The sequence below is a fragment of the Acetobacter conturbans genome, assembly GCF_011516755.1.
In the GTDB taxonomy this organism is placed as follows: Bacteria; Pseudomonadota; Alphaproteobacteria; order Acetobacterales; family Acetobacteraceae; genus Acetobacter; species Acetobacter conturbans.
On record NZ_WOSY01000018.1, the window covers coordinates 1 to 44,858 of the forward strand.

Annotated in this window: 38 protein-coding genes and 6 pseudogenes; 22 read left to right on the forward strand and 22 right to left on the reverse strand. The window is 55.5% G+C overall.

Annotated features, from left to right (window positions below):
- Positions 1–339 precede the first annotated feature (339 nt).
- Genes GOB81_RS14155 through mdcA form a run of 7 tightly spaced genes read right to left on the reverse strand, consistent with a single transcriptional unit; the run spans position 340 to position 6,560 of the window.
- On the reverse strand, positions 340–1,344 hold the full coding sequence (locus GOB81_RS14155) for an AEC family transporter (protein WP_173571082.1): 1,005 nt from the start codon (positions 1,342–1,344) through the stop codon (positions 340–342).
- 56 nt (positions 1,345–1,400) lie between these two features.
- A complete protein-coding gene (mdcB, locus tag GOB81_RS14160; protein WP_173571083.1) occupies positions 1,401–2,261 on the reverse strand; it encodes a triphosphoribosyl-dephospho-CoA synthase MdcB in 861 nt (286 codons plus the stop codon).
- Positions 2,258–2,947: a malonate decarboxylase holo-[acyl-carrier-protein] synthase gene (mdcG, locus tag GOB81_RS14165; protein ID WP_173571084.1), complete on the reverse strand. Its 690-nt coding sequence runs from the start codon at positions 2,945–2,947 to the stop codon at positions 2,258–2,260. The genes mdcB and mdcG overlap by 4 nt, the downstream gene beginning before the upstream one ends.
- Complete coding sequence (locus tag GOB81_RS14170) at positions 2,948–3,682, reverse strand: biotin-independent malonate decarboxylase subunit gamma (protein ID WP_173571085.1); 735 nt, start codon at positions 3,680–3,682, stop codon at positions 2,948–2,950. It lies immediately after the preceding gene.
- Positions 3,679–4,599 carry a biotin-independent malonate decarboxylase subunit beta gene (locus GOB81_RS14175; protein ID WP_173571086.1) on the reverse strand — a complete coding sequence of 307 codons (921 nt, stop codon included), beginning with the start codon at positions 4,597–4,599 and terminating at the stop codon, positions 3,679–3,681. The genes GOB81_RS14170 and GOB81_RS14175 overlap by 4 nt, the downstream gene beginning before the upstream one ends.
- Positions 4,596–4,910: a malonate decarboxylase acyl carrier protein gene (gene mdcC, locus GOB81_RS14180; protein WP_173571087.1), complete on the reverse strand. Its 315-nt coding sequence runs from the start codon at positions 4,908–4,910 to the stop codon at positions 4,596–4,598. Before mdcC ends, GOB81_RS14175 begins: the two co-directional genes overlap by 4 nt.
- A gap of 6 nt (positions 4,911–4,916) precedes the next feature.
- Complete coding sequence (gene mdcA, locus GOB81_RS14185; protein ID WP_173571088.1) at positions 4,917–6,560, reverse strand: malonate decarboxylase subunit alpha; 1,644 nt, start codon at positions 6,558–6,560, stop codon at positions 4,917–4,919.
- A gap of 111 nt (positions 6,561–6,671) precedes the next feature.
- Between mdcA and GOB81_RS14190 the strand changes: the two genes are divergently transcribed.
- Positions 6,672–7,553: a LysR family transcriptional regulator gene (locus tag GOB81_RS14190; protein ID WP_173571089.1), complete on the forward strand. Its 882-nt coding sequence runs from the start codon at positions 6,672–6,674 to the stop codon at positions 7,551–7,553.
- Between the two features lie 297 nt (positions 7,554–7,850).
- On the opposite strand, the pseudogene GOB81_RS14195 reads toward GOB81_RS14190, so the two are convergent.
- The 4 genes and pseudogenes from GOB81_RS14195 to GOB81_RS14210 all read right to left on the reverse strand — a co-directional run.
- Positions 7,851–8,367: pseudogene (locus GOB81_RS14195) on the reverse strand (transposase); the annotation flags it as partial.
- A gap of 149 nt (positions 8,368–8,516) precedes the next feature.
- Positions 8,517–9,371, reverse strand: coding sequence for a slipin family protein (locus tag GOB81_RS14200; RefSeq protein ID WP_173571090.1), 855 nt, complete (start codon positions 9,369–9,371; stop codon positions 8,517–8,519).
- A gap of 498 nt (positions 9,372–9,869) precedes the next feature.
- Complete coding sequence (locus GOB81_RS14205; protein ID WP_173571091.1) at positions 9,870–10,391, reverse strand: DUF4142 domain-containing protein; 522 nt, start codon at positions 10,389–10,391, stop codon at positions 9,870–9,872.
- A gap of 197 nt (positions 10,392–10,588) precedes the next feature.
- The gene (locus tag GOB81_RS14210) at positions 10,589–11,044 is read right to left on the reverse strand and encodes a hypothetical protein (protein ID WP_173571092.1); all 456 of its coding nucleotides are present in this window, start codon (positions 11,042–11,044) and stop codon (positions 10,589–10,591) included.
- On the opposite strand from GOB81_RS14210, the pseudogene GOB81_RS18045 reads away from it, so the two are divergent.
- Positions 11,006–11,106 (forward strand): annotated as a pseudogene (locus GOB81_RS18045) (IS481 family transposase); the annotation flags it as partial. The gene GOB81_RS14210 and the pseudogene GOB81_RS18045 sit on opposite strands and share 39 nt — an antisense overlap.
- Before the next feature lie 44 nt (positions 11,107–11,150).
- On the opposite strand, the gene GOB81_RS14215 reads toward GOB81_RS18045, so the two are convergent.
- Together GOB81_RS14215 and GOB81_RS14220 are read right to left on the reverse strand one after the other, a co-directional pair.
- Positions 11,151–11,345 (reverse strand): integrase core domain-containing protein, encoded by a 195-nt coding sequence (locus GOB81_RS14215; protein ID WP_408736937.1) that lies wholly within the window; start codon positions 11,343–11,345, stop codon positions 11,151–11,153.
- A pseudogene (locus GOB81_RS14220) lies at positions 11,328–11,559 on the reverse strand (transposase); the annotation flags it as partial. The pseudogene GOB81_RS14220 and the gene GOB81_RS14215, both read right to left, overlap by 18 nt.
- 503 nt (positions 11,560–12,062) lie before the next feature.
- Between GOB81_RS14220 and GOB81_RS14225 the strand changes: the two are divergent.
- The 15 genes and pseudogenes from GOB81_RS14225 to GOB81_RS14295 form a co-directional block, all read left to right on the forward strand.
- Positions 12,063–12,488 (forward strand): NADH-quinone oxidoreductase subunit A, encoded by a 426-nt coding sequence (locus GOB81_RS14225; RefSeq protein WP_173571094.1) that lies wholly within the window; start codon positions 12,063–12,065, stop codon positions 12,486–12,488.
- A complete protein-coding gene (locus tag GOB81_RS14230; RefSeq protein WP_173571095.1) occupies positions 12,485–13,120 on the forward strand; it encodes a NuoB/complex I 20 kDa subunit family protein in 636 nt (211 codons plus the stop codon). Before GOB81_RS14225 ends, GOB81_RS14230 begins: the two co-directional genes overlap by 4 nt.
- Positions 13,121–13,125: 5 nt before the next feature.
- Complete coding sequence (nuoC, locus tag GOB81_RS14235; RefSeq protein ID WP_173571096.1) at positions 13,126–14,892, forward strand: NADH-quinone oxidoreductase subunit C/D; 1,767 nt, start codon at positions 13,126–13,128, stop codon at positions 14,890–14,892.
- Complete coding sequence (gene nuoE / locus GOB81_RS14240) at positions 14,879–15,370, forward strand: NADH-quinone oxidoreductase subunit NuoE (protein ID WP_173571097.1); 492 nt, start codon at positions 14,879–14,881, stop codon at positions 15,368–15,370. The genes nuoC and nuoE overlap by 14 nt, the downstream gene beginning before the upstream one ends.
- Complete coding sequence (gene nuoF / locus GOB81_RS14245) at positions 15,367–16,683, forward strand: NADH-quinone oxidoreductase subunit NuoF (protein WP_173571098.1); 1,317 nt, start codon at positions 15,367–15,369, stop codon at positions 16,681–16,683. The genes nuoE and nuoF overlap by 4 nt, the downstream gene beginning before the upstream one ends.
- Positions 16,680–19,415: an NADH-quinone oxidoreductase subunit NuoG gene (nuoG, locus tag GOB81_RS14250; RefSeq protein WP_173571099.1), complete on the forward strand. Its 2,736-nt coding sequence runs from the start codon at positions 16,680–16,682 to the stop codon at positions 19,413–19,415. Before nuoF ends, nuoG begins: the two co-directional genes overlap by 4 nt.
- Positions 19,412–20,368, forward strand: a complete 957-nt coding sequence (nuoH, locus tag GOB81_RS14255) for an NADH-quinone oxidoreductase subunit NuoH (RefSeq protein WP_173571100.1) — start codon at positions 19,412–19,414, stop codon at positions 20,366–20,368. Before nuoG ends, nuoH begins: the two co-directional genes overlap by 4 nt.
- Positions 20,369–20,393: 25 nt before the next feature.
- Positions 20,394–20,906 carry an NADH-quinone oxidoreductase subunit NuoI gene (gene nuoI, locus GOB81_RS14260; RefSeq protein WP_173571101.1) on the forward strand — a complete coding sequence of 171 codons (513 nt, stop codon included), beginning with the start codon at positions 20,394–20,396 and terminating at the stop codon, positions 20,904–20,906.
- Between the two features lie 5 nt (positions 20,907–20,911).
- On the forward strand, positions 20,912–21,412 hold the full coding sequence (gene nuoJ / locus GOB81_RS14265) for an NADH-quinone oxidoreductase subunit J (RefSeq protein ID WP_173571102.1): 501 nt from the start codon (positions 20,912–20,914) through the stop codon (positions 21,410–21,412).
- 1 nt (position 21,413) lies between these two features.
- A complete protein-coding gene (gene nuoK, locus GOB81_RS14270) occupies positions 21,414–21,725 on the forward strand; it encodes an NADH-quinone oxidoreductase subunit NuoK (protein ID WP_173571103.1) in 312 nt (103 codons plus the stop codon).
- A 4-nt stretch (positions 21,726–21,729) separates the two neighbouring features.
- On the forward strand, positions 21,730–23,697 hold the full coding sequence (gene nuoL / locus GOB81_RS14275; protein WP_173571104.1) for an NADH-quinone oxidoreductase subunit L: 1,968 nt from the start codon (positions 21,730–21,732) through the stop codon (positions 23,695–23,697).
- Positions 23,694–25,211: a complex I subunit 4 family protein gene (locus tag GOB81_RS14280; protein WP_173571105.1), complete on the forward strand. Its 1,518-nt coding sequence runs from the start codon at positions 23,694–23,696 to the stop codon at positions 25,209–25,211. Before nuoL ends, GOB81_RS14280 begins: the two co-directional genes overlap by 4 nt.
- Positions 25,208–26,665, forward strand: coding sequence for an NADH-quinone oxidoreductase subunit N (locus GOB81_RS14285; RefSeq protein ID WP_173571106.1), 1,458 nt, complete (start codon positions 25,208–25,210; stop codon positions 26,663–26,665). The genes GOB81_RS14280 and GOB81_RS14285 overlap by 4 nt, the downstream gene beginning before the upstream one ends.
- 44 nt (positions 26,666–26,709) lie before the next feature.
- Complete coding sequence (locus GOB81_RS14290) at positions 26,710–27,210, forward strand: CBS domain-containing protein (RefSeq protein ID WP_173571107.1); 501 nt, start codon at positions 26,710–26,712, stop codon at positions 27,208–27,210.
- Positions 27,211–27,511: 301 nt separating this feature from the next.
- Positions 27,512–27,854: pseudogene (locus GOB81_RS14295) on the forward strand (IS5/IS1182 family transposase); the annotation flags it as partial.
- On the opposite strand, the pseudogene GOB81_RS14300 reads toward GOB81_RS14295, so the two are convergent.
- From GOB81_RS14300 to GOB81_RS14340, 9 genes and pseudogenes are all read right to left on the reverse strand, one after another.
- Positions 27,850–28,585, reverse strand: a pseudogene (locus GOB81_RS14300) (IS5 family transposase); the annotation flags it as partial. The pseudogenes GOB81_RS14295 and GOB81_RS14300 sit on opposite strands and share 5 nt — an antisense overlap.
- A 43-nt stretch (positions 28,586–28,628) precedes the next feature.
- Positions 28,629–29,546, reverse strand: a complete 918-nt coding sequence (locus GOB81_RS14305; RefSeq protein WP_173571108.1) for a dihydrodipicolinate synthase family protein — start codon at positions 29,544–29,546, stop codon at positions 28,629–28,631.
- Positions 29,547–29,577: 31 nt separating this feature from the next.
- Positions 29,578–30,747, reverse strand: a complete 1,170-nt coding sequence (locus GOB81_RS14310) for a M24 family metallopeptidase (protein WP_173571109.1) — start codon at positions 30,745–30,747, stop codon at positions 29,578–29,580.
- Between the two features lies 1 nt (position 30,748).
- Positions 30,749–31,846 carry a mandelate racemase/muconate lactonizing enzyme family protein gene (locus GOB81_RS14315; protein WP_173571110.1) on the reverse strand — a complete coding sequence of 366 codons (1,098 nt, stop codon included), beginning with the start codon at positions 31,844–31,846 and terminating at the stop codon, positions 30,749–30,751.
- Positions 31,846–33,027, reverse strand: a complete 1,182-nt coding sequence (locus GOB81_RS14320) for an ArgE/DapE family deacylase (RefSeq protein WP_198912125.1) — start codon at positions 33,025–33,027, stop codon at positions 31,846–31,848. Before GOB81_RS14320 ends, GOB81_RS14315 begins: the two co-directional genes overlap by 1 nt.
- Entirely contained in the window at positions 33,020–33,802 is a 783-nt protein-coding gene (locus tag GOB81_RS14325) for an amino acid ABC transporter ATP-binding protein (protein WP_173571111.1), read from the reverse strand. Before GOB81_RS14325 ends, GOB81_RS14320 begins: the two co-directional genes overlap by 8 nt.
- Positions 33,802–35,427: an ABC transporter permease subunit gene (locus GOB81_RS14330; RefSeq protein WP_173571112.1), complete on the reverse strand. Its 1,626-nt coding sequence runs from the start codon at positions 35,425–35,427 to the stop codon at positions 33,802–33,804. Before GOB81_RS14330 ends, GOB81_RS14325 begins: the two co-directional genes overlap by 1 nt.
- 47 nt (positions 35,428–35,474) lie before the next feature.
- Positions 35,475–36,413 (reverse strand): GntR family transcriptional regulator, encoded by a 939-nt coding sequence (locus GOB81_RS14335; RefSeq protein WP_173571113.1) that lies wholly within the window; start codon positions 36,411–36,413, stop codon positions 35,475–35,477.
- A 97-nt stretch (positions 36,414–36,510) separates the two neighbouring features.
- The gene (locus GOB81_RS14340) at positions 36,511–37,731 is read right to left on the reverse strand and encodes a pyridoxal phosphate-dependent aminotransferase (RefSeq protein ID WP_198912126.1); all 1,221 of its coding nucleotides are present in this window, start codon (positions 37,729–37,731) and stop codon (positions 36,511–36,513) included.
- 192 nt (positions 37,732–37,923) lie between these two features.
- Here GOB81_RS14340 and GOB81_RS14345 point away from each other — a divergent pair, with 192 nt between their 5' ends.
- From GOB81_RS14345 to GOB81_RS14365, 5 genes and pseudogenes are all read left to right on the forward strand, one after another.
- Entirely contained in the window at positions 37,924–39,126 is a 1,203-nt protein-coding gene (locus GOB81_RS14345) for a glutamine amidotransferase-related protein (RefSeq protein WP_173571114.1), read from the forward strand.
- 9 nt (positions 39,127–39,135) lie between these two features.
- Positions 39,136–39,909 (forward strand): SDR family oxidoreductase, encoded by a 774-nt coding sequence (locus GOB81_RS14350; protein WP_173571115.1) that lies wholly within the window; start codon positions 39,136–39,138, stop codon positions 39,907–39,909.
- A gap of 47 nt (positions 39,910–39,956) precedes the next feature.
- On the forward strand, positions 39,957–42,362 hold the full coding sequence (locus tag GOB81_RS14355) for a TonB-dependent receptor (RefSeq protein ID WP_173571116.1): 2,406 nt from the start codon (positions 39,957–39,959) through the stop codon (positions 42,360–42,362).
- A gap of 148 nt (positions 42,363–42,510) precedes the next feature.
- Positions 42,511–43,457: pseudogene (locus tag GOB81_RS14360) on the forward strand (transposase); the annotation flags it as partial.
- Positions 43,458–43,715: 258 nt separating this feature from the next.
- Complete coding sequence (locus tag GOB81_RS14365) at positions 43,716–44,483, forward strand: hypothetical protein (RefSeq protein ID WP_242010300.1); 768 nt, start codon at positions 43,716–43,718, stop codon at positions 44,481–44,483.
- The last annotated feature ends 375 nt before the right edge of the window (positions 44,484–44,858 follow it).

Consider the following 44,858-nt stretch of genomic DNA (forward strand, 5'->3'; position numbering starts at 1 on the left):
ACTCAGAGCATACCGGCGCATCCATATATCCCCCCTGAAAACAGGGAGAAAACATCATGCATCGGACAAAAGTACAAGGCCCAGACCAGCAGGCGCTAACTGACTACACGCCCTAGCAAAGGTCAGAGACCTTTGGAAACTACCTTGCCTATTAACAGATTGGGGTAAAGGGGTCTGCGACCCCTTCCGGGTTCGGGGAGAGCCCGGTCTTCCGCTCGCCCTTTGTAAAACCACTGATCTGTACATCATGCGAACAGAATCTTTGCAAACCGTTTTATGATCGACAAACCGGAGTGCAACAGGCGGTTGCGATGTCACCTGTCTGCGCGTTTTTTCGGATCAGTGCAGCACCAGTGCGACGCTTCGGGCGGACGGGAGTGTTGCAGCCGGGCTTGCGACGGGCACTGACACCTGTGTTAGCCAGAGCGCAGCCGTCAGCGTGAAAAGGCTGAGAAGCGTGCTGACAACCATGATTGATCCGGCATCGCGGCTGTCAGCCTGATAGCGCAAGGCGAAGAGCAGGCCGAAGAAACCTGCGGGAAGGGCTGTCAGGAGAATGACAGCGTGTGCCATTTCCGGCGTCATTGGGATGAACCATGTAAGCGGAATGGCGATGAGGGGCTGGACGACGTTGCAGAGCAGCGAAAGGCCGATGATGCGCGGGGACCATGAGACTTTCTGGGCGCTGAGGATCAGGCCGGTTACGAAAAGGGCTACACCTGCCGTGGCCTGTCCGAGCAGATCGAATGAACGCAGGATAAATGTGGGGAGGGCAAATCCTGTCAGGGCTATGGCGACCCCGAGAAAGGGCGCGATGACCAGGGGCTTCAGCATGGACCGGCCGACGGACTGGAAAAGCAGCCGGAGACCACTCACCTCTCCCTGTGTTTTCGATGCTTCGAGAAACGCGAGTGTCAGGGGTGACATGACGATCGCACCGGAGACAATAGCTGTTGTTATATAGAGTTTCCCGGTTGCACCGAACACCGCGGACGCTAGCGGGATGCCGGCTGCGGCGTAGTTTGGCAGTGACACGCTGAGAGCGATCACGGCTGCGACGGCGGACGACGTTCTGAAGCTGAAGCGGGCGAGAAGCCATACGAGCAGGAACACCACGAGCATTGCCACGAGCAAAGTGACCAACAACGGCCATTGTTCGGCCAGTACGGTTCGCGAGGCTCTTGCCGTGGTTGCGAAGAGAGCTGCCGGGAGCGCGAATTCCATTGTCAGGACATTCAGACTGGCGACATTACGGTTATCGACCCGTCCACGTTTTCCGGCGATGTAACCGGCGACCATGACTGCGAAGATCGGAAATAGCGAAATCAGGAGAACCTGGATCATTGTCTGACCTCTTTCTTGTTCTGGCTCTTGATTGTTTCAGGGAGTGACTGTTGTGTTCAGCTCGTCAGGGATCGCTCCCTGTCGAGGAAAAGGCACAGAGCAAGACCATCCGCCGCGCCACCCGGGGACAGTTTTTTTTCAGTGAACCGGCCATGGATGGATGCGGCGCGGATTTTCCAGTCCGGTGCGGCTATACCGCCGCTCATCAGAAATTCTCCTGCCAGGCGACGGGCGAAGATCAGTCCTTCCGGGCCGCCCCGATGCAGCAGGTTTGTATCTTCCATGGCGGCAATCAGTGCCATGCAGCACTGCACACGGGCGGCACCTTCATCGTTCGGGCGCATGATCCTGCCCAGACGAAGGGCTGGGAGCCCGATGTGACGGATGATCGGGAAGCCGAGCTGGGCTTCTTCACGAGCACCACCGGCACCGTATCGCTGTTTTGCCTGCCCGCCATGGCTTCGGGAGTTGTTGGGGGTTGCGCGAATTTCATGTCCCCAGACGGATCGCACGATATCGCAAGAAGAGGCCGATGAACGCTGCGATGTTCGCCATCCAATCGCAGCGCTGAGAAGGCCAAGCCCCCAGATGGCCCCGCGATGCGTGTTGATTCCGCCGGTTGCGGTGAGCATGGCCTGTTCGGCGGCCAGGCCGATGCTTCGCAATTTCGGAAGTCCGGCGCGGTGATAGCCGGCGAGGAAGAGCATGCCGAAAAATGGGGTGATGGCCTGAGCGCTTTTCAGGAAAATTCCCATATCCATATCGGTGTGGCTGCCATTATCGATGTGGCTGACAAGGCCTGGTTTTGGCCAGGTCATGACCTCCCGGAGCAGAGCCTCTCCTGCCACCAGTGCGACGGCCTGCGCGTCCGCCAGAGGCAGATGAAAAGCAGGCTGCGCGACAACATTTATTTTCATGCCGCGTGCGTTTTTTCGGAAACGGGCATCAGAGATGACGGGGCGATCAGCTCAAGGCCTACAAGTGATTTTACGAGTAAAGGGGCATTATCACGACGTTTAAGGGCATGATGCAGTTCCCGCCATTGTACGGCGCGGTCATTCGGGAAGATGATTTCTCCGTCGAGCCGCATGGAAAGTGAGTTTTCTGCCTTTGCGAGATCGTGCAGCAGAGCGATGACATCGTGCTTGCGGGGATCGACGTGCCAGAGGAGATCGAGGTCAGAGTTTTCGGACAGGTAAGGAAGATGCGTCATGCTTTGCCAAAAGAGACTCCCTGTAACCTGAGGTGCGATGTGGTGCCGGTGTCCAAGGGCGAGCAGCAGGGTGATGTCTTTTTTCCGCGCATCGGACAGGCCGGTGCACGTCTGATGTGCTGACAGATCGGGCGAGACCGGGAAGGACCGCACCGTGTGCTGTGGTGCCAGAAAAGAAAGTCTCTGCTTTCCCATACAGGGGGGCAGCGGAAGGCCCAGCGGGACGCCCGGTGCAGTGCCGGATACTTCATGAGGCAGCGGCCTGCGACAGATCAGGGGGCGCCCCTTTTCGACCCAGGATCTGACTTCGTGCTCCGGGTAATGCCCGGCCATAACCGTCCAGCTTGCGGGCAGGACAGTAAACAGGGCATGGCGCCGGAGTGTGGGCATTCAGCGATCCACCTGCGAAAAGGCCATGGCGACGCGTTGCGCGATGTCACGGGCGACTTTTCGACCGCCCCGTTTCTCGCCCAATCTGTCACGAAGATCTGTCTGTCCGTCATTCGTGGTGAGGATGGATTTGAGGCGTTCAGGGAAATCTGTTCTGTCTGAGGGCCATGTTTCAAAAACGGCACCTGTTGCCGCAAGCGCGGGCACGCCGGGTGAGAAGATCGGCGTGGTTTCGGCTTTCTGTTGCAGGACCTCGAGAGGCAGTTTTGTCACGCGGGCGATGGAAGGCAGATCCATGACGCTGGGGAGGGCGCCGTCGACGGTGATCAGTGTCTGCGTTGCGAGGGCTGTGGCGATGAACGCGCCTGCCGCTGCGGTGCCGTAGAGAATGCCGACTGTTCGGTGCCCTATTGTTCCTGCAAGAACAATGACTTTTGCGAGATGGGCGAGATATTCATTCAGGCCGAGCATTTCATCGCGGCGGGTCATGCGCTGGCTTGCTGTGTCGAGGAGGAAGACGATCGGTGTTTTGCTGCCTGAATTGATGATCTCCAGAACGCGCCCGGCGAGCTGAATGGCGATTTCCGGGCTTAGCGGTGTTCCACCGGTGATGCCGAGAACCTCGACCGTCTGGTCATCGTCCAGTGTCGCCGTGCCTGAAAGTGTGTTGTGCGGTCCGGCGACGACGGCGTGCTTCTTTGGGAACAGGCTTGCGAGAAGATCATCGGGCGTCATGAGCGGCTCCCCTTCTGAGAAAGCAGGGCCAGAAAGGCATCATCGTCGATTTCGTAGATTTTGTCGGGATCGGAGAGCCCGGCACGGGACCATATTTCAGGCGTGTCGGTACAGTCTCCGTAAAATTCGAGACGTTTTTTCAGGCGATCCTGTTCCATCATCATGGTTTCTGGCGAAAAAGCAGGAACTGTGTTGTGGACGCGAATGGCCATCTCGCGGAAACCTGCGATATCGCCTTTCACGTAGCTGTCGGCCCCGCCGAGCAGGACGCGGCTGCGACCGCCTGTGATCCTCCAGACGAGAGCACGGTCACGGGAATCAAATTCCTCGGCACCCTGATTGGTTTCGATCACTTCCGGTCCGGTCACGGAGATTCGGCCCTGTTCCGAAATTACCACATGGGAACAGCAGGCTGTCACGATACCGCCACCGCCGAAGGCTCCGGCGCGACCGCCTATGAGGGCGATGACCGGCACCCCTGCCCGTCTTGTATCGAGGACGGCCCGGATGATTTCCGAGACTGCCATTTCTCCTGCATTGGCTTCCTGAAGCCGGACGCCGCCTGTGTCGAGGAGGAGCAGGACGCTTGTGACGGCTGAAGCTGTGCCTACGGCGGCGGTGACGGCTCGCAGTAGTCCGACCAGTTTGGCGCCGCTCACTTCCGCGAAGGTGCCTCCCATGAACTGGCCTTCCTGTGCGGCGACGGCGACGGCGCGCCCTGCGAGCTTTCCGCGCCCGATGATCATGCCATCATCGAAGGCGGGCGGGAGATCGAAAAGATCAAGATGCGGGCTCATGACTCTGTCGGCTGGCCCCAGAATTTCAGCGAAGGTGTCTGTATCCAGCAGGCCGACGATTCTGGCTCGGGCGCTTGATTCATACCAGCTTGGCTGATGGATGATCTCTTCCGGAATCATGCTGTCTTCTCCAGAACGTTGACACCCTGCATGAGGCGCAGCATCACGGTGTCCGGTCGTGCTCCGTTGTCATGGATGGAGAACCGCACGCCGCCCGGTGACGAGCGGGTGACGAAATCCGCGATGACGGCCTCCCAGACGGTCTGAAATCCTCTGGCGGAGGTTACGACGTCAACGACGACGGTCTGATCCGGTTCGGTGCGCTCAAGGAGGATTTCAAGGTTTCCGGATGCGACGACACCGACGATGGCCTGTTTTCCCCTTCCGGGGAGTGATGTTCTCGCCTGTGCGCGAATGGTGAACTTTTCCATTTTTCCTCACCAGTTCCGGAATTTTGATGGCGGGACGTAGAGACCGCCCGACCAGGTCACGAGATCGCGAATGGATCGGGCCGCAAGAAGGTTCCGGCTGGCTTCCAGTGGTTCGATATCGAGATCTTCCGGGCGCCGGATCACACCGCGTGCACGGAGTTCTTCCACTCTCACCCTGTCACGGGCCATGCCGACGGGTGTGTAGCCGGCGACACCCCGGATTGCCTGTTCGACCTCGTCGGCGTTTCGGCACAGGAGGAGATTGGCGATCCCTTCCTCGGTGATGATATGCGTTACATCGTCACCGAAGATCATCACAGGCGCCAGTTCCATGCCGAGTTTTTTCGCAAGCGCGATGCTGTCCAGCTCCTCGACGAAGGCTGGTTTCATCCCTTCACCGAATGTCTCGACCATCTGGACGACGAGTTTGCGGCCCCGTACGAGCAGTCCGGAATGCCCTGCGGCTTCACGACCCGCCTTGAGCCAGGCGTCGGAGACGTGGCGCCGTCCGTGCGCATCGGAACCCATATTCGGCGCACCTCCAAAACCGGCGATACGGTCGGGCGTGACGGTCGAGGAGTTGCCGGCGAGGTCGATCTGGAGGGTTGACCCGATGAACATGTCGCTGGCGTAGAGGCCTGCGTTCTGACAGAGGAGGCGGTTGGACCGGAGCGTTCCGTCCTTTCCGATAAAATAGATATCGGGTCGGGCAGACATATACTGATCCATACCGACTTCGCTGCCGAAGCAGTGGATCTGTTCGACCCAGCCGCTTTCGATTGCCGGAATGAGTGTCGGATGTGGATTGAGAGCCCAGTGGGTTGCGACTTTTCCACGTAAACCGAGCTTTTCCCCGAATGTCGGGAGCAGGAGTTCGATGGCGGCGGTTGCAAATCCGATGCCGTGATTCAGACGCTTTGGCTGATATTCGGCATAGATCCCTTTCAGCGCCATCATGGCCATCAGAATCTGGGATTCGGTGACCGCACCTGGATCGCGGGTGAACAGGGGTTCCACATAGAATGGTTCCGGTGCTTCGACGACAAAGTCGATCTGATCACCGGGGATGTCCACGCGAGGGACTTTATCGACGATTTCATTGACCTGAGCGATGACGATACCGCTTTTAAACGCCGTTGCCTCGACGATGGTTGGCGTGTCTTCCGTGTTCGGGCCGGTATAAAGATTCCCTTCCCGATCGGCGGAGACGGCGGCGATCAGCGCCACGTTGGGGGTAAGATCCACGGAATAGCGGGCGAAGAGTTCGATATAGGTGTGAATGGCGCCGAGTTCGATTTTCCCCTGATCCAGGGCACGGGCGATGGCGCCTGATTGCGGGCCGGAATAGGAAAAATCGAGTTTTCTGGCGATACCCAGCCGGAAAAGATCGAGGTGTTCGGTCAGGACCAGTCCGGACTGTACGATGTGCAGATCGTGAATGGCGGCCGGGTCGACCTGAGTAAGACAGCGGGCGAGGAAATCGGCCTGTTTCTGATTATCGCCTTCCAGGCAGACGCGGTCACCGCTTTTTATGAGATGGCCGAGCAGTTCCGTGACCTGTTCGGCCTTCACGATTTTGCCGGTTGCGAGGGGCATTGCGCCTTTCAGGCGTGCTGTTCGTTCGGTTCGTTGCTTAGTCCAGTCACGCATGGAGTCCGGTCCTGTCCGAAAAGCTATTGGATCACGTTTAGGCTCCCGCGATGGTCAGTGACAGAACAAATTATTGACAGGTTGGTGAGTGGTTTTGCTAATATAATTATCATGCTGGATAATGTTCTTCTCGAAAGCTTTCTTGCCGTGGTGGAAGAAGGCAGTTTCACCATGGCGGCGGAGCGGCTTGGTCTCACCCAGTCTTCCGTGAGCCAGCAGATCAGACGACTTGAAAATCAGATTGGGAAACGTCTCTTCCGACGCTCAACGCATCAGGTTCTTCTTCTGCCTGACGGGGAGCGCATGCTGGGTCATGCGCGACGCATCCTTGATGCAATCATGGAGGCTGAGCGCGACTTTGCCACCTCCTCAGTGAGCGGGTTGGTCTGTCTCGGGGTAGCAGAGGATTTCGCGACTTCGCGGCTGCCTGATATTCTCAGACATTTCCGTCGTTCTTATCCGGATGTGACGCTTCAGATTGAAATAGGACTCAGCGCCAATCTGCTTCGTAAGTTGCATGCGGGGGAATTCGATATTGTGCTTGCAAAGACCAAAGTATCACCGGCGGGAGCAGAATCTCTGATGTCAGATCCCCTGGTATGGGTGATGGCTCCGGATGAGCGCGAGATTGCTCTGCAACGCCCGCTTGCTCTGGCCCTGCATCCGGAGCCTAGCATCAGCCGGGAGATGGTTATTGAATCTCTGGAGCGAGCTTCAATTCCTTTTCGGATTGCTCATACGAGCCTGAGTATTACGGGGCTGAGAGCCGGAGTGCTGGGTGGCTTGGGCATTTCGGTATTCGGACGTGGTTTTGTGCCGGACGGGTTGGAGATTATTGATCAATCCGAGGTCGGTTTGCCCGAACTCCCTGCCCTCCCCTTTGTACTAGAACGGCAAAAGGGAACGCAGGCAAACGTGGCGGTCGAAGCTCTGGTGCGGGCTATTCGTGAAAATGTTTCGCGTCTGGATCACCATCGTTTTCCCACGAACTGATGTCGGATCCAATGCTCCCAATCAGATCATGCAGAGTGAACGCAAACAGCTGAAACTTAGACTCAGGCCCCATTGATTTGAGGGGGGATAAATCTGATTCAGGTTTCTGGAAGGAGACCGAAGATGAATGACCTGTAGGGATTGAAGAACCGTTGATTGGCAGCGTGACAAGCTGATTTCATGCTCCTTGGCTGATAATTGATGGTTCTTCTGGATGGTTTTCGCTCTGCTCTTGCAGCCGAGCAGAGTTCATTGGGCGTGCCGGTCCTTGTGCGACAGCTTTACCGGCTTGTCCTACCAGTCTTTCGGGATACGGCGAGCCCGGAGGTCAGCATTCTGAACATTGGTGTTGCGCTGCTTTGGTGCCGGCTACCAGCGTGGCATCCAGGATCTGACCAGACATCGGCAGAGAGCCTGCATTCCGCAGGATCATATCAAAGCGATTGAATAATACCTCGATTGCACCTGTCTGTGTCAGGCGTTCGCGGAACAGCCAGATGGTCTTGGCATCAGGGACACGATCTGCCAAGCCGAGAGCGAGAAAGCGCATGAAGGACAGGCAGTCGTTGATCAGGTATTCCGTTCGCTCGTCAGAGAGGTTGCTCAGGGTCTGGATCACCAGGATCCTGAACATCAGCACCAGATCAAATGGCAGACGACCACCCTTACTTCCGTCCGAATAGGCCAGAGCCCTGTCCAGATCAGGATGAAACGCCTCAAAATCCACAGTCCGCGAAAATGCTTCGAGCTGCTCGCCCAATCCGCTCAAACGAGCCAGACTCTCTTCAACATCAAAAAAGCCCAACTGCTTCATACCGCCATCCCCCAATCATGACATGAGGAATGGAAGCACAGGGCAAAACTCAAAACTAAGGGGTGTTTCGAACCCTCCACGTTGGCAAAAACGCCGACCAACCGGGCGTGTCGCATGATCCCTTCCGAGAGCCCCACACCCAGACATCGTCAAGGGGCTCCCAGATGGGCCTCCGCCGCACTGGCACCATCAAGAGCGCCATTGGGCCGGACGCCTTTATCGGCCTTTTCCAGAATATCCAGGAAAGGCCTGATGATGTCGATCGGCATTGGGAAAATGATAGTCGAATTCTGCTCGCCGCCGATCTCGGTCAGGGTCTGCAGGTAACGCAACTGCATCGCCGCTGGGGTACTGCCCAGGATCTTGGCCGCGTTGACGAGCGTCTGGGATGCCTGGAATTCCGCCTCCGCATGGATGATCTTCGCCCTACGGTCCCGTTCCGCCTCTGCCTGCTTGGCGATCGCCTTAACCATATTGTCGGTCAGTTCGACTGTCCTAATCTCGACGTTGCTGACCTTAAGCCCCCAGGTTTCCGTCTGGCTGTCCAGGATCTCCTGCACGTCGGTGCTGAGCTTCTTGCGTTCGGACAGCATCTCGTCAAGATCGTGCTGCCCCAGAACGGATCGCAGCGTCGTTTGCGCCAGCATGTTGGTGGCGGGCAGATAGTTCTGCACCTGTATGATGGCGTGCTCGGGATTGACGACGTTGAAGTAGAGGACGGCATCCACTTTCATCGAGACGTTGTCTCGCGAAATCACGTCCTGTGTCGGTATCTCTACGACCTGGATCCGCAGATCGACCCGCACCATTTCCTGTACGAAAGGGAACAACAGAACGAGGCCCGGCCCCTTGACGCGCTGGAACCGGCCGAGCGTGAATACGACCGCGCGCTCGTATTCACGGAGGATTTTGATCGTCGACCTAGCGAGGATCGCCAGAAACAAGACGATAACGGGAACCGCGTAGATCAAAAGCGGGATACCGTTGAAAAATGACGAAATCATCGGGCATATCCCTGTTCTCGTGCTGGCATTGCAAAAGTTTCTGGCAGAAGTTTCTGAAAATATTTTATATATTCTGGCACTATCCTGAGATATAAAGTCCACCACTACTGTATGGTGAAAATTACGGGTCAATCGGTTCGAGGCTGCAGCATCCGTCGAACGGTCCAGCCGATACCAGAAATGGATGCAATTACGCCGAACAGGATTCCATCAGACAGCCACAGCACCATGAGGAAGAACAGAAACGACGAGGACATACTTGTTTCGATCAGCAATCGGGCCCCTCTAACAATCAAGCAACGTAACGAACGAACATGGCGTATGGTGGTTGATTGTCCTGCCGCTGGGTCTCCCTCGAAGTCTCACGAGAGAATGGAATCACTGTTTGCGTTTCAGAACGGGGGTTTTTAGAAGCGTCCAGATGGCAGCGCAGTTCAAATGCAAGCTCGAAAATAGGGCTTTTCATTATTCCGGGCAGCGGAAAAAACGCCCAGTCCTTTACCTTTGAGAGGCGGGCATGGCTACTCCGAGAGCCTGCAACTCGCCGATATGCCGTTCGACGATGCGATGCGTCTCGGCGGCGAAAGCCATTAACTTCAGATCGGTACCGGATTTTGCCTCCTTGGCAAAGGCGGCGCCATCTTTGGCGTGGATTGCCTCCATGTCTCGCAGGTATTCGGCGTCGAACGCTGTCCCGGACAAAGCTTTTAAGTCATCAAATTTTTTCTGAAAGGACGCATTCAGCGTATCAGGAATGTCTATTCCAGCGCCGGAAGCGATTGATTTGAGCTTTGAGCCAACGAGAGCATGATCGTGGGCCTCCGTCGTGCCCTGATCCCTGATATCCTGGGTGCTGCCCTGATCGGCGCCTAACTGGCCAGCTTTCACTTCAAACATCCCCCCTTGGCTAACCATCGCGATGAAGCTTCGGTCAGAAGTCGAAACGCTGTCCTGTGAGGCAGCGACATGCACGGGGAAAGCAAATGCAAAAGTTGCGACGGCAATTGCTGCGTACTTCATGGTACGGTCCTCCATCTACAAAGGGGCCGACCATGATATCGTCTGAGTGTGGGCAAAAGTTTCGCCGACATTTAGGGAGATTTCTTAGCACCGCTGCCAGTCCGTTTCAGCATCTGCATCAAGTCAAAATAGATAAACGGCGAGACGGCTAGCCTTTTAAAAGCGGAGTCTCAGCAGGAAGAAGTTTTGAGCTCGTCCTATTTCAACAGATGCATCAATCGGCCTTCGACTTCCGGCTTAACGAAGCCAAACAGCAGCGCTGCGGCAATCGCGTATGCTCTTTCATGCAGGTCTTCGTCTGCGATTTCACCTGCCACCCAGAATGAAATGCAGCCGCGAAAGCTCAGAGCCAGATGATCCGGAAGGCTGCAGCGGGCGACCGCGGTCATTTCCTCTCGAATCCCAGAAAGATCACCGAAGGCAGTCGCCCACAGCACACGGGAGCGATCGGAAACGTGGCCCGGTTCCGTTGTTGGGCTTCCAAGCGATCCGATCACGGGCCCCGTTACGGCAGGTTCCTCAAGCAGCGCTGTAACGGTGATGTCGAAGGCTTCTATGTGTTTAGTCCCGGGGTTTGCTGGTGTGATATTTTCACGTGAGTGGAAGGAAGCATTATGGGACAGATACGTCACCGCAGCACCACGACCACGCACGCCGTCCGAGCAGCAATACACGATCGCAGGCTTCGCTTGAGACACTGAGCCGGGCGTTCGGGAGAGGTGGCCCCGTTTATTTGGACAGTTTTTCTGGTTGAATAAGCTATACCCAGTTGATGTCAGCCTCCTGATCCGGCGGCAGCCTCGGATCAGAAGATGTCGGCGCTATGTGATACGCCTCATCGGGCGTGCGTCCACTCAGTGCCGAGTGCGGCCGATCCGCATTGTAGTGTCCGATCCATTCTACCAGACCTGCTCGAAGTTCTGATGCCGTATCAAATGCGTGCCGCTTCTCCACATCCGCCGGACGCGCAATCCGCACGACCGCAGGCTTGCCGGAGAACGTAGTCGACGTCCCTTCGATCGTCCTGACTCTTCCATTGCGCGATCATCGTCTGATGCACGCCGTATTTCGACGCCAGTTCCGCCAGCGGCTGCTCACATGGGATCGCCTCCAGCGGAACCCACGACTTGAATTCACCCGAATACCGTTTCCGCGTAACTTTGCCCATAAAACCCGCTCTCGCTCAGGTCTGGGATATCTTAACGCTCTGTCCGAAATTCGGTGACTATCTCTGGCGTGACGTGGATCCCATCATCGATCATTGGGTAACATAACGTTCGCCAGAATGACCAGACGCGCCCGCATGACATAGGGTAGAAGCAAAAATCCTTAAATAAAACAAGGATTTTACGTTTACCTCTCCTCTGCCTCCGGTCTTCGCTCTACGTCCGTTTAATACGGAAACAAAGCATATTCAGGCAAGGATACATCCCGTAGCAGGTGCCGTCGCTTCGAGGAAAAACTTGCATGATCAGGCAGCAACTTCCCCATTCCTGCCGCGTATAGCGAATGGCAGCATATTCCGGCATTCCACACCTCCTGCCGGAATACATGAAGGGATGCATACTGCGTCCTCATAAAGCGGCGCCCGGTCCTGATCCGTCAATGCGGATAACATTACGCACATAGCCTCCGTTCAAGATAAAACAAACAGAAACGGAATTGCCAGTTATGCAAAATGTTTCCAATATATGGTCAATTTTTACCTATTCTGTTGTCATAGGAATACTGTTGACCAGCATGATGGGACTGTCTGCCATAACCGGCGCCCGACGGGACGGCAGAGCCATGGGCCGCTCCATGTCGCTACCCTTTGAGTCCGGCATCATACCCACGGGATCGGCACATCTGAGGCTGCCTGTACAGTATTATCTGGTGGCCATGTTCTTTGTCATTTTTGACGTCGAAACCGCCATTCTCCTGACATGGGCAACAGTTGTGACCGAAACGGGATGGATCGGTTATGGCGCGGCGCTCGCCTTTACTGTTTTTCTGGCGATTTCCCTTGTCTACCTGTGGCGGGGCGGAGCGCTGGACTGGGGGCCGCGGGTCCGTAGGTGCGATATAGCGGACGGACGAAAGGATCATGCATCATGAACTGGTCCCTTTCTTCCCCCCGCAGTTCCAGAGACGCCCAGCCTTCGCCCAGTTTCAGTGAAACCCTGCGCCGCAACCTGGTTATGGGCCGGTTACAGGACTTTGTAGCCTGGGGGCAGAAAAACTCCATCTGGCCGCTGAATTTCGGCCTGTCGTGCTGTTACGTGGAAATGGCCACGGCGTTCACCAGCCGGTTCGACATCGCCCGCTTTGGTTCCGAAGTCTTGCGCGCTACACCACGCGAAGCCGACCTTATCGTCATTTCCGGCACCGTGTTCGTCAAAATGGCTCCGGTTATCCAGCATCTTTACAACCAGATGCTGGAGCCACGATGGGTGATTTCCATGGGGTCATGCGCCAATTCCGGCGGCATGTACGACATTTACAGTGTCGTGCAGGGTGTGGACAGTTTCCTGCCCGTGGATGTGTATGTGCCCGGCTGTCCCCCGCGCCCCGAGGCCCTGCTGGAGGGCTTGCTGCTTTTGCAGAAATCCATCGGCACACAGCGCAGGCCTCTTAGCTGGCTGGTCGGGCCGCAGGGTGCGGAACCCGTGACACCGCCCAGCCTGCGCGATGAAAAGCGTAGCCAGCGTCGGGGCATGCGCGATCTGCGCACGCCCGACGAGATCTGACGCCCATGACCACCCTCCTTTCTCCTGCCCGCGAACAGAGTCTTCCGGAAAGAATTTCAAAGCATCTTCCCAACGGCTTACTGGCCACACAGACTGCTTGTGACGGGATCTCCATCCTCTGGATGGCGGCAGCCGATCTGCGCCCCACCCTTGCCGCACTGAGGACATCGGCTGCCGCATCCCTCATGCTTCTGGACCTGACGGCCATAGATGAACGCGATCGCACCCATCGCGACGGGCAGCCACAGGCGGCATTCACGGTTGTCTATCACCTGATGTCGCTTAACACCCGCTCGGATGAGGTGCGGATCAAGGTGCCCCTGGGCGCAACCGCTCCCACCCTTCCCAGCATCTGTGATCTCTGGCCCAACGCCAACTGGTATGAACGCGAGGTCTGGGACCTGTTCGGCATCCATTTCCAGGACCATCCGTGCCTGCGCCGTATCCTGACCCCACCCACATGGACCGGACATCCCCTGCGCAAGGACCACCATGCCCGCGCCACCGAAATGCCGCCCTACAGCCTGACGGAAGAACACGAAGCGCAGGAGCAGGACGCCCTGCGCTTTGACCCGTCCGCATGGGGTATGCGGCGACACAGTGACCACAGCGACTTCATGTTTCTCAACCTTGGTCCCAATCATCCCAGTGTGCACGGGGTTTTCCGCATTGTGCTGCAACTGGAAGGGGAGCGAATTGTCGATGCCGTGCCCGATATCGGCTTTCACCATCGCGGGGCGGAAAAGATGGGGGAGCGCCAGTCATGGCACACCTATATCCCTTACACCGACCGGGTGGATTACCTCGGCGGCGTCATGAACAATTTCCCTTATGTGATGGCGGTAGAAACACTGGCCGGGATTACCGTGCCACCACGAGCGCAGATGATCCGGGTCATGCTCGCAGAACTATTCCGCATTGCCAGCCACCTCGTCTTCTACGGCACCATGGCGCAGGATGTGGGGCAACTTTCTCCAGTGTTCTACATGTTTACCGACCGCGAACGCGTGTTCGGGATTATCGAGGCGATATGCGGCTTTCGCATGCATCCGGCGTGGTTCCGCATTGGCGGGGTCGCCATGGATCTGCCCAATGGGTGGGAAGGACTGATCCGCGCCTTTCTCCATGATCTGCCCTTACGGCTGGACGAATACGATGCGATGGTCATGCGCAACCCCATCTTCCGCGCCCGTACAAAGGGAATTGGCGCCTATACAACCACAGAGGCTGTTGAATGGGGCGTCACCGGGCCGGGGCTGCGCGCCACAGGGCGGGAATGGGATTACCGCAAACATGCGCCCTATGCCTGTTATGACCAGCTCGAATTCGACATTCCCACCGGCACCAACGGCGACTGTTATGACCGGATTGCCGTGCATGTGGAGGAAATACGCCAGAGCCTGCGCATCATCCGCCAGTGCGTGGACAACATGCCCGCAGGCCCGGTCAAGGCCGATCATCCACTGACAACCCCTCCGCCCAAAGCGCGGACGATGCATGACATCGAAACCCTGATCCATCACTTCCTCAGCGTAAGCTGGGGGCCGGTCATTCCACCGGGAGAAGCACGGGCCAGTATCGAAGCCACGAAAGGCGTGAACACTTATACCCTGATCAGCGACGGCGGTACCGCGTCATACCGTACGCGCATCCGCACGCCCTCTTTCGCTCACCTCCAGATGATCCCGCTGCTCAGTCGCGGGATCATGGTCGCGGACCTGATCGCGATCCTGGGCAGCATCGATTTCGTAATGGCCGATGTGGACCGCTGAATATCCCCTCCCCGCGCCCATGCGCGCGGAAATCCTTGCCCTTGCGGCGCAGGAACTACATCCGCGCGGGGCGAGCGTCGCAGCCCTACGGCTGGTGCAGGCCCGCTTTGGCTGGGTCAGCACCGTGCATCTGCGCGAAGTGGCCGACCTGCTGGGTATCTCGGCCGATGACCTCGATGGCGTCGCGACCTATTTCAACCTGCTGTTCCGCAGGCCGGTCGGGCGGCATGTCATCATGCTGTGTGACAGCGTTTCATGCTGGATCATGGGACGTGAACCGCTGTGCGCCCATCTGTGCGGAAAGCTGGACATCAGGCCGGGGGAAACCACGGCAGACAACGCCATCACGCTGCTCCCCACGGTCTGTATCGGTCACTGCGATCACGCTCCGGCCATGCTGATTGACGATACGCTGCATGGAGATGTGACCACGGCAAGCCTCGACCAACTGATCGATACGCTGAGAAATACGCCATGACGCCGGCCTCCGAACGTCCCCTGACCGCCATGATCGATCCTGCCGCCGGTCCACCGGACTGTGCGGCATACGGGCGCGCTGGCGGCTGGCAGGCCACGCGGTTGGCGCTGGGAAGCCTTGCCCCGGCTGAGATCATTGACATGGTGACACGCTCAAAGCTGCGCGGGCGTGGGGGCGCGGGCTTCGGAACCGGGCAGAAATGGAGCTTCGTGCCCAAGGAACCCGCATCCGAACGTCGCAAATACCTGATCGCCAATGCCGACGAGATGGAACCGGGCACCTTCAAAGATCGCTGGCTGCTTGAAGGCAATCCCCTCCAACTCGTCGAAGGAATGATCCTTGCGGCCTATGGCGTGCAGGCAGGGCATGGCATCGTTTTTCTGCGTGGAGAATATCAGGAAGCCTGCGCCCGCCTGCACCGCGCGATCGGGGAAGCTCGGCAACAAGGCTGGCTGGGCGAGAATATTCTTGGCTCGGGCTTCAGTTTTGACATCCACATACATTCCAGCGCCGGACGCTACATATGCGGCGAGGAAACTGCCCTTCTGACCGCGCTGGAAGGCCGCCGCGCCACACCCCGCAGCAAACCACCCTTTCCGCAGACCGGCGGCCTGTGGGGCGCGCCAAGCGTGGTGAACAATGTCGAGACGCTGTGCAACCTGCCCCATATCATCGCCAACGGACCAGAATGGTTCACGGGGCTTGGGCTGGGGGATGATGGCGGCACCAAGATCTATGGTGTCAGCGGCCGGGTGACAAAACCGGGCGCATGGGAACTGCCGATCGGCACGCCGCTGCGGCAGATCATCGAGGACCATGCAGGCGGCATGCGCCCCGGCTACCAGTTGCGCGCCCTCCTGCCCGGCGGAGCGTCCACCGCCTTTATCGACGCGACAGCCCTTGATGTCGCCATGGATTACGGATCGGTGGAAAAGGCGGGCAGCAGGCTTGGCACCGGCATGGCCATCATTCTGGATGACCGGACCTGCCCCATCGGCATGATCCGCAACCTTGAACATTTCTTCGCACAGGAATCCTGCGGCTGGTGCACGCCATGCCGTGACGGGCTGCCATGGGTGGAACGCCTGCTGGATGCGATCGAAGACGGGACCGGCCGGGATGAAGACATGGACCAGCTTGATCGTCATGCCCGCATGCTGGGTGCTCCGGGCCGCACCTTCTGCGCCCATGCGCCGGGAGCGATGGCGCCACTGGCCAGTGGACTGAAGCTTTTTGCCGCCGATTTCGCTGCCCACATCCAGCAGGGCCGTTGCCCTCACCAAGCCGGAGCAGGAGCAGGAGCAGGACCATGACCACCATCCGCATCGATGGACGGGATTGCCCGACCCGCAGCGACATCAACCTCCTGCAGGCCTGCCTGGAAGCCGGGGCCAACCTGCCCTATTTCTGCTGGCATCCCGAACTAGGCTCCGTCGGAGCGTGCCGACAGTGCGCCATCAAACAGTTCAGCGGACCGGACGACAGGAAGGGCCGCATCGTGATGGCCTGCATGACTCCTGTTAGCGAGAATACCATCATCTCCATTGACGACCCGGAAGCCCGGGACTTTCGGGCCAGCGTCATCGAATGGATGATGGTCAACCATCCCCATGACTGCCCCGTATGCGAGGAAGGCGGCGAATGCCATCTGCAGGACATGACTGTCATGACCGGGCACAATACCCGTCGCTACCGGTTTACGAAGCGGACCCACCGGAATCAGGATCTCGGGCCGTTCGTAAAGCATGAAATGAACCGCTGCATCGCCTGCTACCGCTGTGTACGGTTCTACCGTGATTACGCGGGTGGAGACGATCTGGCGGCCTTTGCATCGCATGACAATGTCTATTTCGGCCGTGCCGAAGATGGCACGCTGCAAAACGCATTCAGCGGCAATCTGGTGGAAATCTGCCCGACTGGCGTGTTTACCGACAAACCCTTTTCCACCGTCTACACCCGCAAGTGGGACATGCGGGGGACACCCTCAGTGTGCGTACACTGCGCGGTGGGCTGCAACACCATCGTCAATGCACGTGAGGAAACTCTCCGGCGTGTCCTTAACCGCTACAATACGGACATCAACCGCTACGTGTTGTGCGACCGGGGCCGGTTCGGTCATGGTTTTGTCAATGCGCCGACACGGATCCGCACGCCGCTGAACACTATTGACGGGCAACAGGTGTCCGTACCCATGGCCGATGCCCTGACGGCCTTTGCCCGTATGGCGGCGAAGGGGCGAATTGTGGGCATAGCCTCGCCCCGTGCAGCACTCGAAACCTGTTTCAGCCTGCATACACTGGTGGGACCACAACATTTCGCCACCGGCCAGACGCGGCATGAACAGGAATGCACGGAACTGGCCCATGCCCTGCTCACCCGGCATCCCGGCGCCCTCCCCACCCTGCATGAAATGGAAAGCGCCGATGCCGTGCTGGTTCTGGGCGAGGATGTATGCGCCACCGCGCCCCGGCTGGGCCTGTCGTTGCGGCAGTCGGTGCGTCAGGCCTCCTTCCATACGGCGGACAACGCCAAGGTGCCACGCTGGATGGATGCGGCGGTCCGTACGCTGGGAAGCGAGTGCCCTTCCGCCCTGCATGTCATGACGCCTGCACCAACTGATCTGGACAGTGTGGCTGCGGAAACCTTTCGCGCAGCGCCCGATGATATCGCACGGCTGGGCTTTGCCATTGCCCACGAAATTGATCCCTCCGCCACGCCCGTCACGGATCTGGCGCCAGATGATGCGGTACGTGCCACCCGTATTGCACATGCGCTTATGGCAGCCAGAAAGCCGCTGATCGTATCCGGCATGCAATACGGTTCCCTCGCGCTGATGCAGGCCGCCTCCAGTATTGCCGCAGCCCTTGCGCGCGCCACGCCTGCCGCGGGCCTCTCGCTGGTTCTGCCTGAATGCAACAGCATGGGGCTGGCCATGATAGGGGGACTGCCGCTGGAAACAGTTATGGAACAGGCCCGGGCAGGCGAGATTTCCACCCTGATCATCGTGGAAAATGACCTCACACGCGACCTCAGTCCGGCGGATGTGGCGGAGCTCGTGGCGGCCGTTCCCGATATCGTCGTGATCGACCATACGGTCACGCCGCTGTGCCACCACGCCAGTCTTATTCTGCCAGTTGCTGCCTTCAGCGAATGCAGCGGCACACTGGTCAGTCAGGAAGGCAGGGCACAACGCTTTTTTCAGGTGGTCTTTCCCCCTGCCCCCATACAAGCCGGATGGCGGTGGATACAGGCGCTGGCCCGAAGCCTTGATCCACCCCCACGTCCTATCACGGGCCTGCTCGGCTGGCGGGATCTCAATGAGGTTCTTGCCGCGCTGGCAATGGCGTTTCCAAATCTTGCCCAGGCAGCCATGGCCGCCCCGGGAGCGGATTATCGTATCAATGGTGAGAAACTGCGCAGCCAGACCTATCGCGCCAGCGGGCGGACCGTCATCCGTTCCTTCATAAGTGTGCGCGACCAGCCACCTCCCGCCAGTCCGGACACGCCATTCAGCAGTTCAATGGAAGGGGCATACGGACCGGAGATGCCCGGCGCGCTGGTTCCCACCTATCAGGCGCCAGCATGGAATTCGGTGCAGGCACTTAACCGTTTCCAGTTCGAAATTGGTGGACCCATGCGTGGCGGCCCATCCGGCATCCGGCTGTTATCCCATGCGGAACATCATGACACGGAACCGCATCCCTACGCGTACGCCACGGATATTCCGGCCCCCTATGCTCCGCAGGCGGATGCCGTTCTGGTACTGCCCGATACGCGCCTGTTCGGCAGTGAAGAACTGAGCATGTTCTCGCCGCCCATTATTGCGCGATCAACCGCGCCAATGCTGGGACTGCCCGCCAGCGTAACCACATCAGACCGCATGGTGCTGCATCTGGAAGACGGACCACACATCCTGCCCGTGGAACCCGTGCCCGGACTTCCTGCAGGCATTGCCCTATGCCCCGCGCACATGGTCGCACGCGCCTTTCGTTTTCCCCGAATGGCCCGGCTGGAAACAGTGCCAGGCGAAGGAGAACGGTCATGACCTATTCAGCGCTCCTCACCATCATTCTTACTCCGCTTGTTCTCCTTGGCCTTGCTACCGTGCTGACATGGGTCGAACGACGACTGCTGGGATTATGGCAGGACCGGTATGGCCCTAATCGCGTAGGACCGGGCGGCATGTTTCAGGCCGTGGCGGATGGAACCAAGATCCTGTTCAAGCAGGATTGGATTCCTCCATTTGCCGATCGGGGTGTTTTCGTCCTTGCTCCGGCTATTGGCATGATGACGGTCCTGCTGTCCTTTGCCGTCATTCCGTTGCCAATGCACGCGGGCATTGCAAGCGACATGAATGTCGGGCTGCTGTTCATCCTCGGCATGATGGGGCTTGGGGTCTATGCGGTGGTACTGGCCGGGTGGTCATCCAACAGCAAATTCGCACTGCTGGGGGGCATGCGGGCAGCCGCGCAGATGATCAGCTACGAAGTCTTCATGGGGCTTTCCCTGATGGGCGTGGTCATGATGGCCGGATCATTCAGTCTGCAAGACATCGTGGCGGCGCAGGCGGGATTGTGGTTCATCATCCCGCAATGCCTCGGCTTTGGCGTGTTCATGCTTGCAGGCATTGCGGAAACACACCGTCTGCCCTTTGACCTTCCCGAGGGCGAGAACGAACTGGGAGCGGGATTCCATACCGAATATTCGGGCATGAAATTCGGTATGTTCTTCATTGCCGAATATGCCGGGATCATTCTGGTCTCAAGCCTTGTCACCACGCTCTATCTTGGTGGCTGGCGCGGGCCGCTGCTGCCCCCTGCCGTGTGGTTCCTGCTCAAGACGGGGGGTATGGTAGCGTTTTTCATCCTGCTACGCGCAAGCCTGCCTCGCCCGCGTTACGACCAGTTGATGGCATTGGGCTGGAAGGTCCTGCTGCCACTTTCTCTGTTAAATGTCATGGCGACCGGAACCATCCTTATGCTGCGTGCGTCTTTGTAGCACGCCTGATGCAAAGGCATCTCCCATGTTTGATACATTGCGCACCCTGTTCCTGACGGCGCTCCATGCCTTCCACCGGCGCGCGACCGTGCAGTATCCCGAACAGCAACCCTACCTGCCGCCGCGTTATCGCGGGCGGATCATCCTGTCGCGCGATCCCGATGGGATGGAGCGGTGTGTGGCGTGCAACCTGTGCGCTGTCGTCTGCCCGGTGGACTGCATCAGTCTGCAGAAAACCGAAGCCGATGGACGGTGGTATCCCGAATATTTCCGGATCAATTTTTCCCGTTGCATTTTCTGCGGCTTTTGTGAGGAAGCCTGCCCCACATACGCCATACAACTCACGCCCGATTTTGAAATGGGCGAGTATGCGCGACACAATCTTGTTTATGAAAAGGAAGACCTTCTGATAAGCGGGACCGGGAAATATCCAGAATATAGCTTCTATAATGTCGCAGGCATTCCCATTCCCGGCAAGGCGCGCGGCACATCCGAACGCGAACGCCCACCGGTCGATCTCCACTCCCTGCTGCCGTAACCGTCATGCACGCCCTGGCCCTCCTTGCTGCCAGTGTGACCATCATCGGGGCCATCATGGTCATTACCCGAAAGGTCGCCGTGCATGCGGTGCTGTATCTGGTTGTGACGCTGCTGGCGCTGGCGGCATTACTTGTGATGCTGGGAGCATCATTCGCGGCGATGCTGGAGATCATCATCTACGCAGGCGCGATAATGGTGCTGTTCGTCTTCGTCATCATGATGCTCAATCTGGGGCAATCGGACAGCGCGCGTGAAAAGGAATGGTTGCGTCCGCGCGCGTGGCTGGGACCGGGCATCCTGGCTGCCATTGTATGTGCGGAACTTCTTTATTGTATCAGCCCCTTTTCCGGCTCTCTGCCCACCATTCCCCCCATAACGGCGCATGATGTCGGGCTGAGCCTGTTTGGCCGCTACGTGCTGATGGTCGAACTGGTATCATTCCTTCTTCTGTCTGGTCTGATATCGGCTTTTCATATCGGTCGTAACTGGATGGAGGACCGCTGACATGCCGGCTTTTCCCTTCAACGACACCGTGCTGCTGGCGACCGTCCTGTTTTCGGTCGGACTGACGGGCGTTCTGGTACGGCGCAACATGGTATTCATGCTGATGTCGCTGGACATCATGCTCAATGCAGCTGCCCTCGTATTCGTGGGCGCGGGCGCGCGCTGGCATGATGCGGTGGGACAGGTGATGTTCCTGCTGATCCTCGCTCTTGCTGCCGTGGAAACGGCGGTGGGGCTGGCCATCATCCTGCGTCTGCATGCCCAGGGACGCCCCACGCTGGATGCCGATACCGGCAACCTTCTGCAAGGATAGGGCCATGGGTGAAATTCTGCTTCCCCTTCTCATCCTTTCCCCGCTTGCGGCCTCTCTGGTCGTGTTTGTATCTGCCGGACGCCTGAGTGCGTGTGCTGTCGGGACGCTTGCCTGCACCGGAGTGGGAATGTCAGCCGTAATCAGCGTTATCTTGTCCGTCATGCTCCTGTCCGGCCCTGCGACGGGGACATTGCAGGTAATGCTGTGGCCATGGATACATATTGCAGGATTTTCAGCCGATATCGCGTTCATGCTGGACCGGATTTCCGTGGTCATGATCCTTGTCGTCACGATCGTGGGGCTGCTGATCCATATCTATGCCGTAAGCTACATGCACGACGATCCGGGTATTGCGCGCTTTTTCGGCTCCATGACGCTTTTCATAGCCTCCATGCTGGTGCTGGTGCTGGCGTCCGATCTGCTCTGCCTGTTTATCGGGTGGGAAGGCGTGGGACTGTGTTCATACCTGCTTATCGGGTTCTGGTATGACACCCCCGCCAATACCGCCGCCGCACGCAAGGCCTTTTACATGACCCGCATGGGAGACGCGGCATTGCTGTGTGGACTGCTGCTATTGGCCACGGCGGCAGGCTCCCTGCACATCGGTACCGTGCTGGCGGCGGTTGCAAACGGGCAGGTAGCCCTGTCCGCCGTAAACATGGCCGCACTCTTCATACTCATAGGGGCTCTTGCCAAATCGGCGCAGATCCCTTTCCAGACATGGCTGCCGGATGCCATGGCAGGACCCACACCGACCTCCGCCCTTATTCATGCGGCGACCATGGTTACAGCAGGTGTCTATCTGATTGCGCGACTGCATGATCTTTTTGTCATGGCGGTCCCTGTCATGGCGCTTATGGCCGTGCTCGGAGCACTGACCCTGCTTATGGGGGCATGCACGGCGCTGGTGCAGTCCGATCTCAAACGTATCCTTGCATGGTCCACGATCAGCCAGCTTGGTTACATGTTTCTCGCCCTTGGGTGCGGAGCGTGGCAGGCGGCGCTGTTTCACCTGATGACTCATGCCTTTTTCAAGGCGCTGCTTTTCCTGACTGCGGGCGCCGTTATCGTGCGCACCCATCATGAACAGGATATTTTCCGTCTGGGCGGCCTGCGCCACGCCATGCCGGGACTGGCCGCCGCCTTTATCACGGGGGCATCCGCACTGGCCGGTGTGCCACTGGTTACGGCAGGCTTCTACAGCAAGGAAATGATCCTGTCGGGTGTATGGGCCGCCCATTTCCGCCTGACGCATGAATGGACCCTGAGCGGCCATGTATTATGGGGGATCGGTCTGCTGGGAGCCTTCCTCTCCGCGCTTTATATTTTCCGCTGCGTATTTATCGTTTTTTTCGGAAAATCCGGAACCACGGCGACAGGCCGGACGTCACGCCTCATGACCATTCCCCTTAGCTGCCTGTGCGTTCTGTCCCTGTGCGGAGGCATCATTGAAATGCCCATGACATTTCCTCCCCTTCACCTGTTCAGTGCTCTCCTTGATCCTACGTTACCCCCGTCACATGCAGATGAACCTGGCTGGCTTGTGCTGGTGGGCGCGATCGTCCCTCTTGCCGGACTTGGGGTCGCATGGGTGTTGTGGGGGCGTCCTTCACCCATCATGCGAGAAATACCGGGGCAAGCAGCCGTTATCCGTTTTGCCCGCACCGGAGGGGGCATGGACGTCGTGTATGATCACCTGTTCGTACAACCCTTTCGCTTCCTGACGTGGCTGACGCGGCATGACATCCTTGACCATGCCATCACCGGAACAGGGCGGTTGACGCAGGCGGTTAGTACCTCGGTTCTGAGGTCACGGACAGGTTTTCTTGACATACTGACGCTAGGGGGAAGACGGGGTATCAGATCGGCGGATCACCTGCTGGGCCAGATACATAACGGTCGCGTACGGTGGTATGCAGCATGGATTGTCGGCGGGCTGTGCGCGGGCCTTGCCATGGCGGTGCTGGCATGAGCCCCCTTCCCGCCCTTGTGCTGCTGCCCATCATGGGCGGTGGGCTGGCATGGCTGACTGAACGCATCCAGCTCCATACCGCCACCACCTCTCCCCCCTCCCGCAATGCGTCATGGTGGATGATGCTGGCGACCCTGATTGTGGAAACGCTGTTGCTTGCAGGAATTACTTTCGGCCATCCGACCCGTACGGGGCCATGGCTGGAGCATTTTTCCATGCCCTGGATCCCCACTATGGGGATCGCGGTTAGGCTGGACCTGGACGGTCTTTCGCTATCGCTGATCTGGCTTTCGCTTATCCTGTGCTTTTTGTGCGCATGTCTTGCCACCCGTCAGGTCACGGTCAAGTCCGGCGCATTTTATTTCCTTTTTCTCATGACCCTTACAGGTATTATTGGAACATTCGTAGCCACAGACCTGTTTCTGTTCTTCTTTTTCTGGGAACTGATGCTGGTGCCGATGTTCGTGCTGATTGCCGTATGGGGGCATGAGGACAGGCAGCGCGCCGCCCTGAAGTTTTTCATGTTCACGCAGGGCAGCGGCCTGCTCATGCTGCTGTCTATCCTCGGTCTGGTCATTACGCATGACCGGGAAACCGGCGTGCTGACATTCGATTACTTCGCACTGGCCCAAACACCCCTGTCCCCGACCCTGTCCATGCTGCTCATGCTGGGTTTCTTCATCGCCTTTGCCGTCAAGCTGCCTGTCGTGCCGGTCCATGTCTGGCTGCCGGATGCCCATACGCAGGCACCCACGGCAGCCAGCGTGCTGCTGGCGGGTATCCTGCTCAAGACCGGCGGCTATGGCATGATCCGGTTTAACGTCATGCTGTTTCCCGATGCGGCCATTCATTTCGCTCCCATCGCCATGGGGTTGGGCGTTGTGGGGGTTCTGTATGGGGCGTGGTTGTCCTGTGCGCAGAATGATATCAAGCGCCTGATCGCTTATAGCAGTATCAGCCATATGGGCTTCGTGGTGCTTGGTATCTTTACCGGTTCACGCCTGGGGATGCAGGGGGCGATCATACAGATGCTGGCCCATGGGTTGAGCGCGGGGGCGCTTTTCCTGATCGCGGGCGCCATTCAGGACCGATTGCATACACGTGACATGCACCGTATCGGTGGATTGTGGGCGGCCATGCCTCGCCTGTCCGCCTCGGGACTGTTTTTTGCCGTGGCTTCGCTCGGAATGCCGGGACTGGGTAATTTCACGGGCGAGTTCCTTGTTCTGCTGGCGACATGGCCTGTCAGCCCTGCCATTGCGACACTAACGACCGTGGGACTGGTCCTTGCCGCCATCTATGCCCTGCGGATGGTCAACCGTGTATTTCTGGCAGCCCCTCGAGTGGACCCGCTCCTCCTAAAGGATTTACCTGCTCGGCAGACGGCAGTTTTCGCCTGTGTCATGATTTTTCTAGTCGTTCTGGGCCTATATCCGCAGCCTTTCATGATATTTTCCGGCCCGTCCCCCTTGTCCGTTACGGCTACGACCAGTCGGGAAGATCACGCACCATGATCGGGCATGATGTTTTCCTGCCAACACCGCTGCCGGTGCTCTGCGTGGGAATCACGGTCATGCTTGCCGCAACGGCGTGGCGGCGTTCGGTGGACCGCAGTTTTCTGAGCGGGATGGTAACACTGCTGCTGGCCCTTGCATTCGTAGGGCATCATACGGGCACAGCGCCGGATAATGGCGACAGCCTGTTCATTCAGGATCGATGGACGAACTATACAGCCATCCTCATCATGCTTTCCAGCATGTGTATCCTGCTCATGTCATGGCGGGATGGTACGCATGACAGAACAACGCTGGTAGATGAATATCCCCTACTGTGCATGCTGGGCGCGCTGGGTGCGCTGACCATGGTATTCAGTGCGAATTACATGCCCTTTTTCCTGGGGTTGGAAATACTTGGCATCTCCCTCATGGGACTTGTGACCTTCCGCCACCGTCCCGTCATGCAAGGTTGTGAAGCGGCGATGAAATACCTGATTCTGTCAGGGGTATCTTCCGCTATTCTTCTGTTTGGTGTCGGCCTGGCCTATGGCGTTACGGGATCGTTGCGGTTCATGCCGCCCATCACGACCGGGGATGTTTCCCCCGCATTGCCAGTCGCCGCCACGGTTATGATTCTGATCGGCATGTTCTTCAAGCTTTCTGTCGTTCCCTTCCATATGTGGCTGCTGGATGTGATGGAAGGCGCACCCGTTCCCGTGGCGGCGTTTCTGGCCGTGGTCTCGAAAATTGCGATATTTTCTGCGCTTGTCCGCTATTTCGGGACGGGAGACCAACCTCCATTCCTCAACGACATCCTGTACGTCGTCATTATCCTGACCATTATTGGGGGGAACCTGCTTGCATTGCGTCAAACCAGCTTCACACGTCTTCTGGCATGTTCATCCATTGCGCATGTGGGATATCTTCTGATTGCCTTCCTTTGCCCCGGCCGTCTGCAATCGGGCGCCATAACCGTTTATCTTGCAGCCTACACTGCCAGTACATTAGGCGTATTTGCGATCGTGACTGCCATGATCACCCCTGAAAGGCCGGATGGCACGGTTATCGCGCAATGGAAAGGACTGTTTTTCAGCCACCCGTTCCTGGCTTCGGCCATGTCGCTCATGCTGCTTTCACTCGCGGGTATTCCACCCGGTATCGGCTTTTTTGCGAAGTTCGAGATTGCGGCGACCGGCGTTGAACACCAACGCAACCTATTGCTGGGTGTACTCATAATCGGCAGCATTATCGGGTTGTATTATTACCTGAACATCATCCGTGTCATGATGACCGCCCCACCGTTACCATCTGCCAGCCTAAACCGGCACGTGCGCCCGGAACTGATGGCGCTTGTCATCGTTCTCACAGTAATCGTGGTGATTGGAGGGCTTTTCCCCGCTCGCGCCATCCATCCTCTTCTTCCTGTTTCCCCTGTCGTGCCTGCAATGCAGAACGAGATGACGATGCATTGACAGGATTGTTTTTCAATTATCCAAAACATGGAAAGGATTTCCCCATGTCCTCTCATGTCTTTCACATTTTGGCCCAAAAAGGCAGCAACGTCATTACCGTCAGGGCAGACGACCCTATCGTGAGTGTCGCCAATACACTGGCGCAGCATAATATCGGCGGGGCACCTGTTCTTGGCCCTGATGAACAACTGATTGGCCTGGTATCGGAAAAAGGGATCGTTCATGCGTTATCCGAACACGGTGCTGACATATCCACCCTGACCGCAAAAGATATCATGACGAAGGATATGCCGACCGCAACACCCGATGACAGTATTTATGATATTGCCTGCCGCATGACGTATTCCCGCAATCGGCATGTCCCCGTTCTGGAAAACGGAAAGCTCGTCGGATTGGTCAGCATTGGAGATATCGTCAAACTACGCGCTGAAAATGCCGAACAGGAAGCACGTGAATTGCAGGATTACGTGACAGGCAGCGACCATGCTGCAGTCCAGCCTCCTCATGAAACGCCCCCCATGCAATGCGGAGAAAAGCAAAACTGACCTGCGTGTTTCTACAGATGACATGAAGTCCACATACCTCCACGAAGGGGGGAATGTAGTTCCCTGTGTCAAATACTGATAACCTTTATGCCTCCACCAATGTCGGATAATTGAGTTTTGCCTCAATCAAGTAATCGGATATTCTCGATGATGCATTTTCTGTAATTTTATTTCTTTTTCAGGACATTTCGTAGTCTGTATGGACACAGTCGATAATCGGGGGACAACAAAGGATTTTACGAATTTCCGCAGCAGCCGGATGGTATGCAAGGAACGCGTTACAACGAAGAACTGGACTTGTGACGGTTTTGTGCCAGCAGCCGATCTGGTCATTCCGTTCTTCAACTACAAATCGCACATTTTCATTGATCGGAAGTTCCGTCTGATCTGGGAATGGAAGACCACGGGTGCGGCAGCCAGACTGTGCGAAGGATTGCTCGACCGGAGCAATACGGCTTCTGATGTCTGGGCGGAGACGGCTTATCGTTCAAAGACGCATGAGGCCTCATGGAAAAACAGGACTTTGTCTCAAAAATCCATTTTAGGAAGCCACACCTCAAACCGATACTCCGGCACATCCAGAAGTCCAATGTCGGAAAGTCTGTCGTCGGTCTCGGGTAGAGCATGTCTTTGCCGACCAGAGACGATATGGATTGTGGACATGAATATGTAAGCGCAGCGGTCATATCTGGTTGCCACGCGTCGCCGGTCTTTGAGCTTTGCGAACTGTTTTCGATGAGATGTCGCTTCTTATACAGATGCCAGTCGTAAGGCGGCTTTGATTTTCTGTTCTTCTTCGGTGGAATGCAGGCGGTGATGTTTCGTTCTGCAAGCGACTGTCTGATCTTATTACTGTCGTATCCCCGGTCTCCGATGAGTTCTTCTGTCTCATCGGGAAGATCGTTCAGAAGCACGTCTGCGCCCTTAAAGTCACTGACCTGACCTGCTGTCAGATGGAGACAGACAGGACGGCCCTGACCATCGCATACAGCATGTAGTTTTGAATTCAGTCTGCCTTGTGTCCGTCCGATATGGCGGGGAAAATCCCCTTTTTAAGCAGCGACGCCGCTGTCCGGCGTGCCTTGAGATGTGTCGTGTCGATCATCAGGCGCTTTGAACGGCCAGCCTGTTCTGTCAGTGCAGTGAAAATCCGATCGAAAACACCCAGGCGGCTCCAGCGGATGAAGCGATTGTATAAGGTCTTGTGCGGGCTATACGCTTTCGGAGCATCTTTCCACTGCAGACCGTTGCGGATCACGTAAACGATCCCGCTCAGAATACGGCGATCATCCACGCGAGGAACGCCGTGCGACAGCGGAAAATACGGCTCAATCCGCTTCATCTGCGCTGCAGATAACAAAAACAGGTCACTCACAGGCTCACCTCCATCGGTAAGCCTGTGAATCACAACAGCACGCTCAGTTCAATGAATTAATAGGTCCTGAGCCTAGCAATCTATTCACTTCTATACGCGTCTTTTCCATTTCTTTATTATCGAGGTCACGAAGTGGCTTCCTTACACGGCCCCCGTCGAAACCCCGCATGTTCATTGCCGCTTTGACCGTTTGAGGTTGACCAAAACGACGGGCAAGCGCACGGAACTCGTACCATTGGCGATGAAGTTCGCTGGCTATGCGTGCATCCCCGCTTTCTATCGCACGGTAGCTTTTCTGAATTAGTTCTGGAAAAGCGCCACTGTTTGTTGAACTAATTCCATCGAAACCAGCGGCCATAGGCCCGAGGAAGGCAAGATCCGATGCGCAGAAGAGCCTGACTTTACCTTTCAGTCGGCCTGAGATCTGATCGATGCTTCCGGGTGAAAGATCGCCCTGTTTGAGTGCGACAATACCCTGAATGTCGGAAAGCTGCTCCAGAAGAGTGGGAGAAAGGGTGATGCCGGTACCCGGCGCGTTATAGATCAGTGCTCCCGTCTTGGAGATCGGAGCCATTTCACGGAAAAACTCCACGATCTGGTTATCCGTAACTTCTGAAACGTAGGGGGCCATGATCATCGGAATGCCGCCGAGGTCACCTGCAAGTTCAGTGAGTTCTCGCACAACACATGGATTGGAATGAGCCGTGCAGAGCATAACCGGCACCGTGTCGCCGACTGTTGCCATGACATGCCGGAATACGCTGGCTCGTTCATCGGTTGAGAGAGCGGGGAATTCCCCGTATGTTCCGCCTATAAGAAGACCGTTGAACCCTTGTTCTATGACACGTAGGGCATTGCGCGAAAGTCCTTCGAAATTAATGCTCCCATCGTCATTAAAGGGCGTCATGGTGATATTGAACAGGCCGTGTAGTCTGGCGCGGCTTTCTTCGATATTTTTCATTCTATTACCTGCTTTTTTGAGTTTCTGTTTATCAGACGTCGCAGAGTGTCATCTGCCTGTTGATCGTTCCCAGAACGTCGTATCCGGTTTCGGTCACGACGATTGATTCACTGACACCGACTGTGAACTGCCCATAGATCCGCAGCGCGGGAGGCAGATGGAAAGCCATTCCAGAGCGGAGTTCGGTTTTAACGCCGGCATAGAGGCTGAGAATGCTTCCCTCTCCCCAGTCCGGTGCAAAAGAGATCCCGATGCTGTAGCCACAACGTTTGCGGAAATTATCTGTGAATCCGGCTGCGTCTATCACCTTCTGGCAGGCGATGTGCGGCGCTTCGCAAGGCTGGCCCGGCCGGACAGCATCAAGGGCAGCAGCAAGAGCGTCCTGACAGACATTCATCATGTCCGTGACAATTTGAGGCGGAGTGCCTACCCATGCGGAACGCATGAGAGCTGCATGATAACGATCCCTGCATGCGGCCATTTCCAGGAAGGCACCTTCCCCTTTCGTGATACGACCTCTGCGCCATGTTCCGTGGGGAATGCCGCTTCTTTTTCCTGCTGATACGAGGGGCTCCATGCCCATGTATTCTGATCCCGCCCTGATGGCGTCGTGCATCATGGCGGCGACAAGATCGTTTTCGGTGTTTCCGTCTTTAACCTGAGCCAACCCGGCCTTTATCCCGGCATCGACATACCCGGCTGCAAGACGGAGTTTTTCGATTTCGGAAGGCGATTTTACCATTCTGAGGCGCTCGGTTATTCCGTCTGCGTCATAAAGTTCGCCAAGAACCGCAGCCATTTTCTCATAAACCGATACGGGGAAGAACCACCCCTTTTTCTCGACGCCGATTTTTCTGCCCGCCAGCCCCATTTTGCTGAGTAGTTTGCTGATGACGGACATCGGGTCTTCACCGTCAGTGAACGGATGAATGTCGATGAGGAAAGTGTTGGCGACGAGATTGAAATATTCAAGCTGTCGCACGACGAAAGCAGGTTCGCCTTGCGCAGGCAGGACAAGGCACTGGAAAGTATAATATCCGGGTGTCTGCTGACCTGTCAGATAATAAATATTCTCCGGACTGGTCACGAGCATGGCGTCCAGACCGGCTTTCTCCATGCCTTCGCGGGCTTTTGCCTGACGTTCGGCAAACTCCTCTTTGGTGAATGTGGCTTCCATTCCAGAAGTGACGTCATTTGTCATGTCATGCTCTCCCCGTAAGAGGTGATGTCCGGCTGATATCGAAGCTGATTCCAAGACCGGCCATGTGTGTGTCTGCGATCAGTATTTCGCCTTGGTCGTAATTCAGACCTATTGCTGGATCATCGCGGAGCCCATCGGCGCCGTACAGTTCGGCAAACCGGGGTCGTAAGGCGATTGAGGCCTGTAACGCTGCCGCAGTGGCTGCGCCGCCTTCATTCATCTGCCCGATCATCAGGTCTACACCGGCGTCGCTCAGCACTGCAGCGGCTTTCGCGAGTGCAGAAAGGCCGCCGAGTTTGACCAGCTTGAGATGCGCCATGAGTGGCAGGCCGGATTCGGCGAGTTTCAAACAGTCTTCGAACGAACTGAGGCTTTCATCGAGCATAACGGGAACAGGACTGTTCCGCGTCAGTTCCGGCAACTGGCCCCAGCATGCCGCGGGCAGCGGCTGTTCGATATATTCGAGATTGAATGCCGCGAGCCTATCGAGCGTATGAGACGCCTGGTCCAGTGACCATGCTCCATTGGCATCAGCCGCCAGATCGACATCATCATGGAACCTGTCACGTACCCATCTGAATTTTGCGATGTCCTCTTCCGGGTCGTTTCCGATCCGGATTTTGAGTGCCGTGAAACCTCTTTGTACGTAGGTTTCGCACCGTTTTCGGAAGGTTTCGATGTCACTGAAAAATAGGGTTTGATTCGTTTTGTATGATGTTCCTGTCCCTGAGCCCGTAAGAGCGCAGACAGAGATGTTTTTCCGGCGAGCAACGAGGTCATGGATGGCTATGTCCACCAGCATCCGCACGGAAGAAGGAAGGGTAGTGGGCAGGTTTTGTGTAAGAGCCATCAAACCTTCATCGTCTTTGGGAAAGATGACAGTTCTCAAAAATTCACTGGCGGCACAGATGATCGCCTCAGGGGAGTGCCCAGTCAGGTACTGAATGTTGAGGCGGACTTCTCCAAGACCCTGCACGGTTCCGTCATCGAGAATCAAATACAACTCATCAAGACTGCTGACAGCACCTGACGACGATGTGTGAACCGCCATGCCACTGCTGTAGTGCAGGTCAGATCTTCTGAGTGAAGCGCCGATCATTATGTGTTTGCCTGAACATTCGACGACGGCATCAGTCTGCGGACAATGCCCACATAGATTTTCACGGCGTTGGTCAGTTCCGGTATGGTGACGAATTCATCCGGTTTATGAGCATACGACAGGTCGCCTGGTCCGATTACGACGCCTGATGCTCCGGCCTCTCGGAAATGGACGAGATCACACGCGCCCTGAAAGCCGTATGGGCCCGGTTTGCTCACGCCACAGGCTTCTGCTTCCGTAAGGGATGCCTGAACGACGGCGTTATTTAGATCGGTTTGTGTCGCGCCGCCGGTCGTTGGTTTGTAAGCAGTCACACGTGCTTTAATTCCGTGGCTTTGTTCAAGGCCGCTCAGAAGATTGATGATATCTGCTTTAGCGCTTTCCTCGCATTCTCCAGGGACCAGTCGTCGGTCAAGTAGCAATTCGCATCGGTCAGGAACGACATTGTCTGCCTTTCCTCCAGATACGCGTGTAATGCAGAGGCTGGCGTTGCCGACTAGAGGATGTGTGATGCTGCGGATGACATCCTCGTGGTGTTTTTTCACGGCTCCGGTCACTATCGCGGCATCGTAGATAGCGTTTCTTCCGAGTTCCGGCGTTCCGGAATGAGCTGTGACGCCAGTGATCTCTACGACTGGGCGCAGACTGCCTTTATGCGCACTGAAAACGGTATTTGATGTGGGTTCACCCACAATGACATAGTCTATTTTGCCGCAGTCTCTGGCGTAGTGGCGCGCTCCGGCGCTTGCGACTTCTTCATCACCCACGAATACTGCGAGAAGTGTTCCGCTCCAGCTTTCAGGTGAAGCCATCAGGATACGGACGGCTTCCAACATGGAGGCTAGAGATCCCTTGCAGTCGCACGTCCCTCGTCCGAACAGGGTGTCACCTTCCTGGGTGAGGCTGAATGGATCTTTTGTCCAGCCGTCTCCTGCCGGAACAGTGTCAATATGGGTGTTGAGGGCGAACACTGGGCTGGCCCCATTGTGAAATTTCGCGACAACATTCGCTCGTCCCAGTGCATATTCGTCTATGAGGACGTCCATACCGGTTTTACGCAGAGCCTCTCCGATAAAAGGGGCAAGCGCCATTTCATTTCCTGGCGGATTTTCTGTATTGAGGGCGACCATGAATGAGAGATCGCTGATGATCTGATCTGTGGCGGGAATGATGTCAGACACGGGAAGGTAACTCCTCACTGTATTGTAGTTTCAGTTCCGGCATCGTTTTTGTGAGGAACCTGTGCAGGCGGTCAGGCACGTCACCAGAAAAAAAATGCTGTGCTGACAGATTCGCGATAACTGAGCCGTTTTCTATGAAGACAATCCGATCAGCCACACGCCGGGCGAAGCCGATGTCATGTGTGACGACGACTTTCGCCATGCTTTTAAGGGCGGCTGATCCGAATAATTTCTGAAGTTGTTCCGTGGCTTCTGGGTCTAGCGCTGATGTGGGTTCATCAAACAGCATAACGCGTGGTTGCATCACGAGAGCACGGACAATGGCGACACGCTGTTGCTGCCCCCCGGATAACTGATGGGGGTAACGGCCAGCGTGTTCTAACAGGCCAATTCCATCCAGTAATTCAGCCGCTCGTTCTGACATTCCATGTGCATACGCCCCTCCTGTAAGGCGCGGTGCGAGCAAAAGGTTGTCCCATACGGTCATGTGTTCAAACAGATCGTATCCTTGGAAGACCATTCCGATTTTGCGACGCACGGCGGGTGCAGCAGCGGAACTGTTCAGGATATCCTCTCCATCAAACAGGATGCGTCCTGAATCGGGCTTTTGTAGAAGATTGATGCAGCGCATCAGAGTTGATTTTCCCGAACCGGACGGTCCGAGAATGACGACGACCTCTCCTTCGGGTATCTTCAGGTCACACCCGTTGAGAATATGTTTTCCATCTATTGTGAGGCGGATGTCTTCGAGGGAGAGAACAGGTTTTGCGAGCATTATCGCACACTCTCCATCGCAGCCTGGGCGCGGTGTAATGCCTTTTCGGACGATGACTTGCCGGGCGCGAGGGACTGTTCCAGATAACGCTGCAGCAGCATGAACAGGGAGGTGAAGGCCAGATAATAGATTGCAGCGGCGCTCAGAGCTTCAATGTAGCGAAAGTTTGCGCTTGCGGCCTGATCTGCGGCAAGAAGCAGTTCCGGGACCGCGATTACTGAAACCAGCGCACTGCTTTTCAGCAGGCCGATGACCTGATTTCCAAGCATCGGAAGCGTGATCCGGAACGCCTGGGGTGCTGTGATACAGCGGAAAACACTCAGTGGAGAAAGACCGAGGGCCAGTCCCGCTGTTTTCTGTTCTGGTTTAACAGCATCCAAGCCGGAGCGTGCAATTTCGGCCATGTAGGCACCCTCATTGAGAGAAAGGGCGAGGACTGCGCTGGTGAGCGCGGCCAGTTTCAGTCCGAGCAGAGGCAGAACATTGTAGATGAACACGATTTGTAAAAGGACTGGAGTGCCTCGGAAAAGCCAGAGATAAATCATGACCGACAGACGGAAAAAGCCAAAGCGACCACCAGAAATCACGGCGAGGATAATCCCGATCAGTGATCCGACGATCAGCGAGGAAGTCGTCAGAAAAAGGGTGATTCCAGCGCCTTTGAGGAAGGGCGGCGAGACCAAATAATCGAGTGTCAACTTGACTGTAACCCACCAGTCTGAGGCTTTTCCTGATTCTTCGACGTCAGATACATCTTGACCTCGGTTCAGATGCCATTTCTTTATAAGTTGATCGAGCCTGCCGTCCTTCTTCAGTTCCTGCACTGCTTTAGTGAGGGACCCCCGAAGCTCTGGGTTGGTTTTGGCTACCGCCAGTCCGATTTGACCTTCAGTCCCGAACGGCCTCCCAGCTACTCTGTAGCGACCGGGAACTTCCTGCATCAACACTGCTGCGCCGAACTGCGAAGTAAATGCAGCGTCAGTTCTCTCCTGAAGCAGATTGAGAGCCGTATTCTGTGCTGTGGGATAAGGAAGGATGATGAGAGCCGGCTTCTTGTTCTGCAGACAGTTTTCCGTGGCTTTATCGGCATCCCGCATTTCGATGCCGCCAAGTGTTACGCCAACACGTAGGCCGCAAAGACTGAGGTCATATCCCGTGACGGGTAGGCGGCTGTCGCGCGGGACAAGGACGACACTGCTGATTGAAAGGTAGGGGACGAAGTCGACAACTCCCTCCCGCTCCGGACTGAGGTACATCGCGGAATTTATGACGTCTATTCTGTGTCCGATGAGGGCGGGAATGAGCCCTCCGAACTCCATATTAACCGGAGAGGACGCAAGGTGCATTCTGCTGGCGACTTCGGCAGCAAGATCAATGTCAAATCCAACGAGAGAGCCGTCTTTGACGAATTCGAAAGGGGGAAATGTGGCGGCTGTACCGTAAGTCAGATAACCTGCCGTTACGGTGCCCGCTATGGCATTATGATTTTCAGCGTCTGCGTTCTGAGCATGGGCTAGGCATGGTAAAGTCAGAAGCAAAGCCAGTAAGCTGATAAGGCGCATAACGATCCTGAACAGCCTGAAAGAGACATAATTGTCTTTTTCGGTACAAAAAATACAAAGCAAGACTGCTTCTTTGTGTCAAGAACGAAATGATCTTCTGCGTCATATTGTCACGATTCGGGAATGTCTTTTTCTTCGATCAGCAGGTTCGCTGCGTTGAGGGCCAGATCCAGATGGAGACCCAAAAGCCGGGAGGCTTCTGCAATGGAGTTGCCCGCAAGGGCATCCATGATGGCGATATGTTCCTGACACCACAGATGGACTCGGGTACGGTTTGTGTAGCTTCCGTATTCAAGAAGGCGCCTCAACCGGCTTTGTTGGCGCATAGTCTGAATGACGAATGTATTATGAGAAAACTCCGCAATCATTTCGTGAAAACGGCTATCAGCGTCGAATAGAAATCTTGGGGGGATGGAGTCGATATCAGGGTGGGTTGCGATGTGATTGTGGAGCCTCATCGTCTCTTCTAGAACGGCTTCATCAACCCGGAATGTGGGCAGTAGGATGGCCTGGGGCTCAAAGAGGCGCCTGAATCTGAAGCTCTCTTCGAGGGCTGCGCCGCTGTCCAAGGCCGGCGCGAATGACCACGTTCTGGTCCCTTTGCTTTGTAGGAGGCCATCGTCGCACATGCGGCGCAGTGTCTGTATCATGACTGTGCGTTCCGCGTTGTACAGACGGCTGACGTCCTGCTGGGAAAAATCGTTGCCGATCCGGCCTGCGAGGCGATCTCGTACGAGGTTTTTGTAGAGATCCTGATCGGGGGTGGGAGGGGCTTCGAGAACGAAATCTTCAATGGTTTCTAGATTCGCTCTTAGAAAATATCCTTGGTTTTTTCTCGAAACGAGGATGCCCCGAGATTCCAGAAGTTTAAGCGCGTTGCGAACAGGTGTTCTGGAAAGTCCCAGTTGGTCGCCGAGCCATTGTTCCCCAACATGGAAGTCCGGCGCAGCATTTTCCCGACGCAAAAGAGCAAGTATGCTGTTTGCGGTCGCAAACTGACGATGAGTGCTGTTTCGTACAGGACGAATAGAAGACGTATTCAGTGTCATTCTCCACGGCAATCTGATACTGGCCTGCAACTTCGGCGATTAAAAAAATATAACGCGAGATTGCCGTGGATTACAATTATTTGAAAGCCATGTTGCGTCAGGATGTACAGGCCTCTGTTATGCGCCTGCAGGTATCCTTCAGTTCTTCCGTATTGATTGCGTAGGCGATCCGAATGTGGTTGGGCGTGCCGAATGCCGATCCCGGCACAACGGCTGCACGGGCATTTTCAATCAGCCATGAAGCCAGTTCGATATCAGTTGAGATGCCTTTCCCCTTGCCTGTCGTGCTGATCCATTCCGACACGTCAGCGAAAACATAAAAAGCGCCGTCCGGTCGTCTTGCTTTGAAACCAGCGATGGCAGCAATCATATCCAGAACGATTTCAAGTCGCGTTTCGAGCGTGCTGATCCATGAGGTGAGAAAAGCGGGAGGCGTGTTTAAGGCCGCCACAGCCGCTGCCTGGCTGATGCTGCTAGCATTGGAGGTGCTTTGAGACTGGAGGATGTCGAGTGCACGGATCAGCCAGCGTGGACCAGCCGCATAACCCAGACGCCAACCGGTCATTGCGTGGCTTTTGGATACGCCGTTGACTGTAAGCAGCCTATCACGAAAGTCCGGCCGGATCTGAAGCGGTGTCGCAAACGGCATGCTGAAGCGCAGCGGTTCATAGATATCGTCCGCGAGGATGAGGATGTCTGGTCTGGATTCCAGGACTGAGAGTAGGGCGGAGAGATCTTCCTTCGTATAGATTGAACCTGTCGGATTGCCCGGCGAATTCAGGACAAGCCATCGTGTTCTGGGTGTAATGGCGGTCCGCAGTTTTTCGGCAGTCAACTTCCAGCCATTGCCTGCTGTAGTCTCGGCCGCGACTGGTCTGGCACCATTCAGCCGGATCATGTCAGGATAAGAAACCCAGTATGGTGCAGGGAGGATAACCTCATCATCAGCTTCAAGCGTAGCAAGAAACGCATTGAAGATAATTTGCTTTGCCCCATTGGAAGCGATGATCTCTTCAGGAGAGAATTCGAGATCATTATCGCGTTTGAATTTATCGATAATGGCCGCTTTAAGTGTGAGAGTGCCTGTTACGGATGTATATTTTGTTTCGTGACGGGCAATAGCCTGCCGGGCGGCCTCGGCCACATGTTCGGGTGTGGCGAAGTCCAATTCTCCTTCCCCGAGGTTGGTGACCTTCATTCCAGAGACTTCACATTCACGGACTCGATCCGAGACTGCCGCTGTAGGTGAGGTTCCGACACGGCCCATTCTCTGCGCAAGACGCCCGACGGCACTCTCAGTGGTGATTTTGGTAGTCAAGTTCTTTCTCCGTGGCTCCAACTCGTTAGGCACGCATCGCTCGGACGTAAGCCGTCGCGGATGATACATTGTATTTTTTGTATCAACTAGAGCAATTAATGCTGGCGTTTCGTTACGAATCCGGATTATATGATTTTCAAGTGTCAGGGCCCGGGAGGCTCTTCTCATGTAATAATCGCGCAGGCAGGTCTGATGACTCTTCTTATTGTTGAAGCAGACAACATCAATGATGCCTATCTTTCAGCATCCTGTGCTGCATATGCGTTAGGAATGCCATCGCATTTTGCTGTGTCGGCAACTGTTGAGGAGCATCTTGGTTCGGAAGGGAGAGAATTTCCGACCAATGACGGTCACCTGATTAATGCCGGTTATTTCTGGATCGATAGGATCTGCGGTGCTGGAAAGGCGGGTCGGCCTCTAAGTGATGGAGAGATTATCGATCTTGCAACACAGGAGGACTGTCTGATTGCTCCCGCTCCGCACGGGATGAGTGCCTGGTGTAGAAATTTGGAATATCAGGCGAAAGAGAAAGATATAGAAGTCAGCCACGCAGTATCCATCAAACGAGGATCGGAAGTCTTTCTTCGCTTTGACGACGGTTCTGAGTATTACTCCGGTTTTATTGATCGTAACGGCCGTTTCAATCCTGAAACTGCTCCATCGGATCGGATCGGACTGCCAGTCCTGCGGATCGGCATCGTAGGGACGGTGGAGCACCACAGTTACGTCAACGTGGCGGCACTAACGTCTCTGTCTGATGCTGCGGAACAGGCCGCGTATGACCTTGATATCCGCTTTATCTCGGAATCTGAGGCTGATCTGTCGGGGGTTCTGTCTGAAGTGTACGGAATACTGCTTCCGGGAGGGGATGCTATCAACGCACCGCTACAGATCAAAATCGCTGGGGAGGCGCGACGTCTGGGCAAGCCGGTCGTCGGTTTATGTTTGGGCATGCAGAGCATGGTGACTGCGTTCGCCAGGTCCTGTGAAGGGCTTGCCGATGCGACGCTTGCAGAACTGAATTCTGACTCTAACTGTATTAGTTTTGAGCCAGTCTACTCTTCTGATGGTGTACAAATTCACACGATCGGACCAGCAGGGTTCCATTTTATCAAAGATACAAAACTTTCGGGTCTTTTCGATCCGCATCCAGAAGTAAGAGTCAATCATCGCTACAGCTTGTCCGGTAATATGCGTCCCGTACTGGAAAAATCCGGACTGTTTATAAGTGCTGTTCGAAATGATGACGGCATAGTGGAAGTCATTGAACTGCCTCAGGGTAGTTTCTTCTGCGGGATGCAGGGCCACCCGGAATTCAGTTCAAAGCCGGGTAACCCCCATCCACTTCTGCAGAGCTTTCTGGCGGAAGCCGCTTTCTGCTCATCTGTAAACTAGGGTGTAATCATGGATCTTAATCTGAAAAACAAGCGTGCGCTTGTTATGGGCTCCAGTCGAGGACTTGGAAATGCCTGCGCTCTATCCCTCGCCCAGGAAGGAGTGAATGTTATTCTTACGGGCCGGACCGAGGATGCGCTCGCAGCATCATGCAAAGAGATCATAAGCTCTGGCGGGAGTGCAGAATATCGCGTTGTTGACTTTGGGAATGTCCTCAGGATTTCACAAGATCTAGCCGATCTTGGGGATGTGGACATTGTTGTCACGAACTGCGGTGGTCCTCCCGCGGGCCCGGTTGCAGGACTGACGGATGAAAGCATTGAAAAATGCTTTGAGTCTATGGTCCGAGTGCCTCTTGCAGTTGTCGGCATGTTTCTTCCGGGAATGCGGGAAAGGAAATTTGGCCGCATCATAAACATCGCCTCATCTGGGGTGATCCAACCCATCGCCAATCTGGGTCTGTCAAATATGCTTAGACCGGCGTTGGTCGGATGGGCAAAGACGATGGCGTCGGAAGTCGCCTCTGATGGTGTAACGGTCAATACCGTTGTTCCGGGACGAATTCATACTCAGCGTGTCGATCAGCTTGATATGGCCGCGGCAGCCCGACAGGGAAAGTCCGTTGATGAAGTCTCGGCGGCTTCACGGGCGCGCATTCCCATGCAGCGTTACGGTGAGCCTTCTGAATTTGCTGACATGGTTACGTTCCTGAGTAGTCCGAAAGCCGGATACGTCACTGGCAGTCTGGTTCGTGTTGACGGCGGCCTGATCGCTTCAGTCTGATTCCTACGTCCGACTTCATTGTTGCAGATGATTGGATTACCCAAATAATGCGCACATTCTCTATACTCCTTGGCACCACGACCGTCCTTTCAATGATTGCGCCTCCATTGTCGGCAGCAACCCCTCACAAAACAAATGCTCATACACCTGACAAGACCCAGGTTGCGGCAACACCAAAGAAATCTCGACTGTCGTCGTTACAGTCCAAAAAGGGTGAAACACTCTCTGTTGTTGTTCGCCGGATTTCACACGGCACGCAGACTACTGTTTCCCAGTCACTGATTGCTCAGGGTATCCCTGGCGCCAATCCCATGAAGGCCCTGGGTCTGGCGCCAGGCATTATGTTCAACTCAAATGATTCCATGGGTATCGATAATTATGCTGCCCAGATCTACATGCATGGTTTCCAGCAACAGGAAATCGGCATGACATTGGACGATATGCCTCTGGGGGAGATGACATATCGGAACTACAATGGCCTTAACCCGTTACAGGCGATTTCTTCCGAAAACATCGCACGGATTGATGTGTCGCAGTCTGCTGGTGCGGAAAGTATCGCTGCGACAAACAATCTCGGTGGTTCTTTTGAGTATGTCTCGATTGATCCTAAAGACAAGATGGGTGGAACTGTTGCGCAGTCATTTGGCAGCAACAGTGCTTTCCACACGTTTATTCGGCTTGATAGTGGAAAACTGAATAAGACTGGCACGAAATTCTTTGCATCGTATTCCAGAAGCGACCAGGGATTTTGGGGTAATGGGGGAGGTAATCTTTTCCTTCAGCAGGTCAATGCGAAGCTTGTTCAGCCCATCGGAAACGATAGTAAGATCACGGCTTATTTCGACTGGTCGGATCTGCATGAATATAGTCGTCAAGACTATTCTTTCGATATGCTGGATAAATTAGGCTATACATCCAGCAACTATTATAATGGCAAAGCGAGTGGCTATTACGCCGCGTACAAAGCTGCCGAAGGAATTTATCCCGCTGGCTATAATCGTCTAAAAGACCCGGCTGATGCATCCGTCTATGATGCTGGCACCAATGTCGTGGACTATTTTGGGGGTATCAAAGCCGATCTGAAGCTGACGGACCGTCTCCGCTGGATAACGACGGCATATGGTCATGGTGAAGACTCACAAACGACATGGTCTTCTCCTTTTTTCCCATCTCCAAATGGCGCTCCGATGTCCGAGGTGGTCAAAGAGCCCGCTATCGAACGTTTCGGCATACTTTCTGCTCTTCACTACAATGTTGCCCGTAACCAGATTGGTGCCGGTGTATGGTACGAAAATGACTCTTATCAGTCAGCTATGAACGCATATGAGCAGCCTGCGATTGTGAATGGCGTCTTGACTGGTTCCCTTCGTAGTGGCGTCTCCAAATGGAGCGACCCTTTTGCGCGAATTTTCAATCAGGATTATAACACGAATAGTTTCACCGCTTTTGTCCAAGATACTTATTCCCCAGTAAAAAATCTATATCTGCACTTTGGATTCAAATCCATTCTGGATACCTCACGAGTTGGTAACGGATATATAAATCCGGCTTATTATGGAAATGTTGGTGCTATCGCCAGTGGTGACAGTCTGACAGTTGCAAAGCCTTTCCTGCCTCATATCAGCGCAAACTGGAAATTCCTCAAGAATCATGAATTGTTTTTCGATATTTCGGAAAGCGTTCACACATACGCTGAATCAGGTTACAAACTCTCAAGCTCTCCCTTTGCGGTTCTCCAGTCATCTTTTAATGCTTCCCGGAATAATATTCATCCTGAAACTGCATGGACTTACGCCGTTGGGTATCGTTACAACTCACCGATGATTTCCGGAACAGTATATGCTTACCGGACAAATTTCGAAAATCGTCTGCAGCAGATCACCTCGGGATCACTGATTAACCCACAATCCGTCGTCGCAAATGTGGGAGGCGTCACAATGAATGGGGTTGATGCTGGCCTCACCATCCGACCGATTAAAGGACTCGAAATTTACAATACAATAAGTTATAATCATGCAACATATGATAATAACATTACAAGCGGTCAGGTGACCTATGGCACGCAGGGCGTTCAGGTCGTAAATTTCCCTCGCTTTATGTATAAATCGCGGATGTCCTACCAGTGGCGCAATGCATCGGTCTATATCGATGCTTCCTATATTGGTGAAAGAAACTTTTCGTACACAGGAGATGTAAAAGTTCCTGGGTACTGGATCACCAACCTCGGCGCGCAATACAAAATCACAGATTTTGGCAAAGGCAGCCGCTTCTCCAACTTTGTTCAAGACATTGTCTTTTCACTTAATGTCAATAACCTGACAAACACGAAGTATATCTCGACCATGGGGGAAGCAGGCAACCCAATGAGCATTGCCAGTGGCGCCATGACGTATCAGGGCTTTGAGCTGGGTGCTCCTCGTATGTATTACGGCGGGGTTAAGATGGATTTTTAAACTCAAGACCGGCTTTATGAAATTTCAGTCGCTGTATGCAACAAGGGCAGTAGCAAAGAGGCACCTAACTTGTAGGGTTCGAAAAAACCCTGGTTTTAATTGGTGCTCTGTGATGCCATCTTTCCTGCGTTGATGGAGGGATGATGTTGTGAAACAGCCGGGATTTTTTGATGTTGAGGATCGCCAGGCCCGACTGAGCGGGCTTGGCGACTAGCTCGAACCCTTCTCCGGGACTGTAGATTTTGAGGTCTTTCGGCTTAATCTGGAGAAGGCCCTAGCCCACTCGGACGGGAGCAAAGACAGTCGTCCACCGCTTGACCCAGTGCTGATATTCAAAATCCTGACCCTGAACAACCTCTCCGATGAGCGGACGGAATACCTGATTAACGATCCTCTATCCTTCATGCGTTTTCTGGGCTGGGTCTATCGGACCGTCTGCCTAACGCCAAGACGATCTGGCTGTTTCGCCAACGCCTGACACAGACTACGTTGCGGTGTCCGGTCAGATTCTGGACGCCACCCTGGTTGCGGCTCCAAAGCAGTCCAGCACCAATGTTGAGAAGGCTGACCTCCGGGGGCCGTATCCCGAAGAATGGAAAGACAGACTGGCATGCCCGCTGGACACTGAAATTCACAAAGGTGAAGCCACAGGACGACGGTAGCGTGCCGGCAACCGATCTCGCCATTCCGTTCTTTGGCTACAAATCCCATGTCTCCATCGACCGGAAGTTCAAGCTGATCCGCAAATGGAAGACCACGGATGCCGCGGCCACTGACGACGCCAGATTGCGTGAAGGGCGGTTCGACCGGAGCAACACAGCGCCTGATGTCTGGGCCGATACCGCCTATCGGTCAAAAGCCAAGGGGGCGCTCATGGAAAAGCAGGGCTTTGTTTCAAAGGTCCACAGGAAAAAGCCGCATCTCAAACGCATTCCCCAGCATATCCAGAGATGCAATGAAGGAAAGTCGATGATCCGTTCGCGTGTCGAGCACGTTTTTGCCGATCAAAAATCACAAATGGGGCTATTCATCCGCTCTATCGGGATCACGCTGGCCACCATGAGGATCGGGCCGTCCAATATCGTCTACAATATGCGCTGCCTCCTGTTCCTCGAAAGGACCAGTGCAGCCTGCATAGCTCTTGAAGGGTACAGGGGCGCCCACTCCACCTGCGAAAGCAGAGTGGAAACACCCGGAAGAACTATTTATCATCGTCTGACAAATCAGAAATCAGATTGCCAGGACATCAATAAACCGTTCTTCTCTCCTCCCCTGTTTTCGGAATGATGTTATCATGATCTGGACAGCGCGCGGAGCGCGCCACATCAGGGATCAGCGGCTCCGATTTTACGGATGCAGAATTCCACCGGCACTGTCCGGACGCCCGCGAGCTGGCCTGCCAGGATCGGCGCGATTTCAGTGTGGCCGTGGGCAGTCCCCGAAGGTTGGGGCGGCTATGCCGCCACCCTTTCGCTGCGTGATGGCCAGCCACCAGATGGCTGTCGCTGCATGATCGGGGTCCAGTTCCATGCGCAGTCAGTCGCGGCCAAGATGCTGAGCCGCCGTCAGGGAAGCCAGCATCCTGGCTGCGGCCCGGGAAACCGATCACACACATTACCGAAATCCAGGGATGGCTTCGCGATCTTAGCCTCTCTCAGATATGATGTTTGGATTGCTGCGAACGACCGGGGTCGCAACTGGCAGGACGGAAAACTGGGCGATGGCTGCCTCACGACCCTGCCGAACTTTACAGGCACCACGCAGGGCGCTGAATCTGTACGCCTGATTGATGTGCTCTGGCTGGATAAAGACACTCGCAGGATTGTCGCGGCATTCGAAGTCGAACATTCAACCACGATCTATTCCGGGATCGTCCGCATGCTGGATCTGGCACTCGGAGTTGAAGCTCATGCGTTGGAGGGCCTTTTTCTTGTCGCCCCGGACAAGCGGGGAACCGAGGTCCGCGAACAAATTCGACGTCCGGCATTCAGTCGCATCACCGATCTTAAAGTGCGCTACCTGCCTTATGGTGCCCTTGAAAAAAATCGCGGTGTAATCGCCAAATTTGGCCATGGATTAAAGCCGATTCATGCGATCTCCCATCTTCTGACACCTGCTTAGAAGTCAGCCCACGACATGCATGAAAGCCGATCGCAAATCTGGCATCGAATGGTAATTTTCTGCTTTGTACGAATAACCGGAATGATCGGCGAAGTGCGCTGATATCATTGTCCTCTACAGCCCCGGAAAGACTCGCAGATATCGCTGCTGCTGTTGCAGCAATCAATGCCAAAAGTCACATGCATCTATCGGCGGAAAACAGTGAACTAGGCTCAGGCCTCATTCTTTGAGATAGAAGATGAACTTGCGGCGATATGGATTGCGGACATGAAGGTATGAGCGCAGCGGTCATATCGGGTTGCGACCCGTCGCCAGTCTTTCAGCTTTGCGAACATGTTTTCAATAAGAGGGCGCTTTTTGTAGAGATGCCAGTCG

Excerpts from the sequence above, each read along its gene's own strand:
- GOB81_RS14155 (WP_173571082.1), bottom strand. The coding sequence starts at position 1,344 with ATGATCCAGGTTCTCCTGATTTCGCTATTTCCGATCTTCGCAGTCATG.
- mdcB (WP_173571083.1), bottom strand. The coding sequence starts at position 2,261 with ATGAAAATAAATGTTGTCGCGCAGCCTGCTTTTCATCTGCCTCTGGCG.
- mdcG (WP_173571084.1), bottom strand. The coding sequence starts at position 2,947 with ATGCCCACACTCCGGCGCCATGCCCTGTTTACTGTCCTGCCCGCAAGC.
- GOB81_RS14170 (WP_173571085.1), bottom strand. The coding sequence starts at position 3,682 with ATGACGCCCGATGATCTTCTCGCAAGCCTGTTCCCAAAGAAGCACGCC.
- GOB81_RS14175 (WP_173571086.1), bottom strand. The coding sequence starts at position 4,599 with ATGATTCCGGAAGAGATCATCCATCAGCCAAGCTGGTATGAATCAAGC.
- mdcC (WP_173571087.1), bottom strand. The coding sequence starts at position 4,910 with ATGGAAAAGTTCACCATTCGCGCACAGGCGAGAACATCACTCCCCGGA.
- mdcA (WP_173571088.1), bottom strand. The coding sequence starts at position 6,560 with ATGCGTGACTGGACTAAGCAACGAACCGAACGAACAGCACGCCTGAAA.
- GOB81_RS14190 (WP_173571089.1), top strand. The coding sequence starts at position 6,672 with ATGCTGGATAATGTTCTTCTCGAAAGCTTTCTTGCCGTGGTGGAAGAA.
- GOB81_RS14200 (WP_173571090.1), bottom strand. The coding sequence starts at position 9,371 with ATGATTTCGTCATTTTTCAACGGTATCCCGCTTTTGATCTACGCGGTT.
- GOB81_RS14205 (WP_173571091.1), bottom strand. The coding sequence starts at position 10,391 with ATGAAGTACGCAGCAATTGCCGTCGCAACTTTTGCATTTGCTTTCCCC.
- GOB81_RS14225 (WP_173571094.1), top strand. The coding sequence starts at position 12,063 with ATGCAAAATGTTTCCAATATATGGTCAATTTTTACCTATTCTGTTGTC.
- GOB81_RS14230 (WP_173571095.1), top strand. The coding sequence starts at position 12,485 with ATGAACTGGTCCCTTTCTTCCCCCCGCAGTTCCAGAGACGCCCAGCCT.
- nuoC (WP_173571096.1), top strand. The coding sequence starts at position 13,126 with ATGACCACCCTCCTTTCTCCTGCCCGCGAACAGAGTCTTCCGGAAAGA.
- nuoE (WP_173571097.1), top strand. The coding sequence starts at position 14,879 with ATGTGGACCGCTGAATATCCCCTCCCCGCGCCCATGCGCGCGGAAATC.
- nuoF (WP_173571098.1), top strand. The coding sequence starts at position 15,367 with ATGACGCCGGCCTCCGAACGTCCCCTGACCGCCATGATCGATCCTGCC.
- nuoG (WP_173571099.1), top strand. The coding sequence starts at position 16,680 with ATGACCACCATCCGCATCGATGGACGGGATTGCCCGACCCGCAGCGAC.
- nuoH (WP_173571100.1), top strand. The coding sequence starts at position 19,412 with ATGACCTATTCAGCGCTCCTCACCATCATTCTTACTCCGCTTGTTCTC.
- nuoI (WP_173571101.1), top strand. The coding sequence starts at position 20,394 with ATGTTTGATACATTGCGCACCCTGTTCCTGACGGCGCTCCATGCCTTC.
- nuoJ (WP_173571102.1), top strand. The coding sequence starts at position 20,912 with ATGCACGCCCTGGCCCTCCTTGCTGCCAGTGTGACCATCATCGGGGCC.
- nuoK (WP_173571103.1), top strand. The coding sequence starts at position 21,414 with ATGCCGGCTTTTCCCTTCAACGACACCGTGCTGCTGGCGACCGTCCTG.
- nuoL (WP_173571104.1), top strand. The coding sequence starts at position 21,730 with ATGGGTGAAATTCTGCTTCCCCTTCTCATCCTTTCCCCGCTTGCGGCC.
- GOB81_RS14280 (WP_173571105.1), top strand. The coding sequence starts at position 23,694 with ATGAGCCCCCTTCCCGCCCTTGTGCTGCTGCCCATCATGGGCGGTGGG.
- GOB81_RS14285 (WP_173571106.1), top strand. The coding sequence starts at position 25,208 with ATGATCGGGCATGATGTTTTCCTGCCAACACCGCTGCCGGTGCTCTGC.
- GOB81_RS14290 (WP_173571107.1), top strand. The coding sequence starts at position 26,710 with ATGTCCTCTCATGTCTTTCACATTTTGGCCCAAAAAGGCAGCAACGTC.
- GOB81_RS14305 (WP_173571108.1), bottom strand. The coding sequence starts at position 29,546 with ATGAAAAATATCGAAGAAAGCCGCGCCAGACTACACGGCCTGTTCAAT.
- GOB81_RS14310 (WP_173571109.1), bottom strand. The coding sequence starts at position 30,747 with ATGACAAATGACGTCACTTCTGGAATGGAAGCCACATTCACCAAAGAG.
- GOB81_RS14315 (WP_173571110.1), bottom strand. The coding sequence starts at position 31,846 with ATGATCGGCGCTTCACTCAGAAGATCTGACCTGCACTACAGCAGTGGC.
- GOB81_RS14325 (WP_173571111.1), bottom strand. The coding sequence starts at position 33,802 with ATGCTCGCAAAACCTGTTCTCTCCCTCGAAGACATCCGCCTCACAATA.
- GOB81_RS14335 (WP_173571113.1), bottom strand. The coding sequence starts at position 36,413 with ATGACACTGAATACGTCTTCTATTCGTCCTGTACGAAACAGCACTCAT.
- GOB81_RS14345 (WP_173571114.1), top strand. The coding sequence starts at position 37,924 with ATGACTCTTCTTATTGTTGAAGCAGACAACATCAATGATGCCTATCTT.
- GOB81_RS14350 (WP_173571115.1), top strand. The coding sequence starts at position 39,136 with ATGGATCTTAATCTGAAAAACAAGCGTGCGCTTGTTATGGGCTCCAGT.
- GOB81_RS14355 (WP_173571116.1), top strand. The coding sequence starts at position 39,957 with ATGCGCACATTCTCTATACTCCTTGGCACCACGACCGTCCTTTCAATG.
- GOB81_RS14365 (WP_242010300.1), top strand. The coding sequence starts at position 43,716 with ATGCAGAATTCCACCGGCACTGTCCGGACGCCCGCGAGCTGGCCTGCC.